The following is a 56,357-nucleotide window of genomic DNA, read 5'->3' on the forward strand; positions in this document are numbered from 1 at the left end:
GGGGTGGGGGTCTGTGCGGTGGGGGTGGCGGTCGGGGCCTGGGTGGGGTCCTGTGGTCCGGCGGTCCCGCTCGGTCCGGGTCCGGTCCGGGTCTCGGTCCGGATCTCGGGCCGGCTGTTCCGGACGGGCCTGGCGACGCGCTGCTGGATCTGCCTCATCAGGACTCCGAAGGCCAGCATCGCCCCGGTCGGTGGGACCGCCGCGACCAGGTAGTCCAGGAGCGGAACCGGACCAGTCGTGGTGCCGTTCACGCCGGCCACGTTCAGGGCGATCGATCCGAGTGACCCGACAGCCGTCAGCCCGACCGCCCACCAGTCCGTCACCCTGCGAAGTCCGGCCCGCAGCATCAGTAGTTCGCCGGCGACGATGAACATGTCCAGCGTGGCGGGCCAGGCCCACTGCCGGATCGGCGAGCGGTCCAGGCCGTGTCGCCCTGCGACTTCGGCGAGGTGTGCGTAGGAGAGCCAGAATCCGGCGCCGGTCAGGACGATGATCACTGTCCCGGCAGCGATCAGGGCGTATCGGTCGGCGGTCTCCTCGGTCAAGGGCTCCCTTTCTCCGGGCTCGCTGGGGGATGTGGTGCGCGTCCGCCGGTGGTGGGGCGGGCGGGAGGTAGCGCGGGGCAGTTCAGGCCGCCTTCTTCAGGGCGTTGATCAGTTCGTGCGTCTGGGCCTGGCGAGGCACCTGACAGAACGTTTCCTCGGGGGCGGTCTCGCTGCCGGCTTCCTCGCCCTGGTCCGGGGTGTCGGCTTCCTTGCTGTCCGCGGCCGGGACCTTCCAGTACCGGTCGCGGTCGGCCACCGCGTGGCGAGCCTCGCGCAGGAGGTCGCGGGCGTGGTCGAGGTCGATGCGCAGGGCATAAGCCAGGCGTGGGGCGCTCCAGCCACGGAGGTACGCGGCGCGGCTGACGGCGTCTCGCTCGGACGCGGTGAGGTGGACGTCCCGGCCCATGAGGGCGGCGCGGACCCGGGCGTAGTCAAGGCGCTTGGCGACCTTGGCGTGCCACGGCTTGCGTTCCGCCTCGGTCAGGCCGCCCCACATGCCCCAGCGGATGTCGTTGTCCAGGGCGTGCGTGAAACATGTCTGGCGTACGGGGCAGGCGCCGCAGAGCGACTTGGCCTCGGCGATGGCGGCGTGGGCGCGCGGTGCGGAGAAGAACAGGCGGTCGGCCTCGTCGGGGGCAAGGTCGTGGCACCTTCCGCGGGCGTGCCACGAGATGTCAGCGATGCCGCGCAGTTCGGGGGCGGGCTGGGTGTTGGTGGTGATGTGGCGCATGGGGTGGGTCTCCAGGGCATGCCGGGCGGCGGCGAGCGGGTGCGGCACGCGGCGGCGGGTGCCGGCGGACCGGCTCGCGGGCCGGGCGGTGGAAGGTGGTGGGCGCGGCGGGTCAGGCGGCGCGGAAGCGGCGGTCGGGGCCGTCGAGGTGGACCGGGGTGCACATGCCGGACAGGCGGCTCAGCACGCGGTCGCCGACCTTGTCCCGCAGCACCGGCTGGCCGGAGGCCATCCCCGGCATGCGGACCGGCGGCAGGTTCGAGGTGACGATCGTCGGTAGCTGGTTCTGCGCCCGCCAGTTGAGCAGGCGGAAGGTAATCTCCTCGGTCCACTCGCTGGTCTTGGCGGCGCCGAGGTCGTCGAGGAGCAGCAGCGGGATCCGCACGATCCGCCGCAGGAGGTACTCGGGATCCCCGCTGCCCCGGGCCCGCATCTCGCCGAACAGGTCGGCGGCGGTCGTGGCGTGCCAGCGCACCCCGCACCCTGCGGCGGTCAGGGCGCGGATGGCGCCGTACGCCTGGTGCGTCTTGCCGGCGCCGGTCGAGCCCCACAGCAGCAGGCTGTGACCGTGGGTGATCTCCCGCTGCCCAGGCGTCCCGAAGTGCGGGATCAGCGGGCTCGCCGCGTGGCCGACGGCGCTACTGGCGATGGTGTGGACCCACTCGGCTACGGCGGGATGCTCGACCTGGGCCTCGCGGTAGTCGCGCGGGATTCGCAGCTGAGCGGCCTCCAGAGCGGGGATCGCTTCCGGGGTGTCCGCGACCGGGGCGGTGGGGTCGATGCCGCGCTCGGCGAGCTTGCGTCGCATCCAGACCATCGCAGCGTTGTCCGCGGTGGTTTGGGGGTCGGCGAGGCTGGTGCGGTTCACAGGGCGACTCCGAAGGTTCCGGTCGGCTCGGTGGGGTTGAGGTACGGCGTGTATGCGGGGGAGGCGCTGGCCCAGGGCCCCGCGCCGGAGGCGGAGGACGGGCTCGAGCTCGACGACGGCGCTGGCCCGGCGTTGAGGAGTTCGTTTACCAGGCTCGGCAGGACGCTGGGGTTCAGCCCCTTGGCGCGCAGCCGATCCAGCGCCGGCCTCAGGACGTCGGGGCCGTAGCCCTCGTCCAGCAGCGAGCGGATCTCCTTGCCCAGGTGCCCGAGGACCTTCTTCGGCGGACGCCCTCCGGGGCAGCCGCGCAGGTACTCGGCCATCAAGACTTTTGCCGACCACTCGCTCGCGTCGGCCGCCTCCAGCACTGTCTCCGGGGAGGAGCCGAGCGCGGGCGCCTCGCGCCCCCTACGGGAAGATCCAGGATCCAAGATCCTAGATCCAGACCGTGAACCCTCAGTGAATGTGGCGCCCGTCATGTCATCCACCTGGGCTCCACTGTCCTGACCTGCGGATTCCCTTGTGGGGCTGGCGAGCGTCGGGCGCGGGGGCGATGTGGCCTCGGCGTCACCCTCCGGGGTGAGAGTGGCGCGCGTCACAGTGGGCCTGGATGCGGGCGAATCGGACGGAACGGTTCGCGTGAGCGCTCCGTGAGCGGTCGCGGAGGCGTCTGCGCCGACGTGTGCCTCGTGGGCTTCGGGGGGCGGCTGCCGGAGGCTGGCCGCCGTATGGGCCTGGGCGTGGCACTGGGGGCGGTCGCACTCGCCGCACGCCTTCGCCGCCTCGTGGGCCGGGCAGCGGGGCAGTCGCGACTCTGAAGCGCGGTTGATCTTCTGGTGCCGGTCCCAAGTCACGATGTGAAGCCAGGACTTGCCGTCGCAGCCGGTGTACCGGCACACCAGGCCGGCCTCGGCCAGCTGCTCCAGGTCGTGGGCAACGTGGGCGGGGGTGTGCTCCGGGCGCAGCGCCCACAGCCGCCCGGCGATGATGGCGGGGTGGTCGCGGAATCGGCCGGAGTCGTCCGCCTGGGTCAGCAGCCCGAAGAACGTGAGCACCGCGGTGACATCGACGGCGGCAAGGTCCTCGGATTCGAAAGCCTCGGGCTTGATGGTGCGAATGCGTGCCATCAGACCTCACCCCCGCGCCAGAGGCCCGAAAAGGGCGGGTGAGCAGTGTCCGCTGCACAGTCCGCGGCGGCGACCCGAGGGTCCGGCCTTTCGCGCAGGGGCGTGCCCATGCAAAACTCTCCCTGAGTGATGCCGCAGCCGGTGTGTCCCGTAGGAAGGGCCGGCGCGGTGATGACGGGTCTCTCCGGCCGTTGCCTCGGCTGGAGATGAGACTCTTCGCGTCCGGCGCCCGGGAGTTGCCTTCTCCCGGGCGCTGACTGCATTTACGGACTAGCCGCTTGGTGCGTCCTGCATGCGTTCCTTTCGCCGATCACCGGGTTGCCTCCCGGTGGGGGACGACGAACATACGCAGACGCCCGCACAAGATCCAGACCTGGCTCTACAAGCCGTGAAAGGTTGTACGTGCCAAGTATTTCGTCGATGCGTCAGGGCGTGCAGGTGTGAGCCGTTGTGCGGCAGTGACGCCCAGGCGCACTCCGGGCACGCCAAAAAGGATCTTCAAAAGGGCCCCCACGTTCATGAACCGGCAGGCTGTCGCTCTGTACCGGCTGGTCAGGTTTGGATTTAAGCCCGCAGGCAAAGCCTTCGTCAACGGCATCTCAAGGGCGAATCCACGCGCGTAGATTGATGTGTGGGGCGCGTGAAGGTTGGATGGGGGATCCGAGTAACACCCTTTCCCTTCAAGGGTGGTTGGGGGGTTTGCTTCGAATCCTCTGGGGTGGCCGTCGGTGGCGTGAATGGCCATTCGTCGGCTTGCAAGAAAAACCGGCAAGGATTTGCCGCTTTCCTGATCATGGAAAACTGCAGGTGGGGGAATGTCCAGATTCGTCATGGAAGGCGGCTGGGTGCCGGCGGTTATGGTTGCACGTTTAACCAACCGCCCTGTGGTCGAGACCACAAATTGTGGAAAGCGTTCAACGTCGTCGTATCGTCTTTGTGGGAGACATCCGGCCGGGGGGCCTGCATTCGTGCTGCCCCTCTTTTTTCATGCCCTCGACCGGATGTCGCCCTGGAGACTGCGGAGACAAAGGAAGAGCCTCATGGTTGCTCAGGGGATAGTCCCCTTCGGTGCTGACCACGCCGAGAACAAGGGCGCACACGGCGGAGAAATCGCCGGTCAGTTCATGGGGTTCGGCGGCTGGCTGAAGAGATGGCGCCAGGCGGCGGGGATCACCCAGACCCCGGTGGCCAAGGCCCTCGGCATGGGGGTCCGGACCTACCGCAACGTGGAGAAGGGGGCCGTCCCGCCCCGATTCACCAAGCCTCAGTGCGAAGCACTCGCGGACCTGCTCGGGCTCGACAAGAGCGAGCGCCACGCCCTGCTGCTGTACAACATCGGCACCACGCTCGACGGTGACCCTCAGATCGATGCCAGTCCGGAGCTGCGCCGGGCGCTTCGCCTTCTGATCGACAGGCAGATGCCCTCGCCCACATACCTCACCGACCGCAACTGGAACATCCTCGCGTACAACGCGGCGATGGCCGAGTGGTGGCCCTGGGTCATGGAGCCGCGTGCCAACCTCATGCGCTGGGCCTTGACGAACCCCGAGGCGCGCACCCAGTACCACGACTGGGACATGCATGCTGCGGCCTACGTCCGCCTGCTGAAGTTCGCCCAGGCCACCCACAAGGACAACACCGAGCTCGTCGACCTAATCGCCGAGGTTCGCCAGAACCCTGACGTCGAGCGGATCTGGCGCACCGAGGCCGATCTGGAAGCCGACCGGGACGGCCACGTTTTCCGGATGATCATCCCCGCCCTGGGCTGGGAGACCGTCGAAGTTGTCTCCCACGTCCTGTACCCGGCGTCGATGCCCCACTGCCGATTCGTAGTGATCACCTGGGTCGAGACCGAGTCCTCGGATGACGAGACCGACGCCCTGGGAGGCAAGCGCAACGCCTGGGCCCATGCTGAGCCCAGCACGCCCGCTCCTCAGCCATCGGCCCAGGCCGAAGCTGATGCCGCCCGCCGCCGTGCGGCCCGCGCGCTCACCGCCCGCCTGGTCGTCGACAGCGCCGACGAAGCCGCAGCGCTCGCCGGCCCCGACGGCGTGCCGCTCCCCGCGCTGAGCGCCCTGGCCGGTCCGGAGTGCCAGCTCACCCTGTCGCCCGCGAACCACTTCGTGGTATGGGCCATCCGGGAAGCACCTGGAGAGTGGGGCATCACGCAGCTGGGGGCCGGAGCCGTCATCGACCGCATCCACCAGCCGATCGTCGACCCCCAGGCCCGAGCGGAGCTGAAGCTGCTCCTGCGTGCCTCGCTGCCGAACTCCGTCCAAGCGGCGTTCAGCCGACTCAGTGAGCAGCTGCCCCAGGCGGACCTCCGGGCCACCCTCCTTCGCGAGATCTTCAACGACCTCCAAGCGGGCGAGGAGCTGCCCCGCTAGCTGGTGTGGCTAGCTCGTTGACCAAAGCAAGTCACTTACTGTCACGACTGGTGCTGCCTCCGTCTGGGCGCTGGGAGGGCGGGGCGTGGCCGTCCGGACGCAACGGAACGTCCGGACGGTCGATCCCCGCAGCCCGTGGGCCTTCGGCACGGAGGGTACGCCAGCCCCTCCTCGGATCGGCCGGGTGCCTCGATGGTGCGGCAGATCCCACAACCCTCAGGAGCCGCTGTGTCTCGACACATCTACGACTGCCCCGTTCGCTGGTCGGACCTCGACGCGAACGGACATCTCAACAGCTCTCGCTACGGCGTCCTCTTGGAAGAGACCCGCATGCGCATGTTCAGCATGTTGGTCCCCCAGGATCCCGCCGAGCGCCTCTCCCGCAACTTCCTCCTGCGCGAGCAGACCATCCGGTACCAGCACCCGCTGGACACCTGGGAGACCCCGGTGCGGATCGAAGCCTGGGTGACCGACGTCCGGCGCGTCTCCCTCACCTTCCACTTCGAGGTCAAGGACGACAAGCACGTCTACGCCACCGCGACCTCCGTCGTGGCCGGCTACGACTCCATCCGGGGTGGCATCCGCCGCTTCGAGCAGAACGAGCTCGACGTGTTCAACAGCTACGCCGACACGACCCAGACCGGCGACAACTGATCGGCACGGCCAGACCGTGAATTGATCTTCTTGGCGTCAGCGGGCGGGAACCAGAACCTAACCAAACACTACTGGGGCCGGCCCTGCGTCCTGCTACGAAGCAGCGCATGTGCCATGGAGAGGTCCTCCGGAGTGTCGACCGCTAGACCATCGTCCGTTACAGCGACCATCCGTACGCCGTGGCCGTGTTCGACGAGGCGCAGCATCTCCACGCTTTCGGCTCGCTCCAACGGGCCCTGGGGGAGCTGCTGGAACAAGCTGAGGGCCGTTCTTGTGAAGCCGTAGAGCCCGAGCTGCCGCAGGTACCTCGGACGGTCACCGCGCGGGTAGGGGATCGGTTGGCGGGAGAACATGAGGGCGTTGCCGTCGGCGCCGACGGCGACCTTGACGACATTGTGGTTCAGTACCGCGCCGGCGTCGTCCAGCTCCGTGTACGCGTTCACTGCGAGCGTCCCAGGCGGCAGGTGCGTGAGGGCCTCGGAGACAGCGTCGATTGCTGTGGGGGAGACGAACGGCTCGTCGCCCTGGACGTTGATGTAGGCGTCGGCGGGCAGGCGTTCCGCGCACTCCGCGACGCGGTCGGTACCAGTGAGGTGGTTCGCGGTGCGCACGCAGTCGATCCCCAGCTCGTGGCACACCTCCTCGATGCGCTTGTCATCAGTTGCGACCACCGCGCTGTGAAGGCGTCTCGCCTCTACGCAGCGCTGGTGGACGTGCCACAGCAGCGGCTTGTTCCCGAGCTGCGCCAGGGGCTTTCCCGGGAACCGGGTGGATCCCCAGCGGCACGGGATGACGGCTATGTGGCGGCGGGGTGCGGCGCTCGGTGTCGGCGCGGATGTGCTGGGGGATGGAGGCACGTGGTCACCTATCGAAGTGGTTGAACCAGACCCTGGCGATGGCCTGGCGGTCAGGCGTCGGCATCTCGTGTATGCCGGCGTGGAAGTGGCCGCGGCTGAGGGCCGCGGTGGCGGCGAGAATCTCGGCCTGAACGAGGTGGATGTAGGTGCCTACTGCCGCGCCGTGCACGAAGTTGACGGCGCCACCGTCGGCCAGGACGTAGAAGTAGTGGCCCGTGATTTCGTACCGCGTCAGATGCTCGCCGACCGGGGTGCGCTGGTAGTGCCCACGGAGGCTGCCGAGTTCGAGTTCGTCCTCCGAGGACGTCACCGAGGCGAGGTACGCCCCGTTGCGCAGCGCCGAGAAGTCACCTTGGCGGAGGGCCAGGTTGCCGGTGGCGCAGAGGACGAGTTCCGCGTCCTGGAGTGCGGCGGCAGTCGACGTGCTCGTGCGGAAGCCCTGGGAATGCGCCTGCACTCTCCTGATCGGATCGGTGTCGTACACCGTGACGCGGGCGTCCTGCGCACGAAGTGTCTGAGCGATGGCCCGGCCGACCTTGCCGAACCCGATCACACAGGCGTTCCGGCTGGTCAAAACATCGCCGCGGGCGCGTACCAGGGCGTCGGTCGAGAAGACGATGGATCGGCCCACGAGGTGGTCCTCGCAGTCCTTGAGCGGGGAGCGGGCGACCGAGACGACAGGGCAAGCGAGGTGGTCGAGTGCGGCGTACCTCTGGTGTCCGTTCTCTGTGTCCTCGACGACACCGAGTATGCGGCCGGAGAACTTCTCCACCAGGGTGTCAAGGCATGGTGCGAAGTAGCCCCCGATGTCCACCAGGACTACGTTCCTGCCGCCGACAGTGTCCTCCAGGTATTCCAACGCCCTGGTCGGGTCGGTGAACAGCTCGCGGCTCAGGTCATGGACCGTGAAGGCACATCGGACGTCCTTCAGTGTCGGCTGGTCGATGGACCTTGGCTTGGGCAGGACTGCGCCGACCGTGGAGATCGACGCCATCGCGCGGAGGAACGCCGGCCGCTCAGAGAGCAGGTGCGTGATGATCAGAGTGGTGACGTTCTCTGCGGCGGGGAAGCGTGCCGTGACCTGCCGGAAGAAGGCGTCCAGGCGCGCCTTCTCAGGACTCTCCACTGCGACGCCTCCTGGTCCTGGCCGTCATGCCGCACGGCCGTATGCGGGGGACTCAGCAACCAGGGCCTGCATGTGGGCCCGCATGCCGTTGTGAATGTCGACCTGGGGCTGCCAGCCCAGGACCTCATGGGCGCGGCCGGGGTTGGCGAGGGTGGTGAGGACGTCGCCGCTGCGCGGGTTCTCCTGGTGAACTTGGACCTCGCGCCCGGCAAGGCTGTTCGCGATGTTGATCACGTCGAGCAGGGAGGCGCTCGAACCGCCTCCCACGTTGATCACTCCACTGGCCGTCGGGAGGGTGCCCGCGGCGATGGTGGCGGCCACCGCGTCGTCGATGTACGTGAAGTCTCGCCGCTGGTGACCGTCCCCGTACAAGCGCAGCGGTTGGCCGGTCAGGGCGGCCGTGAGAGCGCGGTGCGTGAACATGTCGGGGCGCTGCCGGGGGCCGTACACGGTGAAGTACCGCAGGGCGACGACGCTGGTGGGGCAGTGAGCCTGGGCGGAGTGCGCGAGGCAGAGCTGCTCCTCGGCGAGCTTCGTGACCGCGTACGGGGATGTCGGCTGGGGCCGATCGGTCTCCACGCTCGCACCCCCGTCGGTGGGGCCGTAGACGCTGGAGGAGGAGGCCGCCACGAGCCGGGGAACTCCCATACGGGTGACGGCGTCCATAACGCGGTGGGTCGCGAGGACGTTGGAGGCGACGTACTCGCCGAACCTCGGTCCCCATGAGGGACGCACCCCGGGGATCCCCGCCAGGTGGAATACCGCGTTCGCGTCGACGAGAAGCGGATCGATCGGGCAACTGAGGAGGTCGGCGGTGACGTGCATGTACCCCGGAAGCCCCTGCAGGACGGAGAGGTTGGCTGCTGCCGTGCGGTCGGTGGCCGGGTCGCGCCGATCGACGCCGATGACGACGGCGCCGGCCTGGACGAGGGCGTGCGCGAGGTGGGAGCCGATGAAGCCGGCGGCGCCGGTCACCACCGCCCGACGGGGGACAGTGGCGGTCGGGTGGGACAGGTGCTGTGACACGGGGTTCTCCAGGAATCGAGGGACGGGGTGGCTTAGGTAAGACGGGCCAGAACCGTCCGGCCGTGGGTGCTGAGGGAGAGGTCGTTCTGCTCATGTCCGCGGACCAGGGAGGTGACGGCCTCGATCGCTCCGAAGGACTCGAGTAGCTGCTGTTCGGTGTCGTTCAGCGGCTTTCCGTATCCGGTGAAGAACGCCGTCCGCAGGTGGGGTGCCGCCTGCCAGCGGCGGAACTCGAGCCGGGCGAAGTCGCGGATGCGGGCGTCGCGGCGCATGTGCTCGAAGTCGCACAGTCCGAAGGCGTCGCCGAGGAGCCAGTTCCGCGGCTGATAGTCGAGGTGGCACACCGCGCTGTCCATGAGCGTGTTCGCCAGGACGTTCGCATTGTGGCTCAGTCGCTCGCGTTCGAGCGTGGAGACGAGGCCTGCCCGGTCCGCGCGAGCGGTCCAGTCACCCAGCCGCTGGGCGAGGTCCGTGCCGACAGCGCCCGAGCGCGGCACAGAAGTGGCGTGGTGCAGCTTGCCCAGCACGCGCCCGGCCTCGTAGTGGGCCTGCTCCTCCTCAGGCGATCCTGGTGCGACGGCATCCGCCCGTACGCCGGGGACAGCGGTGAGGAGCAGGGTGCACGTCCTGTCCTGGCGGCCCACCACGTGGGGCACGTGGCCGGTCAGCTGGGATCCCCAGGTGAGATAGGCGTGCAGTTCCCGCACGTACCGGTCGCGTTCGCTGTGCTGCTTGGCGAAGAACTCGTTGCCGTTGGCGTCGACCAGATGCAGGACGCGGTGCGGGAGCGTCGGCTCGTGCACGATCCGGACCGCCCCGAGCGCGCCCCGGGCCAAGTTCAGGCGCGGGTCGTCGAACTGTGTGATCACGCGGCCGCCTCCCGCGCTAAGGCGGCGAGGTGCTCGGTGTCGTTGTGGCGGTCGAGCATCCACCGCCTCTGCCCGAGCCGGTTGAGGTGGTGCTGCCAGCGGGTGATGGACCCGTGGGAGACCGTGAATCCGGCTGGGGAACCGAGGGGGATTCCCAGGAGCAGGGTGTGCGCGACGATCACTGTCTCGCCGTGCGCGGCAACCAGGACGCGCTCGCCCTCATGCTGCTCGATGAATCCCTGCAGGAAGCGGCTGGCCCGCTCCAGGTAGCCGTTCCACGTGTCGGATCCAGCAGCCCAGGGCCTGTCCGGGTGGGCATGCGGCCCACCGTCGGCAGCGTCCTTCACCTCGGTCCAGGGCATGCCGTCAGCGGCCCCGTGGGCTGGGCCGTCGAGACGATCGTCGGCGGACACGGGGATGCGAAGGGCCTGGCTGATGATCTCCCCGGTCTGGCGCAGGCGAATGCGAGGGCCGGCGTAGAGCGCGTCGAACGGCTTGGCGCGGTGCTCGGCGGCAAGGCGGAGCGCGACTCGCTCGACCTGCGCGTATCCGCGGTTGGTCAGCCCGGTGCAGGTGCGCGGGCCTCCCACCAGGCCGTCGAGGTTGCACTGGGCCTCGCCGTGGCGGATGAAGACGAGTTCGGTGGTGATCATGCGGAACCTCGGAGGAAGAGTCGGGGCCAGGTGTAGCGGTAGCCGTTGCGCCCGATGTAAGGAGCGGTCAGTACGGAGTGCAGGGCGAGGAAGTCGTCCAGTCGCTCGCGGTCCGTGGTGCCGAGCCGGGTGGCGTGGCGTTCGGCGGCCTCGTTGTAGGTGAGCAGGGCGGCGTCGATGGCTGGGGCCGGGAGGGGCCCGTACGTCAGGCTCAGCGTCACGATCAGCTTCGCCAGGTCGTAACCCATCGGGGCGAGCGTGAGGTCGTCGGTGTCGACGGTGTAGATGTCGCCGGCCTCGGTGACGATGAAGTTCCGGGGATTGCTGTCTTTGTAGAAGGCAGTTGGGCCCTCGGCGGTCTTCTCCAGCAGCCCGAGCATCACCTGGAGGGCGGCCGGGTCCGGCAGGTGGCCCTGCTCGAGTCTTTTCCGCAGGGCGGTCTGGCGGGGACCGATGTAGTCGTCGAACGCGGTGCCGTCGCGGAATCGGTGTGGGGTGTTCAGCGCGGCCGGTCGGAGGTCGCTGGTCCAGGCGGCTCCATGGGCGTCGCCGAGCAGCGCGGCGAGGGACGGCAGGTCCTCGGGCCGGGCCGGGCGCCCGTCGATCCGCTCGTACGTCAGGCTGGTCGGCCCGACCACCGACAAAGCCGGCAGGCGCAACGGCTGTACGTGCTCGGAGAGCCAAGCGTGGTGGCGGGCTGCCGAGGCTACAGAGCCAGGCGTCTCGTAGTGCTTGGTGAAATGGCGGATCCTCACTGCTGTCCTCCCCGCGCCTGGGCCACGACGAAGGTCACGAGGGACTTGGTGGTGAGAGGCCGGTCCGGCAGAACCTCGTGCAGGGTCGCCGCGAGGGCGCCCGCATTGCCGTACAGGCCGGGGGCCAGGTTGTACTTCGGGTTGGTGGCCAGGTACTCGGCCAGGTGGTCATGGCCGTCGAAGGTGAAGCTGTGCTCCTCGTGCTCCACGACGAGCACATCGAGCGACACAGCGGCTACGTCGGCGAGGTTGCCGCTGTGCACCGAGATGTACAGGCTTTCGTGCTGCTCGGCTCGCCGGTCGAGGCCGACGGCAGCGACCAGCTGGTCCATCTCTCGGTAGCTGTCGAGCCCCTTCGTGACGAGCACGGCCAGACCGCCGGGAGCGAGCGCCCGGTCGATCTCCGCGACCACCGCCTGCGGGCGCGGTGAGTGGTACAGGCAGAACGCGGCGACGACGATGTCGCACGACCCGGCCGGCACGGGGAGACGGTGGAAGTCCCCCTGCATAAAGCTCACCGGGAGGCCGGGTAGCCGCTGGGCGCGCTGGCGGGCGTGCTCGATCAGGGCCGGCGCGGCATCGAGGCCGACGACGCGCCGGGGCTCGAGTTCCTGTGCGAAGGCCAGGCTGCTCGTGCCGCGACCGCAGCCCAGGTCCAGTACCAGGCCCAGACCGTCCGGTCGCTCGTGGTGGTTGCGCACCAACCCGACGATCGTGTCCGGTACGGGCCCCCCGGAGGTCTTCGCCCGCATCAGGGCATTGGACCGGCCGGCCAGTCGAGAGGCGTGCCCGTACAACTCCGTCTGCCGCCCGGGGTCCAGGAAGGGGTTGGTGCCGCTCATGCCGCGCCCTCCACTCGGGGGCGCGGAGTGCTCAGCGGTGCTCGGCGGCGACCTTCCGCAGCCAGCGGTGCGTCCGCCGCCGGTTGGACAGCAGCACCACGTCGGCCCGGCCCGAGGCGAACTCCTCGATCTTGGCCATCACGCGCGGGCGCATCTTGCGGCGGTACGTCGCCACGTACTTGATCACACCCCAGTGGATGCGATTGTGCACGCCGTTGCCCTTGTGCCCGGCCCCGTGCCGGATCTGCCGGGAGAGGATCCCGTACAGCGCGGCCATGGTCGAGACGTCCATCAGGACCACCGTGTCGCAGGCTTCGAGCCGAATCTGCAGCGTCGAGTTGTAGTTCCCGTCGATCACCCACTTCGGCTGCGCGACCAGCTCCCGCTGCAGGGCGGTGAACTTCTCCGTCGGCAGCTCGTTCCACTCGTCGTCGTAGTACGCGGCGTCCAGGTGGGTGACCGGGGCGTCGAGAATCCTGGCCAGCTCGCGTGCCAGGTACGACTTGCCGCTGCCCCCGCAGCCGACGATGGCGACCTTCTTCATGGTGCTCCAGCGTAGAGGTGCGCGGGTGCTCGGTCGCACCCGACGTTCGAACTGGTTCGGCGATTCCAGACGCCATGGCCCGGGAGGTCAGCTGCGTCATGCCGCTCCCCGTTGCACCGAGACGGGGCCGGCGGTCGTGGCCAGGACGGCTTCCAGCACGTCGGCCTGCCGACTCAGGCGGAACAGGTTCAGGCGGTCCAGGCAAGCCGCGACCAGGTCCGCGTGCTGCTGGGTGCCGGCGATTCGCTGGAAGTGGTTCAGCCGCTCGATCACCTCGCTACCGGAGCTGACGATCAGCTCCTTGGGCACGAAGCGGTCGGCGTGAAGGATGTCGGCAGGGGCGAGCGGGAGGCAGCCGGCGAGCACGGCCTCGAAGATCCGCTGCGTCATCTGCCCGACGGCGGCGTACCGCTCCGGCAGCATGAGCACCGTCGCCAGGGACCTGCCGTACACCGCGTGGACCGCCTCGAACGGGACTCTGCCGAGGAATCGGACGTGGGGCCAGCGGCTGTTCTTGGTCCACTTGCCCCCGACCAGGTGCTCGAACCGGGCGGCGGCCGGCGCGAAGAAGCGGTCGAAGTGCTCGTCGCGGTCGTACTGGTTGCCCACGTAGCCGAGGACGAGATCCCGGGGCTTCTGGGTGAGGGCGACCGGATCCGCCGACGCGAGGAGCTGGTCGTCGACCGGGAAGAGCAGGCGGTGGGCGCCCGGTGTCGGTTCGAGAGCGGCCTCGCACACGCTGGTCTGACGGGCGCTCCGCAAGACGCTGTCCAGCGGGAGCTGGCGGTCCTTGTCCCAGAGCACGGTCGGCGTCTTCTTGCGCACGGTGTACCGGTTGACCAGTTCGGCCTGGCGGTGCAGGTCGCAGGTGTGCCCCTCAGTGCCGCACGGGGTGGTGTTGCGCCCGTTGATCGCCCAGCGCCACTCCAGGAACAGGACATCGATGTCCGGGCTGCCGCCGTGGAATGTGTAGGCGTTCCCCAGGTCATCGCCGGCCTCGATCAGGTCGCGGTTGGCCTGCAGGAAGACGATCTCGTGGCCGCGGGCAAGGAGAGCGTCGATCAGTGGGCGGCGGTGGCTGCGTCCCCCATCCGGCGTGTCGGTGATCCCGTTGCCGAGGAAACCCCAGAAGCTGTATCCGATCTTCACTTGGTGATCCACCGGCCTTCCAGCAGCAGGGCGTCCAGCCCCGAGTTGACCAGGCAGTCCAGCGCCATCTCCGGTGTCCCGCAGATCGGCTTGCCCTTGACGTTGAGCGAGGTGTTGATCAGCAGGGGTACCCCGGTGCGGCGGGCGAAGGCGCTCAGGACGTCGTGCATGAACGCGTTCTGCGACCGGGCGACGGTCTGCAGCCGGGATGTTCCGTTGGCGTGCACGATGGCCGGCACGCGTTCGCGAGCGTTGTCGGTCACGCCGGACGCCATCGACATGTACGGGGCCTCCTGACCGAGGGTGAAGAACTCCCCGGCACGTTCGGCCAGGACCATGGGGGCGAAGGGGCGGAACGGCTCCCGGAACTTCACGGTGGCGTTCAACCGCTCGACGACCCCGGGCTCCAGGGGGGAGGCGAGGATCGAACGGTTCCCCAGGGCGCGGGGGCCCGCCTCGACCTGGCCCTGGAAGAGGCCGACGATCATTCCGTGGGCGAGCTGGTCGGCGAGGAACTCTGCAGTCTCGACGCCCAGCGGTTTCTGCTGGAGATCGGGCCACGGCGTGAGGTCGAGGGCCTGGTTCTGGAACGACGGCCCGAGGTAGCAGGCCCGGGCGACGCCGGACACGGGCCGTCGGCTGCGGCCGCCCGTGTGCACAGCGATGGCGGCTCCGATCGCGGTGCCGGCGTCGCCCGGGGCAGGCGGGACGAACACCTCGTCGAAGATGCCCTCCTCGATGATCCGGCCGATGCCCACGCAGTTCGTGGCGACTCCACCGCCGACACACAGACGGCGCGATCCGCTGATCATTCCGGCCCGGCGGGCCAGGTGCACCATTACCTGCTCGGTGCGCGCCTGAAGGGCTGCGGCCAGATCCCGGTGGACGTTTTGAAGTGGCTCGCTCGGGTGACGCTCGGGGCACGTCTCGGTGATGAAACGCCCGGAGGTCCGCGGGTAGCCAGAGGTCAGTACGCGTGGCGGGAAGTATCCAGGGTCCACCACGAACCCCGTCGGCGTGGTGCGCACAGCCCGGGCGAACAGGTGCTGGAACCGCTCCGGGTCGCCAAGGGCGGCGAGTGCCATCACGGTGCCCTCCTCGTCACCGCGACGCCACCCGAGGTGCTCCGTGACGGCGCCGTACACGTAGCCCAGCGAAGCGGGGTCGTTGATCGCCTGCAGGGTGCGGACGGAGGGGCGGAGCGCGTCGTGCCCGCGGGCGATTGTCGTGGTCTGACGCTCGCCAAGGCTGTCGACGACGAGCACGGCAGACTCGTTCCACCCAGAAGCGGCGAACGCCGCAAGCTGGTGGGCCCGGTGATGCAGGACAGGGAGGACGCGGGCGGAGGGGAACCGCCGGCCGAGCGCGCGCGTGCGCAGTTGGGTTCGCAGTGCCACCTTGGCGAAGCCGCGAGCCCTCGGCAGCGCCCGGTCGCGCGTCGCCGGCGACAACGCCAGGCGAAAGGCCGCCGACGACTCGGCGAGGTAGTGAGCGGGCCGGAAGTTGTAGGCCACCGCGTCGATGTCCGCGGCGGTGAGCCCGGCCTCTCCCAGCAGCCAGTCGACAGCGTGGTGGGGATAGTCCTTGGTGTGCTTCTGCTGAGAGAGCCGCTCCTCCTCGACGAAGCCGATCAGCTCCCCGTCCACGAGTAGGGCGGCGGAGGAGTCGTGCGTGAAGGAGCACAGGCCGAGGATGACCGAGGGCGCGCGGTTCGTCGCCGCCATCACCGCGTCCCCGCTGACTCGAGCGTGGTGGAGGTACGGGCACGGTGGTTCAGCTCGCCGTACCAGGCGGTCAGCGCCTCGCCCAGCGGGCCGTCGGTCTTGTCGGCGACCCGCCACGCCTGGTCACGGGAGCCCTCCTTCCACAGGCGGTAGCTGTGGAGGGTGGCTGCCATCGTGTCCCAGCCCGGGTGGCCGGTCACGTCCCGTGCCACGACCTGGTCGAGGAGGCCGTCGAAGCCCCGCCATGGAGTGGTGAGGTCCGGCATGATCGAGCTCGCGGTGACCGAGCTCAGCTGCTCGGCTTGGTCCAGGTGGTCGTCGTAGATGTGCAGCGATCCCACGTGGTGATGGAACTCGCCCAGCTCAGCGTCGAGCCAGCCCGCGACCAGCTCGTGGAGCACGGTGTAGAAGAACAGGTCGTACGGCATGCCGATCCACACGTCCTGACCACGCATCGTGGTCGACATGTGCAGGCGGCCGGCACGCAGGTAGAAGCGAAAGCCCAGCGTGCAGGGCACGTCCTTGTGTCCGGCGGCGTCCTGGGCCGGGTCGTAGAGCTGGATCAGCGCCCGGCGGGAGTCGGGGTCCTCCTTCAGGATCTCGACGACGCGGCTCAGCTGATCCACGCTGCCCGACCAGTTCCGCATCCGCGGTCCGTACGCACCCCGCAGGACACCGTCGTCGGCGTACTGCCGCAGACGCGCGTTGTAGTCGAAGATCCACGGGGCGTCCGAGCCGGAGAGGTGCCACACCGTCTCCGCCACGGCGAACGCGGGGTTGATGACGCGCACCGGCGGTGCGGACAGCAGGCGGGCCCGCGGCTGGGTCAGTCGCATATGGACGTCGAGGACCTCACGGGTCGCCATGCCGCGCGGGCTGACCCTCTCGCCGTTCTTGGCCAGGGCGACAGCGCCGACGAAGAGTTCGGCGACGCTGTCGGCGGTCAGGTGTGTCATCGGGCGGTTGCTCCTTCGCCTTGCGGCAGTTCGGACTCGGTGCCGCGGGCATCGTGGTGGGAGTGAGTGGAATGGCCGTCGTTGCGGCGGGTGATGAGGCGCGCGACCAGGGCGGCGCTGTCGCCGTGCCACCGGCACACCGTGTCCGTCGCGGCCGAGACTTCAGGCGGGCGCGTTCCGGACAAGGCGGCGAGGGCATCGGCGACGTCATCGGAGGTGCTGCACCGCCGTGCGAGGCCGTGCTCGGAGAGCCCGAGTGTGCGCTCGCCGGGTGATCCGATTTCGAGCACTGGAACGCCCACCAGGGCGGCTTCGATACCGCACGTCGAATAGGCGCTCGCCACGGCATCGGCACCGGCGAGGCAGCCGCGAGCTCCGACCCGGGGATCGGCGACGGCAATGAGCGGCCGGCCGTCCCGTTCGAGTAGAGGGGCGAAGACGTCCAGGCTCTGCGCAGGGTGCGGCGCGATGACGAGGCCCCAGCTGTCGCTGGCCTTCCACAGGCCGTCCAGGAGGAGATCCGCCTGCGCTTTGAGCCGGTCAGGTCCGAAGGGCTGGCAGGCCCACACGGCGATACGGCTAGGTCCTGGGCCAAGGGCGGGTGCCAGGAGTGTCTCCAGGTAGCGCCGCTGGGCCTGGCTGTCGAGCTCGGCGAGCGCGTCGAAGTGGGGCTGGCCCAGGACATGGACTTCGGCATCAGGGCGGCGGGCCCACGCCCTGGCGAGAGGGAGATCCCGTTCACCCATGACGATGATGTCCCGGCTGTGCAGCGCGGGCCATGCGACCGACTCGGCCGTCCAGGCCCCGTGCTGAACGTGCATGGTGTTCGCGCCATGGCGCTCTGCCGCATGGACGGCCAACGCACCAAGTGGGCTGGTGTCGTTGCTGACGAGGACGGTGTGCGGCCGGGTTGCGGCGAGAACGCCGTCCAGCCAAGTCTCCGCCTGGATCACGGAGCGCCACGAGGGCTGGGTGCACCCGCCGCTCGTCTCCAGTAGTACGGACACGAGACGGACCAGACGAGCCAGCTGCACCTCGTGCTCGTCGACCCGGACGATGCGCCTGTCGTCCCGCGCCCGCAGACCGGCCACAGCGCCGGAGAGGTCGAAGAGACCGGTCGGGGGCGAGCACAGGTTCACCCCCGCGACTCCCGAAGCCGGGCACTGCTCCGCCGGGTCGGTCGCCAGGTCCACCACGAGGCTCGGGGACCCCTCTCGGGCCAGTTCCCCCAGCACCGGCAGGAGAGTGTCGGCGTGGCGGGAGGACCAGGACAGTGCCACCACCTCGCACCGCGGCAGCTCCGAGGGGGCCGGGCTCGGTGCCGCTACGGCTACTGGGCGGGGAGGGAGAGGGAGGTTGCGTAACTGAGGGGAACGGCGGGGGTTGTGGGGGGCCGCGGCTCCGAGCAGGTAGGCGATGCCCGACCAGGTGACGGTGTACGCGCGGTACTCGCGGGAGCTGCTCGACCGCAGCCCGACGAGTCCTTCGTGCGGCGCGGGCCTCAGCGGACCGGGGGCCTTCACGAACGGCTCCCAGGCGCTGAGCGCGGCCAGCTTGCGGACGACCTGCGTGACCAGGCGCCGCGTCGGCACGTGCTGGACGTACGACCACCCCGCACCCCCCGGCGTCCTGGCCAGATCAGCGCCGTACGCTTCGAGGGTCTCCATCACCTGGTCCACCCGCGCTCCGGCTGATGCCGGTTCGACGGGCAAGGCCTCCAGCTCGGACGTGGTGATCCGGTCGGACTTCATGGTCGCGAGAGCGCCCTCGCCGACCAGTGCCCACAGGGGCTTGCCAGCTGACTCTGCCCGGGCGATGCCGAGGGCCGTGCGCTTCGGCGGTGTCATACCGGGCTCCCTTCGAGGAGCGGCCCGGCGTCCATGAGACGCAGCAGGTCCTTCGGGGATTCGGCGACGACGGGGGCCGGGCGGCCCGGGGCGCCGTAGCCCCAGGCCGCGTGTACGTACGGGACGCCGGCGCGGCGCGCGGCCTCCTGGTCGACCGCCATGTCGCCGATGTACAGCGCATCGGCCGGGTCGGCGCCGAGGTCGACGAGGGCGAGCAGGATAGGGTCCGGCGCGGGTTTGCCCCGGCCCACCCCGTTCGGAGTGCGCACCGTGGCGAACGGAACGCCGAGCTGGGCCAAGAGCGGGGCAGCGCGGTTCAAAGGCTTCGAGGTGACGATCCCCAGCCGCCACTCGGCAGAGGCGAAGGCGTGCAGGACTTCCGCGACGCCGTCGAACTGCCGGGCGAGATGGGACGCGGCTGTCGACGCCTGGGAGTACGTCTGGTGAATCGCCTCGGCGTCTGCGAGCCCGAGCTGGTCCATGATGTCGGCGAAGGGCCGACCCAGGTGACGCTCGTACATCTCGAAGGGCACGTTGAGGCCGTGGTCCTTCTGGACCTGCTGCCAGGCGTTCTCCATGACGGGGCGGGTGTCGACGAGCACGCCGTCCAAATCGAGCAGGAGCACGCGCAGGGGCGTGAGCCGAGATGGCATGAGTGATCTCCAAGGGCAGGGGCTCAGGGGGTTACGGGGGACTCCGTGCGCTTGATGAAGGCGATCACCCGCTTTCCGCTGCCGTCCTTCAGAGGGCAGGCCGTCCACACGTCGGCCATCGCCGACACGAGGCACAGGCCGCGCCCGCTGCTGGCGTAGAGCGAGGGAATACGCGGCACCGGCGGCTGCGGGGACTTGTCCTCCACCTCGATCCCCACGACGCCCGCCTGCAGGGCGAGCGTCAGCGTGATCTCATCGACGGGGTCGCAGTCCGAAACAGGGGGCAGGACGCAGCTGGTGTCGGGAGTCCGGCCGTGCCGCTCGGCGTTGGTGGTGAGCTCGCTGACGATCAGTACGGCCTGGTCGAGGAGGTCCCCGGCACCCCACGCCGTCAGAGCGTTGCGGGTGAAGGACCGGGCCCTGCCCGGCGCCCTGTCGTTGGCGGCCAGCCGCAGGCTCGTCTGTTGCTCGGGGGCGTCAATTACGCTTCCCAGGCTCGTGATTCGGTCCATGCTCGCCTTCTCGCAGCTCGTGCCAGAGCCCGTGGCGGGCTCGATCGGCCGTTTTGTCGGAGCACTCGAAGCGGCGGAGGTTCTGCAGCAGCAGTGCCACCACCGGCGGGTGGATATATCGCGCTGTGCGTCGGGCTGGAGAGAGGTGGGCCGCCGTGGCCCGGAGCGTCCCGGAGGCCGTCATCAGGCGTCTGGCTGGTCTTCACCGGTCTCCTCCCGAGCGAGGGCAGTTGGTGGTTTCGTTGACCAAGAGCGAACCGTGAATCACACCGCGGCGGTATCTCCGGACGGCAACCGAGGCCGTCAAACCCGTCAAAGATCGTTTTCGTGAACCGAGGTAGACGATGGCGCGCGAGCGAAACGTGAAGCTGGCCGACGCGATCGCGGAAACCGGCTGGTCGCAGCCGAAGGTGGCGGCTGCCTTCGTGAGGGTCGCGGCTGAGGTCGGCGCGCAGGAATTGCTGGGAACGAGCCGCTCGCACATCGCCATGTGGGTGGCAGGAACCCAGCCCTCCGGTAGAGCGCCCACTATCTTGTGCGAGACGTTGTCGCGTCGGCTTCAACGCCCCGTCACCGCAGCCGAAATCGGGCTCTCCTTAACGGACATGGGTGTGGCCGCAGCATCCGAGTGGCACGTCGATACGCTGACTGCGCTGGTAGACCTTGGGAGAAGCGACGTGGACCTCGAACGCCGCCGGCTGCTGGTCGGTACCGCCTACTCGGTCGGCGGCCTGACCCTGCCTGGACAGCAGTGGTGGGACGAGGCTCCTCAGCGGGCGGAGTCCCGGCAGGCCGCGACGAGCCGCAGGGTTGGGGCCGCAGAGGTCAGCGCCGTACGGGAGATGACGGAGTTCTTCTCTCGGCGAGACCAGCGACACGGCGGCATGGACGGCCGCACGGCTCTCTACCAATACCTTGTCGATGATGTCGCCAGATACATCGGCGGGGTGTTCACCAGCGACGACACTCGCCGCGCACTCCTCGCCGCTGCCTCAGAGGCGGTGTACGTCGCCGGCTGGATGAGCTTCGATGCCTCCCACCACGAAGCCGGCCGGCGCTACTTCACCCTGGCTCTCAAGCTCGCGGCCGAAGCCGACGACGCTCCGCTCGCCGGCCATATCCTGCGGGCGATGGCTCACCAGGCAACGGACCTCGGCCACCCGCAGACTGCTGTCGACCTCGCCACAGCCTCCGTCGAACGCAAGCGGTATACGTTGGCGACACCCCGCGAGAGGGCACTGCTCGGTGTTGTGCAAGCGCGCAGCCTTGCCGCCGATGGGCAGAAACGGGCGGCAATCGCAGCACTCCTGCGGGCCGAGGATGACCTTGCTGCGGCGGGCGGCGGTGACGAGGATCCGAGTCGGGTGTGGTTCTTCCAGCGGGCGTCTCTGGCCCACGAGACCGCGCGCACCCTGTGGACGCTCGGTGATCTCGACGGAGCGCTCCGGGAGTTCAACAACAGCGTGCTGACGCGGAAGGCCGACACCTTCAGCCGTACCCATGCGGTGACGTTGGGCTACATGGGCACGCTGCAGGCCCGCAAGGGCAACGTCGAGGCCGCGTGCATGACGTGGGCACAGGCGCTGGACGCGATGGAAGGCGTGCAGTCGGGCCGAGTGCGTGAGGCCGCCGTGAACATGCGACGGGTGCTGTCCCCCTTCCGTAACCGGGGGATCAGCGCGGCGGCGGAGATCGACGAGCGCGCCAAGGCCGTACTCGAACGAGTAGCCTGACGGCGCCATGGTGGTGAAGGCGGACGGCCAGTGGTCGACCGCCTTGCTGTGCCGCGAGCGGAGAAGGGGGAAGGCGTGTCCGCAAAGTCCATCGAGGTGCCGGTGATCGCCGACGTGGTCGGAGGCCACAAGGGGCGGCTTGACGACTTCAAGGGCGGTGTGGAGTCGATCATTCGCCTGCGCCCGGAGTACCCGGTGGAGACGCTGCAGGGGATCGAAGAGTTCTCCCACCTCCAGGTCACCTGGTTCTTCAACTTCGGCTCTCCCGACGACGTTGCTCTCCACGCCCGCAGTCCGCGCGACAATCCGGCGTGGCCGGCGACGGGCACCTTCGTGCACCACAACCACCGGCGCCCGGCCCGGCTTGCGACGTCGTTCCCGCGGCTGCTCCGCATCGACGGGCGAGACCTGCACGTCACCGACCTCGACGCCGACGAGGGCACCCTGGTAGTGGACCTGGTGGCCGTGTTCGATGAATTCCTGCCGAGGGGCGCCGTCACGCAGCCCGCGTGGCCCGGGGAGATGCTCGAGGACTACTGGAAGGACGCCGCAGAACGCTGATCCGGTGCGCTGATGCCCCGGTTCGCTCGGCGGGAGTTGATAGGGCCCTGCCAGCCGGAGGGCTTGTGCCGCAGAGCACCGTCCAGCCGCCCTTCCAGGGTCTTGCCGTGTAGAAGGTGCGGCTCGACTTCGGTCTCTCGCCGACTCCGCCAGCGTGACTTCATCGTCAGCGCCGCCTGCGTAGCGGTCGTTCTGCTCTTCCTCGGACCGCTGCGCAGGCGGCACCCCCGCTGGCTTCCTCGGCGCGAGCGTCGCCTACACCGTCGTCCGCCTGATCGAGCTGGGCCAGCCCCGCCGACCTGTGGCATTCCGCTCTGCGGACTCCTTCGGGCCCTTGGCTGCGCCCCGGCGCCCTCATGTTCGGCGTCCTGGTCGCCGTGGCCCTCTCCGTCATCGACCTCCTTGCCAGGGTCGCCCGCACGCACGACGTCTCCTGGGCGTGGATTCCGCCTGGCCGAGATACACGACGTCGACGCCTCGTTATCTACCACTACGACTTACCGCTGTTCTTCGCCGGCACCGAGGGCTTCCACTGCCGCGCCCTGGCCGCCGTCGACGCCCAGACCGAGCCCATTTACTCGTTCGTCCTGAGATGGAATCCAACGTCGAATTTGGGCCGCTGCCAATCTGATTTCCAGGAGTCATGGATTGGTCGACGACGGGACCGCGTAGCAGGCAGTCGTGCGTCCGAGACCAGATCGCTCACGGCAGACGGTGACGGGCCCAACAGGACTGGAACATCTCGCAGGTGCATGTCAATCTACAACCTCCCCGATCGCCCGGCGTTCCAGGGCGCTCTGCATTACGTCACCGCGTCGTAGTCCAAGGAGGGCAGCTGCTTGAGAATCCTGTTCGTGCGCTCAAAGGTCCGGGTGGCTGGCCTTGTAGTGAGCAGCGGGGGTACCCGATGGCTCGCTTGTGCAGCCCGTCCGGGTGGCGCCGGCGGCGGCGCGAAATATAGCGGATGATCCCCGGTTTCCGAAACCGGGGATTGTGCGGACCATTGCCTCTGTTCGCAGTTGCTGCACTTGGCGGTGGGGCGAAGCGAACGCAGCTGTCCACCCGCCGTGGGGGTCGGAACGCAATGCGCTTCCCTGCCTTGCGATCGCGGCCACCTGATATGCAGAGATGAGAGGAAGTATGGCTCGCCCGCCTGCCTTGAAACTTGCGGAGGTCCTGGCGGAAATCCGCATGAGTCCGTCGGCGTTCTATCGGATGCGTGCTCGGGGGAACGCGCCCAGCATGATCAAACTTCCAAATGGTGAACTCAGGTGTCGTCGTTCCGATCTGGATGCCTGGTGGGAGGCTTGCGAGAAGGATTCTGACACTTGGCGCTGAGTTACAACGTTCGCTTCTGGGACATACGTGAGCGCCCGGATCGGCGCAAGCCATTCATGGTGCGCTGGACCGTCAGCGGGCTCGAAAAGTCAGAGTCGTTCATGACCTTCGGCCTTGCCGAGAGTCGGCGTTCGAAGCTGATGACGGCAGCCCGCGAAGGCGAGGCATTTGACGAAGAGTCGGGGCTGCCGGCGTCGGAGCTGCGAGCGCTACGGCAGAAGACGACATGGTACGACCTCGCACATGAATACCTCGAGCAGCGGTGGGCTCGGACGCCGGGGAACACGCGTCGAACCCTTGCAGACGCGTTCGCCACCGTCACTCCCGCCTTGGTTCGTCCGGGATCCGTCTATCCGGAGCCGCGGGTGCTGCGGAGGGCGCTGTACTCCTACGCGTTCAACAAGAAGGCGTGGGAGCAGGAGCCGCCCGAGGAATGGAGGAAGGCGCTCGATTGGGTCAAGAGGAATTCTCTGCCCCTTGGCTCCCTGAATGAGGCCGCCGTCATGCGTCGAGCGCTGGACGCGCTGTGCCTCAAGCTGGACGGAAAGCCTGCTGCGGCCAAGACCACGCGCCGCAAGAGATCGGCGTTCAGTGAAGTGCTCAACATGGCTGTGGAGAACGGCTACTTCGTCGACAACCCCCTAGCGGGGATCAGGTGGAACGCTCCGTCGGTCGAGGACGAGGTCGACCCGGCTTCGGTGCCCAACCCGCTCCAGGTCGCTCGCTTGCTGTCGGCAGTGGGGCAACAGCGGGGCCGTGGCCCCCACCTCGAAGCGTTCTTCGGCTGCATGTACTTCGCGGCCATGCGGCCGGCCGAGGTGATCCACCTCCGTCTCGAACAGTGCCACCTGCCCGAGACGGGCTGGGGCATGCTCAATCTGACGGGCGGCGTCGTCACCGCGGGCAAGGACTGGACGGACGACGGTGAGGTCTACGAAGTCCACTCGCTCAAGCGCCGTGCCGCGACGGCAACCCGACCCGTTCCCATTCCGCCGCAGTTCGTCCGCGTCCTGCGTGACCACGTCGAGCGCTTCGGTGTCGCCCCGGACGGGCGGCTGTTCCAGAACCAGGCAGGCAACTACGTGGAGGCGGCGGCGTACGGGATCACCTGGTCGAGAGCGCGGGAGTATGTCCTGACCCGCACGGAGCTCGCGGCCGGTCTGGCGAAGCGGCCCTACGACCTGCGGCATGCCGGGATCTCGTTCTGGCTCCACTCGGGTGTCGACCCTGCTGAGTGTGCTCGGCGGGCCGGTCACAGCATCCACGTCCTGTTCAAGTACTACGCCAAGTTCCTCGATGGCGTTCAGGAGCAGGCCAACCGTCTCATCGAGCAGTCCATGGAGGAGTGGGACCGCGTCAGCAAGGGCGTGCCACCCACCCGATGAGCCCGGTTTGGTCCGTGACTGGTCCGGAACAGCCGGTCTGGAGTGGGAGAGGGGCGGGATGAACTGGGAGGAACAGGAAAATCCGATGTCCGCGTCGAGAGGGTCGCGCCAACGGCGCCTGACGGGCAAAAGCCCAGGTCAGGCGCCGTTTCTTGTGGTCCTAGAAGAAGCCGAGCTTCTTCGGCGAGTACGAGACGAGGAGATTCTTCGTCTGCTGATAGTGCTCCAGCATCATCTTGTGCGTCTCGCGGCCGATGCCCGACTGCTTGTAGCCGCCGAAGGCCGCGTGGGCCGGATAGGCGTGGTAGCAGTTCGTCCACACGCGGCCCGCCTGGATCGCGCGGCCCGCGCGGTAGGCGGTGTTGATGTCGCGGGTCCAGACGCCCGCGCCCAGGCCGTAGGACGTGTCGTTCGCGATCCGCACCGCGTCGTCGAAGTCGTGGAACGAGGTCACCGACACCACCGGGCCGAAGATCTCCTCCTGGAAGATCCGCATCCGGTTGTCGCCCTCGAAGATGGTCGGCTGGACGTAGAAGCCGCCCGCCAGGTCACCGCCGTGGTCCACGCGCTCGCCGCCCGTGAGGATCTTCGCCCCCTCCTGCCGGCCGATCTCCACGTACGACAGGACCTTCTTCAGCTGCTCCTCGGAGGCCTGCGCGCCGATCATCGTGTCCGTGTCCAGCGGATGCCCCGGCACGATCAGTTCCGTGCGCGCCACCGCCGCGTCCAGGAAGTCCCCGTACCGGCCCCGCTCGATCAGGGCGCGCGACGGACTGGTGCACACCTCGCCCTGGTTGAGGGCGAACATGGTGAACCCCTCCAGGGCCTTGTCGCGCAGGTCGTCGTCGGTCGTCCAGATGTCGTCGAAGAACAGGTTCGGGCTCTTGCCGCCGAGCTCCAGGGTGACCGGCTTCAGGTGCTCGGCCGCGTACTGCATGATCAGCCGGCCGGTCGAGGTCTCCCCGGTGAAGGCGACCTTCGCGACGCGCGGGCTGGAGGCCAGCGGCTTCCCGGCCTCCTCGCCGAAGCCGTTGACGATGTTCACCACGCCCGGCGGCAGCAGGTCCGCGACCAGGCTCAGCCAGTAGTGCACCGACGCCGGGGTCTGCTCGGCGGGCTTGAGCACCACCGTGTTCCCCGCGGCCAGCGCCGGGGCCAGCTTCCACACGGCCATCAGGATCGGGAAGTTCCACGGGATGATCTGGGCGACCACGCCCAGCGGTTCGTGGAAGTGGTAGGCCACCGTGTCGTCGTCGAGCTGGCTCAGGGCCCCCTCCTGCGCCCGCAGCGCCCCCGCGAAGTAGCGGAACTGGTCGATCGCCAGGGGTATGTCGGCGGCCAGGGTCTCGCGGACGGGCTTGCCGTTCTCCCAGCTCTCCGCGACCGCGAGGGCCTCCAGGTTCTGCTCCATCCGGTCCGCGATGCGCAGCAGGATCGAGGACCGCTCCGTGACGGAGGTCCGCCCCCAGGCGGGCGCCGCCGCGTGCGCCGCGTCCAGGGCCCGCTCCACGTCCTCCGCCGTACCGCGCGCCACCTCCGTGAAGGCCTCCCCGGTGACGGGGGACGGGTTCGCGAAGTAGCCGCCCCGGGCGGGCTCGGCGTACTCGCCGCCGATGAAGTGGCCGTAGCGGGGTGCGTACGACATGAGCGCCCCTTCGGTACCGGGCGCAGCGTAACGGGCCATGGTCTACCTCCCCTTGCCGGGCGCCGGCCACCGCCGGACGGCGCTCGAGGGGAGGCTAGGAGCGGGCAGGTTGCGGATACGTTGCACGCCCGCGGCCGCCCGGCCGCCCGGGCTGCCGTACGGGAACCCCGTACGCGCCGAGCTCCCCGTCCAGGGCGCGTACGCGGGCCAGCGCGGCCGACCGGTCCGCGGGCGGCAGCGCCGACGCCAGCGCCCGCCACGCCTCCGGGTCGTCCGCGCCCCACGGACTGCACACCCAGTCGGTCAGCAGCCCGGCGTCCGCGCGGGCGATCACCGCGGCCCGCGCCTGGTCCTCGATCCGCCGCCGGAGCCGGACGATGCCCGGCGCGGTGGAGGCGGGCAGCAGCGGCCCGGGATACCGGTGGAGCGCGGCCGAGACCGCGCCGGCGGCCAGGTTCCGGGTCAGCGCCGTGAAGTCGGCCGCCAGCGGACCGGCCGTCCGATAGGGCCGGGAGAGAGGCGCCGACGGCCCCAGTAGCGTGCGCAGCCGGGACATTTCGGCGCGCAACGTCACCGGTGACACCGACTCGTCCTCGTACAGGGCGATCGCCAGCTCCTCGCCCGACAACCCCGCCGGATGCTGCGCCAGCAGGACCATGATCTCGCTGTGCCGCCGCCCCAGCCGCACCCGGCGGCCTCCCGCCACCAGCAGCGCCTCGTCCTGACCGAGCGCGGTGAGCGTGTCGCCCGCCGCCGGCGGTCCGGGGTCGAGCAGGGCCAGCTGCGCCTCCGCCGCCCGCGCGACCGCCTGCACGAAGGCGAGCGAATGGGGGTGGGCGAGCCCGTCGCCGCCGGTGATGTCCACCGCACCCAGCAGCCCGCCCGTCCGCGGATCGCGCACCGGGGCCGCCGCGCAGGTCCACGGATGGACCCGCCGGCTGAAGTGCTCGGCCCCGAAGACCTGGACGGGCTCGCCCACCGCCACCGCCGTACCGGGCGCGTTGGTGCCCATCGCCGTCTCCGCCCAGCGCGCGCCGGGCACGAACCCGAGCCCCTCCGCCCGCCGCAGCGTGCCCGGCTCGCCCTCCACCCACAGCAGCCTGCCCTGCGCGTCGCACACCGCCAGCAGGTGCGCCCCGTTCGCCGCGAACGCGCCGACGAGATCCCGGAACAGCGGCATCACCCGGGCCATCGGGTGCTCCTCGCGGTACGGGCGCAGCTGCGCCTCGGCCAGCTCCACCCGGGGGACGCACTCCGGGCTGACCCGGGCCCGGGCGCAGCGCCGCCAGGACCGCGCGATCACCGCGCGGACCGGGGCCTCGACCCGCCCGTCCCGGGTGAACGCGGCATGCGCCCGCCGCAGTTCGCGGGTGCGCTCGGCGGGGTCGGTCCCGCCCGGCAGGGCCACCGAAGGATCGTCCATGTCCACCCTCCCGTGCCGCCGCGGTACCCGGAGCGCCCCCATCGTCGTCCCGCGACCGGCCCGCGACAAGCGGTACACCGGCCAGTCCGAACCGAAACCCACGAGCACGGCCCCAACCTGCCGGGTCCTGGGCCGGCCCGGCCCTACGCCGGATCGGTCGTCAGGGCCGAGGCCGGGTCCGGGGCGGACGGGCCGGCCGGGACCCAGCGGTCCGCCTCGCGGCGGTACGGCCACCAGCGGCCCTCCCGGCCCAGCCGGAGCTGGCGCCCGGTGTCCGCCTCCGTCCAGCGCGCGCGGACCCGCCGAAGCACCGGAGCCTCCTCGTCCGCCCAGGCCGCCGCCAGCTCCGCCCGGGCCCGGGCCAGCGTGGTCCGGTCCGGCGTCCAGTCGTCCTCCAGCGCGGCGAGCGCCGGGGCCCCGCCGAAGCCCCAGGCCAGTACGGCCCGCTCCGTCTCCACCCGGTCACGTCCGGCAGCCGCGGACAGGCGGGCGCGGAGCCGGATGTCACCGGCCTCGGCCGTGAGCCGTACGGCGTCCTCGGCAGCCGTGAGAGGAGCCGGAGGAACCCGGTCGGCATGGCCCGGAGCCAGCGCTTCCGCGAGCAGCCGGTACGCCTCCGACGCGGCCGCCTGCGCCAGGAACTCCACCGCGTCCACGTCCAGCCCGTCCGCTTCGGCCTCGGTGTCCAGCGTCGGCGGCTGGCCCGCCGCCTGCGGCAGCTCCGGCAGCGCGGGCAGCGCCGGCAGGACGGCCCGCGCCGCGAAGGCCTCCGCCGCCGCAACCCCCTCGTCCCCCGCCGCCCGCGGAGCCTCCGCCTCCGCGCTGCTGCGCTCCTCCAGCTCCCCGAGCAGCGCCCGTTCGCCGCGCCCGCGCAGGAGCAGCAGCACGAACGGATCCTGGTCCAGCAGCCGGGCCACCTGGTAGCAGAGCGCCGCCGTGTGCGGGCAGTGGTCCCACTCGCCGCAGTCGCAGCGCGGGTCGAGGTCCCCGATCCCGGGCAGCGGGTCCGCCCCGGCCGCCGCCGCGTCCTCGGCCAGCTCCGGGGGCACCTCACGGTCCAGCAGCGCCGCGATGTACCCCGACTCCCCGGCCGCCACGCCCAGCAGCCGGTCCCATTGTGCTCCGGTGAACTCCTGGACGAGCACGTCCGTCCGGTGCGCCGTCCCGTCCCGGTCGCGCACCACCGCCGTCAGCCCGCCCGGGCGCACGGTCACGGCCCCGACCGACCCCGCCCGCGCGTACCGGCGCCCCTGCCTGACCTGCTCCCCGTCGAGCGCGCTGTCCTCCAGGGCGCGCAGCCACGCGTGACCCCACCAGGTACGGGCGAAGCCGCGGCCGGAGGCGGCCGGGAGGGCCGGGAAGGTCTTCTCGTACGAGGACGAGGACGAGGACGAGGACGAGGCCGCGTACGGGTTCCGGTTCGGGTCGCGGGGGCTCATCCGTCACTCCCGGGGGTCGGGCGCAGCGCCACGAGGTCGGCCAGTTCGGCATCGGTCAGTTCGGTCAGCGCGCCCTCGCCGCCCGCGAGCACGGCGTCCGCGAGGGCCCGCTTGCGCTCCAGGAGCCGGGCGATCCGCTCCTCGACCGTGCCCTCGGCGATGATCCGGTGGACCTGGACGGGCTGGGTCTGGCCGATCCGGTAGGCGCGGTCGGTGGCCTGCTCTTCGACGGCCGGGTTCCACCAGCGGTCGAAGTGGACGACGTGGCCGGCGCGGGTGAGGTTGAGGCCGGTGCCCGCGGCCTTCAAGGAGAGCAGGAACACGGGGACTTCGCCCGCCTGGAAGCGGTCGACGAGCTCCTCGCGGCGCGGCACCGGCGTCCCGCCGTGCAGCAGCTGCGAGGCGATCCCGCGTCCGGCGAGGTGCTTCTCCAGGATCCGGGCCATCGCCACGTACTGGGTGAAGACGAGCACCGAGCCGCCCTCCGCGAGGATCGTGCCGAGGAGTTCGTCGAGCAGGTCCAGCTTGCCGGAACGGGCGCCGGCCTGCTCCTTCGCGTACTGCGCCGGGTGGTTGCAGATCTGCTTGAGGGAGGTCAGCAGCTTGACGACGAGGCCGCGCCGCTCCATCCCGTCCGATTCGGCGATCGCGGCGAGCGTCTCGCGTACGACCGCCTCGTACAGCACGGTCTGTTCGCGGCTGAGGGCGACGGGGTGGTCGGTCTCGGTCTTCGGCGGCAGCTCGGGCGCGATGCCGGGGTCCGACTTCTTGCGGCGCAGCAGGAACGGGCGGACCAGGGCGCTCAGCCGGGCCGCCGCCTGCGGGTCGCGGCCGCTCTCGACGGGCTCGGCGTAGCGGGTGCGGAAGGCGCCGAGGCGGCCGAGGAGCCCGGGCGTGGTCCAGTCGAGGACGGCCCACAGCTCGGAGAGGTTGTTCTCGACGGGAGTGCCGGTGAGCGCGACGCGCGCCGGGGCCGGGATGGTGCGCAGGGCCTTCGCGGTGGAGGAGTGCGGGTTCTTGACGTGCTGGGCCTCGTCGGCGACGACCATGCCCCAGCCGGTGGCGGCGAGGACGGGCGCGTCCGCGCGCATCGTGCCGTAGGTGGTCAGGACGAAGCCGCCGCCGAGGCCCGCGAGGGTGCGGGCGGGGCCGTGGTAGCGGCGCACGGGCGTACCGGGGGCGAACTTCTCGATCTCGCGCTGCCAGTTGCCGAGCAGGGACGCGGGACAGACCACGAGCGTGGGCGCGGGGTGGGGGCGGGGGCGGACAGGGTCGCGGCCGTCGCCGTCGCCGTCGCCGTCGCGGTTGCGGTGCAGGTGCAGGGCGATCACGGTGACGGTCTTGCCGAGGCCCATGTCGTCGGCGAGGCAGGCGCCGAGGCCGAGCGAGGTCATCCGGTCCAGCCAGCGCAGTCCGCGCAGCTGGTAGTCGCGCAGGGTGGCCCGCAGCTCGGGGGGCTGGGGGACGGCGGGGCCGCCCGGCTCCTGCGGATCGGCGGTCAGCCGCGCCCGCAGCCGTTCGAGCGCGCCGGCTGCCGCCACCTCGACCCGCTCGCCGTCGATCTCCGCCGAACCAGTGAGTACGGCGGCCAGCGCGTCGGCGGCCGTGAGCTTGCTGTCCCGCCGGGCGCGGGCCCGGCGGGCCTCGGCCGGGTCGATCAGGACCCACTGGTCGCGCAGCCGGACCAGCGGGCGCTTCGCCTCGGCGAGGCGGTCGAGTTCGGCGCGGGTGAGGTCGTCCTGGCCGCCGAGGGCGTAGCGCCAGCTGAAGGAGAGCAGGGCGCCGGGGGAGAGCAGGCCGGAGGGGAGGGCGGACGGCGTGGAATCGGCGTACGAATCGGGGCCCGGCGAGGTGCGGGAACCCCGCGATTCCGAGGAACCCCGCGATTCCGAGGAACCCGGTGAACCCGGTGAACCCGGTGAACCCGGTGAACCCGGTGAACCCGACGAACCCGGCGAGCCCACCACGGCGCGGGCGGTGAGGGTACGGGCGAGGCCGCGCGGCCAGTGCACCTGCACCCCGTCGGCGGCCAGGGCAGCACAGGCCCCGCCGAGCAGTTCGGTGACCTCCTCGTCGGCGAGCACCACGGAATCCGGTACGGCGGCGGTGAGCAGCGGGCCGAGCGGGGGCCACAGCCGGGCGGCCCGGCGCAGGGCGCGCAGGGCGTCCATCCGGGCTCCGGGCGGGAAGGCGGCCGCGGCCGCTCCCGTTCCGGCCCAGACATCGGCGGCGTCGGCGACCAGCGCGGCGTCGGCCGGTCCGTGCATCTGGAGGACGGCCCGGAAGCCGGGGGCCGCCTCGGGGGAGCCGTCGGCGGCGCCGGCAGGCGCGCGGCCGAGCCCGCCTAGGAGGTCGTCGAGCTCGATCCGCAGGGAGATGCGCACGCCGGCGTCGTGGCCGGAGGCCACCTCGGCGGCCCAGTCGCGCAGTTCGGGGTGCGGGCGGGGCGGGCGGGCGGCGTAGGCGGGCCCGGCGGCCGCCGCGGGGGCGGCGGGGGAGCGGGGCAGGGTGTCGGCGACGGCGTCGAGGAAGGCGCGCAGCAGCGGCTCGGGGGCGGGCAGCCGCGGCGGGCCCTCCGGGTCCAGGGGCAGGCAGTGGGCCTCGGGCGGCATGGCGGCGGCCAGTTCCCGCACCTCTTCGAGGTCGGCGGTGTCCAGGGGGCCGGTCCGCCAGGCGTCGTGGCCGGCGGGACTCAGCCCGGGCAGGAGCTGCCCGCGGGCGAGGAAGCGCAGGGCCAGCAGGGCGGCGGCGCCCCAGAACGCCGTACTCGCGGAGGGGACGACGGCCCCGGTGCCGGCGGCCGCGGTACCGGCGGCCGCGGTGCCGGCGGCCGCGGTACGGGCGCGCGTGAGCAGCGGCAGGGCCTCGCCGACGGGCAGCACGAGGGCGGTCACTGCGGTCCGCCGCAGGTCGGCGGTGACGACGCGGAGCTCCTCGTGGGAGCCCGCGCCCGGAGCCCGGCCGTCCGGCTGCCAGAGGGCGATCCGCCCGTCGCGGGCGGGGTCGGCGGGAAGGAAGACGGCCGAGCAGTGGATCAGGCCGGAGATCTCGGGGAGCACGCATTCCTCACGCTTGACTACCGGGGGTTACCGGGGGTTCGGGGCGGCCGAGGTTACCCCACCGAGCGGGCCCGGAGGTTCAGGCCCGGCCGTGACCCGGGTCACTTCGCAGGCGGTCGGGGCGTCCGGGAACGCGGGATCGCGGCGGTGCGTTGAGGGGGGTAGTGGTCGACGACGGGTGGAGGTGTCCGCAGATGTCCACGAGCGGAAAGGTGGCGGTTGCCGGAGTCGCGGCAGCCATCGTGTTGTTCTGGGCGGTCGGGTTCTGGGCGGGGCTGCTGGTCCTGATCGGTGTGCCCGCGGCCGCCTATCTCCTGCTGGACCCCTCTCAGCGGCGTCGTCTGCGGGGCGCTTCCAGGAAACAGATAGGCCGCTGACGGCCCCGGGGGCCGCTCCGGCGGCCCCGAGGCCGACGCCGGGCGCGCGGGCCGGCGCCGGTCCCGCCGCTGTCCTCGGGCGGGACGGTGCCCGGCGGCCCGCTCAGTAGTAGCCGTGCATCAGCGCCGTCGCCCACTGCGGCTGCCGCAGTTCGCCGCGGGGGCCGAACTCTTCCATGTACGGCTTCAGATCGAGTACGGGCGTACCGTCCACCGCGTCGAGGCCCTCCACGTGGACATCGAGGCCGTCCACCTTCACCACCCGGCACCGCGAGACGCCGAGCCGGTTCGGCCGGTTCTTGCCGCGCTGGGCGAATATGCCGACCAGCGGCCAGTCCGGGTTGCCCTGGGGGCGGCGCGCGCCCGTCTCGACCTTCTCCGCCGGCACCCGGTCGAAGTGGTAGACGACCTCGACGTGCGAGAAGTCCTCCAGCCCGTACAGCGCCTCCGGGCCGAACCGGCCGGCGTCCAGGCGGATCACCGCGCTCTCGCGCCCCCAGTCGTCGTCGGCCACCTCCGCGCGGCCGCCCACGACCACGCCCACCGGCTCGCACTCCACCGTCATGGCTTCCCCGTTCCTCCCGCTTCCCCCGGGCTGTCCGTGCGTGTTCACACCGGGCGCACCGCGACGCGGTCCAGCGCCGCCAGCAGCTCCGGCAGGTCCGTCTCCCCGTCGCGCGGCACCCCGATCACCCCGCTCGGCTCCTCGTCGAGCAGGACGAAGGCGGCGTCACCCGTACGGGCCACCAGCGACCAGCCGGGACCGTCCGCCCGCAGGGTCCGGGCCTCCGCGGCCGCGAAGGAGGAGCGCACCCTGCCGGGCGGCGGTGGGGCCAGCGTGTACGCCTGGGCCTCCGCCAGCGCCCGCGCCAGCCCCGGATGCGCGGCAGCGGCCGCCCCGCCGTCCAGCGCCTCGCGCTCGCGCCAGTCGTCCCACTGCCGGGCGATCTGGTCCGCGGCCATCCGCCGCTGCACCGGCCCCCAGCTCTGCGCCGAGGGCGGAGCCAGCGGCACCCGCCCGGTGCCGTCCGCGCCCTGCTCCGGATCGTGCGGTTCGGGAATCCCGGAGGCCGCCACCGACAGCTCCAGCGGCCAGCCCGCCAGCGAGACCACGATCGACCGCTCGTCCGGGGACAGGTCGTAGTCCATCCCGCAGTCCCAGGAGGCGATGGCCGCGGCCACGAGCGACACGTCGTCCACGACGACCGTCCAGCGCGCGCCCTCCTCGTCCTGGCCGAGCACCAGCCCGTAGCCCTCCCCGTTCGGCGCCACGCCCAGCAGGGAGCAGGCCTCGGGGAAGTCGTCGCCCAGGACGCTGGGGAACTGCGCGGGGGTCAGCAGCACGGCGGTCAGCACGTACAGCGAGCCGCCACCCTCGTCGTCGGACACCTGGCCTCCCGGTAGCTCTCTCGTCGGCGCACCCTAACCAGCGGGTAACCCACCCGTCGAGGGTCTGCGGCCGACGATTTCCAAGGCCGCTACCTGCACGTAGAGTTGGCAGCCCGCCACAGAAAGGGACACCCGGTGCAGCGTTACGACCGGCTGAGGGAGATCCTCCGTCTCGATCCCGACCAGGACTTCGCGGCCATCTACCGGCTCACCGCGGCCTACGAGTTCCCGTGGGACTTCGCCCGGGCCCTGGAGCTCGCCCTGTTCCGCACCTACGCCGTCCCCTCCATCGGCGGTCTCCTGGCCGAGACCGGCGAGTTCACGGACCGCACCCAGAAGCGCTACGACGACACCGCGCTGCTCCTCGACGCCATCGTGGAGCACGGTTTCGAGCACGACACCGCGCGCACCGCGATCCGCCGCGTCAACCAGATGCACCGCAGCTACGACATCTCCAACGAGGACATGCGCTACGTCCTGTGCACGTTCGTGGTGATTCCGTCGCGCTGGCTGGACGCGTATGGCTGGCGCCCGCTGACCCACCACGAGCGCCGGGCCTCCGCGAACTACTACGCCACCCTGGGCGGCCAACTGGGCATCACGGACCTTCCCGGCTCCTTCGAGGAGTTCGAGTCCACCCTCGACGCCTACGAGGAGGAGTGGTTCGGCTGGGACGAGGGCGCCCGCGGGGTCGCGGACTCCACGCTCGACCTGATGGCCTCCTGGTACCCGGCGCCGCTCGCCCCCGCGGTCCGCGGCGCGGGCCTCGCCCTCCTGGACGAGCCGCTGCTGGACGCCTTCCGGTTCGCCCGCCCGCACCCCCGGGTGCGCCGGCTGGTCCAGGGCGCCCTGCGGCTGCGCGGCCGCGCGGTACGGCTGCTGCCCCCGCGCAAGGCCCCGCACTACGGCCGGCAGAACCCGGAGATCAAGAGCTACCCGGGCGGGTACGACGTGGGTGAGCTCGGCACCTTCCCCGTGCCCGGCAGGGGCGGCTGCCCCGTTCCGCATCCCCGCCGGCCCGCCGGAGCCGAGGCTCAGCCTCCGGCGTGATCCCGGGCACGTCCGCGCATCCCGGGCAAGGGGCCGACGTACGGCGCAGATGTCAGCCGCGGCGTACGGCCAGGGCCAGGAAGCGGGCGTCCTCGTCGGCGTACGAGGTCATCTCCCAGCCCGAACGGGCCAGCAGCGGGCCGAGGTTGTGCTCGGCCCGCATGTCCTGCGGGGTCAGCTCGCGGCCCTGCCGGGCGGCGAGGGCCGCTCGCCCGATCGGGTGGAACACCGCGAGCCGGCCGCCGGGGCGGACCACCCGGGCCAGTTCGCGCAGGTTCGCGTCCGGGTCGGGCAGGTGCGCGACGAGTCCGGCGGCGAACACCGCGTCCAGCGCCCCGTCGCGCAGCGGCAGCCGGGCCACGTCCGCCAGCAGCAGCGCACCCTGGGCGCGCCGGCCCGCCCGCTGCGCGGCGGCCAGCATCTGCGGGGTGAGATCGACCCCGAGGACGACACCGGCGGGTCCGACGGCGGCGCGCAGCGCGGTCAGCGCCCGCCCGGTTCCGCACCCCGCGTCGAGCACGCGGTCCCCGGCCCGCAGTCCGAACTCGGCGACGGCGGTCGCGAAGGCGGGCGCGTCGTCGGGGAACTTGCGGTCCCAGTCGGCGGCGCGCGCTCCGAAGAACTCCTGCACGTGTGTGTGGTCTTCGCTCATGCGCCCATGATCCCCCACCGGCGGGGCGGGCACGGGCCTGCGGACCGTGTGCAAGGTGGCACGCGGCGTGATCGAACATGAACGTATCTCTGTCATATTCCAGCAGTTACAGCGGCTTTCGAAATGCTCCCCCTGTTCGCGCCCTCACCCGGACTAGCGTCCGGTGGCCATGGGACACCTGGGACACCTGGACCACGCCGCCTACGGCTGGCTGACACCCGTGCTGTCATACGTGATGGCCTCCATCGGCGCCGCCCTCGGGCTGCGCTGCACCGTCCGCGCGCTCGCCGCGACGGGCGCCTCCCGGCGCAACTGGCTGCTCACCGCGGCCTCCGCGATCGGCACCGGCATCTGGACGATGCACTTCGTCGCGATGCTCGGCTTCGACGTCACCGGCACCGAGATCCACTACAACGTGCCGCTCACCGTCCTCAGCCTGGTCGTCGCCATGCTGGTCGTCGGCGCGGGGGTGTTCGCCGTCGGCTACGGCAAGGAACGCGGCCGGGCCCTGGTCCTGGGCGGCCTCACCACCGGCCTCGGCGTCGCCAGCATGCACTACCTGGGCATGGCCGCCCTGCGGCTGCACGGCCGCGTCAGCTACGACCCGCTCACCGTCGGCCTCTCCGTCGCCATCGCCGTGGTCGCGGCCACCGCCGCCCTGTGGGCCGCGCTCAACATCAAGTCGCCGGTGGCCGTGGCCGTCGCCTCCCTCGTCATGGGCGCCGCCGTCAGCAGCATGCACTACACCGGGATGACCGCCGTCGCCGTCAGCGTCACTCCCTCGGACGCCGCGCTGCCCGGGGCCACCGCCATGCAGTTCATCTTCCCGCTCGCCGTCGGGCTGGGCTCGTACCTGTTCATCACCGCCGCCTTCGTCGCCCTGTCGCCGACCGCCGACGAACGGGCCGCGTCCGACTCCGTCCGGAACCTGGGGGAGCGCACGGCGGCCGCCCACTGACCCCCGCCGCACGCCCAACCTGCCGTCGCCCGCGCCGAACCACCGCAGGCCGATCCGCCCGCACGTCGAACGACCCGTACGTCGAACCACCCGCCGGCCGAACCACCCGCACCCGTCGGTACCGCCCCGGAACGAGGAGCCCATGCGCACACCCCGCAGACAACCGGAAGCAGCGGCGCCGCGGCTCCCCGCGCCGGCGGGCGGCCGCGGCCACGGCGCGGGAACGGGCCGCCGCGCCCACGCCGGACCGCCGGCCGACGAACACCCCGAGCAGGCCCTCCACCAGCCCGCCCCGCCCGCCCCGCCGTACGACCGGCGCCCCCGGCTGCGGCTGCGCCCCGCCACCGTCCGCGCGAAGATCGTCTCGCTGCTGATGGTCCCCGTCGTCTCCCTGCTCGCCCTCTGGGCCTTCGCCACCGTCAGCACCGCCCAGGACATCGCCCGGCTCACCCGCGTCCAGCAGGTCGACGCCGAGATACGCACCCCCGTCGCCGCCGCCGTCACCGAGATCCAGGCCGAGCGGCGGGCCGCCGTCCGCCTCCTCGCCGATCCCGGCGCCGACCCGGCCGCCCTGGACCAGCAGGCCCGGCGCACCGAGGCCGCCGTCCGGCGGCTGCGGCTCGGAGACCGCAACACCGCCGCGGACTCCGGCAACTACGGCTCGGACATCGTGGTCCGCCTCGGCGCGTTCGTCACCGAGGCCGAGGCGCTGGAGTCCGCCCGCAAGGACATCACCGGGCGCCGCGCCACCCCCGAAGCCGCCTACGAGATCTACACCCGCGTGGTCGACTCGGCCCTCGCCGTCGGCGGCGCCCTGACCGGCGGACAGGACGCCGAACTCGGCCCCGACTCCCGGGTCCTGCTGGAATTCGCCCGGGCCGCGGAGCTCCTCTCCCGGGAGGACGCGCTGCTCGCCGTACCAGGCCCGCGCAGCGCTGAAACGCTTCGCCAGCTGACCGGCACGATCGACACCCGCCGCGCCCTCACCGCCGCCGCTGCCCGCGACCTGCCGCCCGACCAGCAGGACGCCTGGCAGTCCGTCGCCAAGAGCGCCGCCTACGCCGACCTCACCGCCGCCGAGGACCGGGCGCTGGCGGCCGGCGCCGCCAAGGACGCGCGCGGGGTGCCCGCCGGATGGGAGGCCGCCCACACCGGCATCGCCGCCTCGATGCACGAGATCGAGGGGGCCGCGCATGCCGCGGCCGCCGACCGGGCCGATCCGTTCGCCGAGGGGGCACTCAGCCCGGCCGGAGCCGCCGTGCTGCTGGGCCTGGCCGCCGTCGCCGCCTCGCTGGTCATCTCCGTGCGCATCGGCCGCGTCCTGGTCGTGGAGCTGGTCTCGCTGCGCAACACGGCGCTGGAGATCGCCCACCGCAAACTCCCGGACGCCATGGAGCGCCTCAGGGCGGGCCGGGCCGAAGAGATCGACGTCGCCGCCGAGACGTCGGCCGGGCCGCCCGCCGACGACGAGATCACCCAGGTCGGCGAGGCGCTGGCCACCGTCCACCGGGCCGCCCTCAGCGCCGCCGTCGAACGGGCCGAGCTGGCCAGCGGCGTCTCCGGGGTGTTCGTCAACCTCGCCCGCCGCAGCCAGGTCCTCGTACACAAGCAGCTCACCCTGCTCGACTCCATGGAACGGCGAGCGGACGACCCGAACGAGCTCGGCGACCTGTTCCGCCTCGACCACCTGACCACCCGGATGCGCCGCCACGCCGAGAGCCTGATCATCCTCTCGGGCGCGGCCCCCGGCCGGGCCTGGCGGATGCCGGTGCCGCTCACGAACGTCGTACGGGCCGCCGTCTCCGAGATCGAGGAGTACCCCCGGGTCGAGGTGCGCCAGCTCGCGGAGGCCGCCGTGGTCGGCGGCGCCGTCGCCGACCTCACCCACCTGCTGGCCGAACTCATCGAGAACGCCGCCCAGTTCTCCCCGCCGCACACCAAGGTCCGGGTCAGCGGCGAACCGGTCGGCGCCGGATACGTCCTGGAGATCGAGGACCGCGGCCTCGGCATGGGCCGCGAGACCCTGAGCGACGCCAACCGGCGCATCGAGCAGTCCGAGGCGCTCGACCTCTTCGACAGCGACCGGCTCGGTCTCTTCGTCGTCAGCCGCCTCTCGTCCCGGCACGGTGTGAAGGTGCACCTGCGCCCCTCGCCGTACGGGGGCACCACCGCCGTGGTGCTGCTGCCGAACTCCATGCTCCAGGGCGCGATCACGGCCGGCGCCCCGGAGCCCGAGCCCCGGGCCGGGGCCGCCGCCGCCGAGGCACGGACCGCGCCGCCGGCCCCCGTACCGGCCACGGCACCGGCCGCGAAGCCACCGGCGGCCGGGAGGGCGGAGCAGCCGCCCGCGATGACCGTCGTACGGGAGGACGCGCGCGGGCTCGCGGACTCCGGCCCCGGGTCCGTCCGGCCGGAGCCCCGGCCCGCCCCGGTGGCCGCACTGAGGCCGCGCACCGCGGGCGGCGCGCTCACGGGTGCGCACGTCGCCGCGCCCCCCTCCGCCTCCGTGACGGAACTCCCGCGCCGGGTCCGCCAGGCCAGCCTGGTCCCGCAGCTGCGCGAGACGCCCGCCCCCAAGGCCCCGGCGGGCGCGCCCCCCGCCGGCGATCCGCCCGGGCGCAGCCCGGAGCAGGCCCGGGACCGGATGGCCGCGTACCGGGACGGCTGGGTCCGCGGCGCCCAGGAGAACTCCCCGCACGCGGGCCGCGAGGTACGCGACGGTCGCGAAGGCCGTGAAGGCCGTGAAGGCAGCGCAGGCAGCAAAGGAGAAGTGTGATGATCGAACACCAGAGGATCGGCCTCGACGGGGGCGTCCGCAGATCGGGTGAGCTGGACTGGCTGCTGGACGACATGGTGGTCCGGGTCCGGGAGGTCCGGCACACGGTGGTGCTGTCCAACGACGGCCTGCCGGTGGGCGCCTCGAGCGGGCTCAGCCGCGAGGACGCCGAGCACCTGGCCGCCGTGGCCTCAGGCTTCCACAGCCTGGCCAAGGGCGCGGGCCGGCACTTCCACGCCGGGGGCGTGCGCCAGACGATGGTCGAGATGGACGACGGCTTCCTCTTCGTCGCGGCCGCCGGGGACGGATCCTGTCTGGCCGTGCTCAGCGGCGCCGGGGCCGACATCGGGCTGATCGCCTACGAGATGGCCCGCCTGGTGAAGCAGGTCGGCGAGCACCTCTACACCCCGCCCCGGTTCGCGGCGCGGCCGCCGGCCGCCGGCTGAGGGCGGCGGTCCGGCACATGAACGGCCAGTGGTACGACGCCGACGCGGGCCCGCTCGTCCGTCCGTACGCGATGACCGGCGGGCGTACGAAGCCGGGGCCCCACGGGGTCCGCTTCGACCTGATCGCACTGGTCGTCGTGGATCCGGAGGGCACCGACGCGGCCGCCGAGTCGCTGCTCGGCCCGGAACACCGGGCCCTGCTCGGACTCTGCCGGTCCGAGACCCAGTCGGTGGCGGAGCTCGCCGCCGACGCCGACCTGCCCGTGGGGGTGGTGCGGGTGCTCCTCGGCGACCTCTTGGAGGGCGGGCACGTCAAGGTCAGCAGGCCGGTACCGCCCGCACAGCTGCCGGACGAGCGGATTCTGCGGGAAGTCATCGAGGGATTGCGAGCGCTGTGATGGGACTGCACGACGACGGACCGGCGGATCCCGGTCCCGGGGACGACCCCGAACTGGCCGCGCTCGCGCTGAAGATCCTGGTCGCCGGCGGCTTCGGGGTCGGCAAGACCACGCTGGTCGGCGCGGTGAGCGAGATCAGGCCGCTGCGCACGGAGGAGCTGCTGAGCGAGGCGGGCGAACTCGTCGACGACACGGGCGGGGTGGACCAGAAGACGACCACCACCGTGGCCATGGACTTCGGGCGGATCACGATCCGCTCCGGACTGTCCCTCTACCTGTTCGGCACACCGGGCCAGGACCGGTTCTGGTTCCTGTGGGACGAGCTGTCCCAGGGGGCGCTGGGCGCGGTGGTGCTCGCGGACACGCGGCGGCTGGAGGACTGCTTCCCGGCGGTGGACTACTTCGAGCACCGGCGCATCCCGTTCGTGGTGGCCGTCAACTGCTTCACCGACGCACGGCGTTACGGGGCCCACGACGTGTCGAGGGCACTGGACCTGGACCAGGGCACGCCGGTGGTGCTGTGCGACGCGCGGGACAAGGACTCGGGGAAGGAAGTGCTGATCAGGCTGGTCGAGTACGCCGGGCGGGTGCACACCGCCCGGCTGCTGGACTCGGTGGAGCCGCAGGCCGATTCGGTGTGAACCGGCGCGGCGGCACGGGCCGGGGAACCGGGGTCGGGGTGCCGGGGTCGGGGAACCGAGGTCTGGGAACCGGAGTCGGGGACCGGGGTCGGTCAGTCCGCGATCCCGGCCATGGCGATCACCTTGTCGATGGGGACGCGGACGAGGAGCTCGCCGGGGACTGCGTTGCGCCGGCCGAAGGCCTCCCCGCGCTCTTCGCCCATGTAGCGGGAGCCGATCCGGGTGGCCCAGTGCAGGATCCCGTCCGGGTCGTCGGCGTGCTCGCTGATCTCGGCGCGGCCCTGGAGGATCACGTAGGAGAACGGCGGCCGGTCGTCGTCCACGCACAGCGCGACCCGCCCGTCACGGGCCAGGTTCCGTCCCTTCACCGTGTCCCTGCCGGTGTTGAACACGAAGGAGTCGCCGTCGAGCACGAACCAGATCGGAGCGATGTGGGGACTGCCGTCCTCGCGGACGGTGGAGAGCTTTCCGGTGCGGGTGGAGTGGGAGACGAACGCCCGCCATTCCTCTTGCGTCATCTTCTTCGCCATGAGGACATCCTCCTTGCCGGAAAGGCACTGGTGGGGAAGGCTTGCGGGACGACTATGCGGGGCACGGCGCGGCCATGCGGGCGCGTCGACGGGGAGGGGCTCGGAATGGCACTGGACAAGCAGCTCGACTGGCTGCTGGACGATCTGACGCGCAGGGTCCAGCAGGTGCGGCATGCGGTGGTGCTGTCCAACGACGGGCTGGTGACGGGCGCGAGCGCCGGGCTGGCGCGGGAGGACGCGGAGCACCTGGCGGCCGTGGCGGCCGGACTGCAGAGCCTGGCCAAGGGGTCGGGGCGGCACTTCCGGGCCGGGGAGGTCCGGCAGACGATGGTCGAGTACGACGAAGGGGTGCTCTTCGTCATGGCCGCGGGCGCGGGCAGCTCCCTGTGCGTGCTGAGCGCCGCGGAGGCGGACATCGGGCAGGTCGCGTACGAGATGACGCTGCTGGTCAACCGGGTGGGCGAGCACCTGGGGGTCGCGGAGCGGCGGGTCACCGGCGGCTGAGGCCGGCCAGGTCGTCGGGGTCGTCGGGGTCGTCGGGGTCGTTTCGAGGTTTTCCACAGGGGCCGCGGGGAGTCGTCGCTCTGAGTTACGGTCTTCACACAGAGTGATCGATGCTCGTGGGGGAGACCGTGATGATGATGACGACGACTATGACGACGGCCATGACGACGGCCATGGCGACGATGGCGACGCAGTCGGGGGCCGGGGCCGGCGCCGCGCTCCGGGATGCCGTGCCTGCCGGCGGCCCTGGCGAGGTCCTGGTGGGCGGTGTGCAGGCCGCCGGGGAACTGGGGCTGACCCGGGGTGAGTTCGCCCGGGCCGTGCAGCTGGGGATCGTGCGGGCCGGGCCGTCGGCGCCCGGTCGGGCCGCCCGCTACGCCCGGGCCGAGCTGGACCGGGTCAGGGCCGCCGAAAGCCGACCGGGCGAGGGCGGATCCCAGGCGCTGCGCGAGCGGGTGGCGACCGTGGCCGGCGCGGAGGCGGCGGCCGGGGTGCTGGGAGTCGGACCGAGCCGGTTCACCCGGCTCGCCCGCTGCGGGCACCTCACCCCGGTCGGCTACCGGATCAACCGCTACCGGGCGGTGGTGTGGCTCTACCTGACCGCGGAGCTGCGGGAGTTCGCGGCGCGGGAGCCGGCGCGGCTGCGCGGGGTCGCACCTCCGGCGGACCGCGGACTGCTGGAGGCCAGGGCCGACCTGCGCCCGAGGAAGTGGCGGGGACGGCACGTCGGGCTGCTGCTGAGACGGACCGCCGACCCGTGGGAGCGGGCCGCTGTGCTGGCCTCCGTGCTCCCGGAGGAAGAGCTGCTGGAGGCCGTGCCCGACCCGGCGGAGCGGATCGTGCTGGCCGCCCTCGCCCCGCCCCCGCCGTACGGGCATCCGCAGGCGCCGGCGGCCGCGGCCGTGGCGCTCCCGCTGCTGAAGGCCGGACCGCCCGAGGAGGTCCACTGGTACCGCACCAGCCTGGACTTCGCCCTGACCGGGGCGCGCGGTCAGTCGAAGTCGACGGGGGACAGCGGGCCGACGTAGACCCAGGCCCCTGCCTCGCGGGCGAAATCGCTGTGCTCGTGCAGCGAGCCCGTGTGCCCGCCCTCGCGGTAGTGCGCCCGGAACTCCACCGACCCCTCCGTCTCGAACATCCCGCCGCGCTCGGTCGCGAGGATCTCCAGGCGCTCCCAGCGCTGACCGGGATCCAGGTCGAGCCGGGCCGGGCGGGTCGAGGAATGCCAGGACCGCAGCAGGTAGGCGGTGTCGCCGACGGCGAAGGCACTGAACCGGGAGCGCATCAGGCGTTCCGCGGTGGGTGCCTGCTGGGCGCCGGAGTGGAAGCGGCCGCAGCACTCCGGGTAGGCGGCGGGCAGCCCGCAGGGGCAGGGGAGGGCCGGGGTGGGCATGGGTGGGCTCGGTTCCTCGTGGAGGGCGGGGACGGCGGGGAGGGCGGGGACTAAGAGGGTTTCGCGGACTACCGGGGAGGACGGGCGGGGTACGGACGGAAGAGGCCTTCCTGGACCACGGAGACCAGCAGCCGGCCTTCCAGGTCGTAGATCCGGCCCCGGGCAAGGCCCCGGCCGCCGTGCGCGATGGGCGACTCCTGGTCGTACAGGAACCACTCGTCCGCCCGGAACGGCCGGTGGAACCACATGGCGTGGTCGAGGCTCGCCATGTCGAAACCGCGCATCCCCCACAGGGGTTCCACCGGGATGCGCACGGCATCGAGGAGGGTCATGTCACTGGCGTAGGTCAGGGCGCAGGTGTGCACGAGCGGGTCGTCGCCCAGCGGGCCGACCGCCCGCATCCACACCGCGCTGCGGGGATCGGCGTCCTTGAGCTCCTCGGGAGTCCAGCGGAGCCGGTCCACGTACCGGATGTCGAAGGGCTGGCGGCGGGCCATCCGCTCCAGCGCCTCGGGCAGGGAGCCCAGGTGCTCGCGGATCTCGTCCGCGACCTTCGGCAGCGAGTCCGGGTGGGGGAAGTCGAGGCGGGGAGGCAGCTGGTGCTCGATGCTGCCCTCCTCCGGATGGTGGAAGGAGGCGGTGAGATTGAAGATCGTCTTGCCCTGTTGGACCGCGGTGACCCGGCGCGTGGTGAAGGACCGCCCGTCGCGCACCCGCTCCACCTGGTACACGATCGGCACCCCGGGGATGCCGGGGCGCAGGAAGTACGCGTGCAGCGAGTGGACCGGGCGGTCGCTCTCCAGGGTGCGGCCCGCGGCGACCAGGGCCTGGCCGGCGACCTGGCCGCCGAAGACGCGCTGGAGGGACTCCTGCGGGCTGGCGCCGCGGAAGATGTTGACCTCGATCTGCTCCAGATCGAGCAGGTCGACGAGTCTCTCGGCGGGGTTCGTCATCAGAGGTTCTCCACTGTCGGGTCCGGGCGGGGCCGGCGGGAAGCGGGAGCCGGCGGGTGCGGTGGGCCGCCGGGGGTGGGCGGTGCGCTCAGAGCGCCCCGAGCTCGCCGACCGAGGTGACCCGGAGCACGGCCCGGCCCTCCTCGTCGGAGGCCGCGAGGTCGACCTCGGCGCTGATGCCCCAGCCATGGTCCCCGTTGGGGTCGGCGAAGGTCTGGCGGACGCGCCACAGACCGTGCGCCGGGTCCTCCTCGATCTGGAGGAGCTTCGGGCCGCGGGCGTCGGGGCCGGTGCCGAGGTCGTCGTACTCGTCCCAGTAGCCGTCCATGGCCTCGCCCCAGGCGTCCGCGTCCCAGCCGGACTCGGCGTCCAGCTCGCCCAGCACGTTCACGTGGTCGAGGGCGGCCAGCTCCACCCGGCGGAACATGGCGTTGCGGACCAGGACGCGGAAGGCGCGGGCGTTCGCCGTGACCGGCTTGACCTGGTCGGCCTTCTCCTGGGCCTGCTCCGCCGTCTCCACCTCCGGGTTCGCCAGCTGCTCCCACTCGTCGAGCAGGCTGGAGTCGACCTGGCGGACCAGCTCGCCGAGCCAGGCGATCAGGTCCTCGAGGTCCTCGGACTTCAGGTCGTCCGGGATGGTGTGGTCCAGCGCCTTGAACGCGCTCGCCAGGTAGCGCAGCACGATGCCCTCGGTGCGGGCCAGCTCGTAGAAGGAGGTGAACTCGGTGAAGGTCATCGCGCGCTCGTACATGTCGCGGATGATCGACTTCGGGGAGACCGGGTGGTCGCGCACCCACGGGTGGCTCTTGGCGTACACGTCGTAGGCGTGGGAGAGGAGCTCTTCGAGCGGCTTGGGATAGGTGACGTCCTGGAGCCGCTCCATCCGCTCCTCGTACTCGATCCCGTCGGCCTTCATCTGGCCGACCTGGATGCCGCGTTCCTTGTTCTGCTGGGCGGCCAGGATCTGCCGCGGGTCGTCCAGCGTGGACTCCACGACGGACACCATGTCCAGCGCGTAGGAGGGGGACTCCGGGTCCAGCAGGTCGAAGGAGGCGAGCGCGAAGGTGGACAGCGGCTGGTTGAGCGCGAAGTCCTGCTGGAGGTCGACGGTCAGCCGGATGGTGCGGCCCTCGGCGTCCGGGGTGTCGAGCTTCTCGACCACACCGCCGTCGAGCAGCGAGCGGTAGATCGCGATGGCCCGGCGGATGTGCCGCAGCTGGGCCTTGCGCGGCTCGTGGTTGTCCTCGAGGAGGTGGCGCATCGCCTGGAAGGCATCGCCCGGACGGGCGATGACCGACAGCAGCATGATGTTGGTGACCTTGAAGCGCGAGGTCAGCGCCTCCGGGTCGGCGCCGATGAGCTTCTCGAAGGTGGTGTCCGACCAGGCGACGAAGCCCTCGGGAGCCTTCTTGCGCACCACCTTGCGGCGCTTCTTCGGGTCGTCGCCCGCCTTGGCGAGCGCCTTCTCGTTCTCGATGACGTGCTCGGGCGCCTGGGCGACGACATAGCCCGCCGTGTCGAAGCCGGCCCGGCCGGCCCGGCCGGCGATCTGGTGGAACTCGCGGGCGCGCAGCGTGCGGACCCGGTTGCCGTCGTATTTGGTGAGCGCGGTGAACAGCACGGTGCGGATCGGGACGTTCACCCCGACACCCAGGGTGTCGGTTCCGCAGATCACCTTCAGCAGACCGGCCTGGGCGAGCTTCTCGACCAGGCGGCGGTACTTGGGCAGCATGCCCGCGTGGTGCACGCCGATGCCGTGCCGGACGTAGCGGGAGAGGTTCTGGCCGAACTTGGTGGTGAAGCGGAAGTTGCCGATGAGATCGGCGATCTTGTCCTTCTCCTCGCGCGTGCACATGTTGATGCTCATGAGCGACTGCGCCCGCTCGACCGCCTGGGCCTGGGTGAAGTGCACGATGTACACCGGGGCCTGCCGGGTCTCCAGCAGCTCGGTGATGGTGTCGGTGATCGGCGTGGTCACGTACTCGTACGACAGCGGGACGGGCCGGGTCGCGGAGCGGACCACGGAGGTGGGCCGGCCGGTGCGCCGGGTCAGGTCCTCCTCGAACCGCTTCATGTCGCCGAGCGTCGCCGACATCAGGATGAACTGGGCCTGCGGCAGCTCCAGCAGCGGGATCTGCCAGGCCCAGCCGCGGTCCGGCTCCGCATAGAAGTGGAACTCGTCCATCACGACCTGGCCGATGTCGGCGTGCTTGCCGTCGCGCAGGGCGATGGAGGCCAGCACCTCGGCGGTGCAGCAGATCACCGGGGCGTCGGCGTTGACCGAGGCGTCGCCGGTCAGCATGCCGACGTTCTCGGTGCCGAAGAGCTTGCACAGGTCGAAGAACTTCTCCGACACCAGCGCCTTGATCGGGGCGGTGTAGAAGGTGACCTTGTCCTGCGCCAGGGCGGTGAAGTGCGCGCCCGCCGCGACCAGGCTCTTGCCCGAGCCGGTCGGGGTCGACAGGATCACGTTCGCCCCGGAGACGACCTCGATCAGCGCCTCCTCCTGAGCCGGGTACAGGGTGATGCCCTGGTCCTCCGCCCACGAGGAGAAAGCCTCGAAGAGGGCATCGGGGTCGGCGTTCGGCGGGAGCTGATCAATGAGGGTCACACCCCCCATCTTGCCTGGCTTCCCCCCGGATGAGGGAACCGGCGGACGCAAGGAAGATCATCGACGGTACGCTGTGCCGTCGAGACGGCCCGAGCGAAACCGTCGACAGGGCCCGAGAACGGCATCACACACCACACCACCGGGGCGGGGAACGACCATGATGGGTCCGGCGCATTCACTCTCGGGGGCAGCGGCCTGGCTGGGGGTGGGCGCGGCGACCGCGGCGGCCGGGCACCCCATGCCGTGGCCGGTGCTCGTCGTCGGCGCGCTGATCTGCGCCGGGGCGGCCCTCGCCCCCGACCTCGACCACAAGTCGGCGACGATCTCGCGCGCCTTCGGCCCCCTGTCCCGGGGCCTGTGCGAGGTGGTCGACAAGATCTCCTACGCCGTCTACAAGGCCACCCGCTCGTCCAAGGACGCCCGCCGCACCGGGGGCCACCGCACCCTCACCCACACCTGGCTCTGGGCCGTCCTGATCGGCGGCGGCGCCTCCGCGCTCGCCGTGACCGCGGACCGCTGGGGCGTGCTCGCGCTGCTCTTCGTCCACCTGGTGCTGGCGGTCGAAGGGCTGCTCTGGCGGGCCGCGCGGATGTCCAGCGACGTCCTGGTCTGGCTGCTCGGCGCCACCAGCGCGTGGATCCTGGCCGGAGTGCTCGACCAGCCCGGCAACGGCGCGGGCTGGCTGTTCACCGGGCCGGGCCAGGAGTACCTCTGGCTCGGCCTGCCGATCCTGCTCGGGGCCCTCGTCCACGACATCGGCGACGCCCTGACCGTCTCTGGCTGCCCGGTCCTGTGGCCGATTCCGATCGCCGGCAAGCGCTGGTACCCGATCGGCCCGCCGAAGATGCTGCGCTTCCGGGCCGGCAGCTGGGTGGAGCTCAAGGTCCTGATGCCGGTGTTCGTCCTGCTGGGCGGCTTCGGCGGAGCCTCCGCCCTCGGCTTCCTCTAGGTCGCCCGGGCCGTCTGATCGGGGCCGTCCGAACAGCGCCTCGGCGGCCGGACCCGCCGGTCCGGCCGCCGCAGCGGAGCACGGTCAACCGTGCCAGGAGCGCCACAGCGCCGCGTACGCCCCGTCGGCCGCGACCAGTTCGTCGTGCGAGCCGAGTTCGCTGATCCGGCCGCCCTCGACCACCGCGATGACGTCCGCGTCGTGCGCGGTGTGCAGCCGGTGGGCGATCGCGATGACCGTACGCCCGTCCAGCACCCGGGCCAAGGACCGCTCCAGGTGCCGCGCCGCCCGCGGGTCCAGCAGCGAGGTCGCCTCGTCCAGCACCAGCGTGTGCGGGTCCGCCAGCACCAGCCGGGCCAGCGCGATCTGCTGCGCCTGCGCCGGGGTCAGCGCCGTCCCGCCGGAACCGACCTCGGTGTCCAGACCGGCCTCCAGGGCGCGCGCCCAGCCGTCCGCGTCCACCGCGCCCAGCGCCGCCCACAACTCGGCGTCCCCGGCGCCCGACCTGGCCAGCCGCAGGTTGTCCCGCAGCGAGCCCACGAACACGTGGTGCTCCTGGTTGACCAGCGCCACGTGCTCGCGCACCCGCTCCGCGGGCATCTGCGACAGCCGGGCCCCGCCCAGGGTGATCTCACCAGTGCGCGGCGCGTAGATGCCCGCGAGCAGCCGGCCCAGCGTGGACTTGCCGGCGCCCGACGGCCCGACCAGCGCCATCCGGGTGCCCGGCGGCACGGACATGGACACCCGGTGCAGCACGTCCACGCCCTCCCGGTAGCCGAAGTGCACCTCGTCCGCCCGTACGTCCCGGCCGTCGGGCCCCACCTTCGCGTCGCCGGCCGCCGGCTCGATCTCCCGCACGCCCACCAGCCGGGCCAGCGACACCTGGGCGATCTGCAGCTCGTCGTACCAGCGCAGGATCAGGCCGATCGGATCGACCATCATCTGCGCCAGCAGCGCACCCGTGGTCAGCTGCCCCACCGACATCCAGCCCCGCAGCACGCAGTAGCCGCCGATCATCAGCACGGCACCGAGGATCGTCACGTAGGTGACGTTGACGACCGGGAACAGGACCGTCCGCAGGAACAGCGTGTACCGCTCCCACGCCGTCCACTCCTTGATCCGGCGCTCCGACAGCGCGATCCGGCCCGGCCCGAGGCGGTGCGCCTCGACCGTGCGGCCCGCGTCCACCGTCTCGGTGAGGGCGGCCGCCACCGCCGCGTATCCGGCGGCCTCCGAGCGGTACGCCGACGGGGCCCGCCGGAAGTACCAGCGGCAGCCGATCACCAGCACCGGCAGCGCGACCAGCGCGGCCAGCGCCAGCTGCGGCGCGGTCACGGCCAGCGCCCCGTAGAGCAGCCCCGCCCACACCACGCCAATGGCCAGCTGCGGCACGGCCTCGCGCATCGCGTTGGCCAGCCGGTCGATGTCGGTGGTGATTCGCGACAGCAGATCGCCCGTACCGGCCCGCTCCAGCACGCCCGGCGGCAGACCCACCGACCGCACCAGGAAGTCCTCGCGCAGATCGGCGAGCATCTCCTCGCCGAGCATGGCCCCGCGCAGCCGGACCAGCCGGACGAAGAAGGTCTGCACGGCGAGCGCCAGCGCGAACAGCAGCGCCACGCGCCCCAGATGGAGCTCGCGGACCCCCGCGGCGAGATCGTCCACGATCGTGCCCAGCAGGTACGGGCCGACCATGGAGGCGATCACCGCGACCGCGTTGACCGTCACGAGCACCACGAAGGCCCGCCGGTGGCGCCGGAACAGGTCGCGCACATAGCCCCGTACGGTCACCGACGTGCCCACGGGCAGGGTCGCGGCCGATTCGGGGGCCGCCGGATCGTAATCCGGCGGGGCCAGGCCGATCATGCGGATTCCTCGATTTCCGTGAGTGCTTCCAGCTGGGGCAGTTGAACGCGGGCGAGCCCCTGCTCGTCCTCCGTCTCGCGGGTGACCACCGCCCGGTAGAGCGGTTCGCGGTGCAGCAGTTCGCGGTGCGTGCCCGCTGCCGCCACCGCACCCTCGTGGACGAGGACGACCCGGTCGGCGCGGTCCAGCAGCAGCGGCGAGGACGCCAGCACCACCGTGGTGCGCCCGGCGCGCAGCGCCGCGATCCCGTCCGCGATCCGTGCCTCGGTGTGGGAGTCGACCGCCGAGGTCGGCTCGTCCAGCACCAGCACCTCCGGGTCCGTGACCAGGGACCGCGCCAGCGCGAGCCGCTGGCGCTGCCCGCCGGACAGCGACCGGCCGCGCTCGGTGATCCGCGCGTCCATCGGGTCGTCCACCCCGTCCGGCGCCGACTGGAGCAGCGCGTCCAGCACGTCCGCGCACTGGGCCGCCGCCAGCGCGGCAGCGGACTCGACCGCCCCGGAGGACGGTACGGCGAACAGGTCGTGCAGGGTTCCGGACAGCAGCACCGGATCCTTGTCCTGTACGAGGACCAGCGTGCGCGCGGTGTCCAGTGCGAGCTCGTCCAGCGCGACCCCGCCGAGGAGCACCGAGGGCCCGTCGGCGGCCGTGTCCGTGGGGTGGCCGCCGAGCCGCTCCGCGAGCCGCCCCGCCAGGTCCGGGTCCCCGCACACGACGGCGGTGAACCGCCCCGCCGCGGCCAGCAGCCCGGTCTCCGGGTCGTACAGGTCCCCGCCCGGGGCCGGGGCCGGGGGCGCGGCCGCCACGGCGGCCGTCGGAGGCTCGCCCTCCTCCGTACGCGTCAGCGACAGCACCCGGGCGGCCCGGGTGGCGGAGGGCCGCGAGAAGGAGTACGCCATGGCGATCTCCTCGAAGTGCCGCAGCGGGTAGAGCATCGTCGCCACCGCGCTGAACGCCGCGACGAGTTCGCCCACCGCGATGCGCCCGTCGGCCACGAGCGCGGCGCCGTACCAGACCACCGTGATCATCAGCGCACCCGGCAGCAGCACCTGGATCGCGGAGATCAGCGCCCACATCCTGGCACTGCGCACGGACGCCTTGCGGACCTCCTGCGAGGCCTCCCGGTAGCGCCCGAGGAAGAGTTCCTCGCCGCCGATGCCCCGCAGCACCCGCAGGCCCGCGACGGTGTCGGAGGCCAGCTCGGTCGCCTTGCCCGCCTTCTCCCGCTGGACGTCGGCGCGCTGGGTGGCGCGCGGCAGCAGCGGCAGTGCCGCCAGCGCGACCAGCGGCACGCCGACCGCCACGACCAGGCCCAGGTCGGGCGCGTAGAACAGCAGGCCGACACAGATCAGGACGACGGAGAAGAGCGCGGCCAGGAAGCGCGAGACGGCCTCGACGAACCAGCCGATCTTCTCCACGTCCGCCGTGGAGACCGCGACCACCTCGCCCGCGGCGACCCGGCGGGTCAGCGCGGAGCCCAGTTCGGCGGTCTTGCGCGCGAGCAGCTGCTGCACGCGCGCCGCGGCGGTGATCCAGTTGGTGACGGCGGTGCGGTGCAGCATGGCGTCGCCGACCGAGATGGCGACGCCGAGCAGCGCGAGCAGCCCGCCGACGAGCAGCAGCCGGGTGGAGTCGCGGTCGACGACCGCGCCGACGCCCATGCCCACCGCGTACGGAAGTCCGGCGACTCCCGAGAAGTGCAGCAGTCCCCAGCACAGGCTCTTGAGCTGTCCGCCCAGCTGCCCCCGGCCCAGCCACACCAGGAAACGGGGACCGGAACGGGCGTCGGGTACTCCGGGATCCCGATACGGAAGATCGCTGATCTGCATGACGCCCCATGACGGTCGAGTGGTCCAAACCGTGCAAGGTTCGCCTTCCGGGCTCGGGCCGGGCAATCGATTTTCCGGCCGCGCAGACCCTCCGCACACACCCTTGCGGCCGCGCCGGATGCCGTAACACCTGCTCAGGAGGGTCGCGCACACCGGCGCTCAGGGGCGCGTGGCGTGCTCCAGTTCGAGCAGCACCGAGGCGTAGGACTGCCCGGTCGCACGGTCCATGCCCACCTCGCACATCCGGTTCGCCGACAGGTGCGCGTCGAAGTGCCGGGCCGTCACCTCGGCCGCCTCGCGCGCCGTCGCCGAGGCCGTCAGCTCCGGGTGCAGCATGCCCCGGTCGCCCGCGAAGGCACAGCACCCCAGGTCGTCGGGGACCACCACCTCGTCGGCGCAGGCCTCCGCGACGGCCCGCAGCTGCGCCTCGTCGCCCAAGTGCCGCATCGAGCAGGTGGGATGCAGGACGGCGGAGCCCACCGTGCGGCGGACCTCCAGGTGCGGCAGCAGTTCCTCGGCCGCCCAGACGACCGAGTCGACGATCCGCAGCTCCGCGTGCAGGGCCCGGTTCTGCTCCGTGAGGTAGGGGACCACCTCCTGGGCGATGCCCAGCGTGCAGGAGGAGGCGTCGACGACCAGCGGCAGCCGCCCGCCCGCCGTCCAGCCCCAGGCCGACTCGACGATGCGGTTGGCCATCACCCGGTTGCCCGCCTCGTAGCCCTTGGAGTGCCAGATCGTCGCGCAGCAGGTCCCGGTCACGTCGCGGGGGATCCACACCGGCTTGCCGGCCCGCTCCGACACGGCCACCACGGCCTCCGGCAGGGACGGGCCGGACCGGGCACCGGGGCTGGCGAAGATGCGGTTGACGCAGGCCGGGTAGTACACGGCCGCGGCGCCCGTGCGCCGGGTGACGGGCGGCCTGCGCGCGGCGGCGCCGGGGATCTGCGGCAGCCAGCGCGGCACCAGGTCCGGGTTCACGGCCTTGCGGGCGGCCCCCGTGACCGCCGCGAGCAGCCCGTCCCCGATCCGGTCGGGCAGCCGGTCGGCGGCGGCCACGGCCAGCCGGGCGGCCGACTCCACCGCCCCGAACCGCTCCGCGGCCAGCGCCGCGGCCCGCTCCTCGCGGACGCTGTGCCGGCGGTGGCGGAAGTCCTTCATCAGCGCGCCGGTGTCGATGCCGACCGGGCAGGCGAGCTTGCAGGTGGAGTCGCCCGCGCAGGTGTCGACGGCGTCGTAGCCGTAGGAGCCGAGCAGCCCGTCCAGCACCCGTGAGCCGGGCTGCTGGCGCATCATCTCGCGGCGCAGCACGATCCGCTGGCGCGGAGTGCTCGTCAGGTCCTCGCTGGGGCAGGTCGGTTCGCAGAACCCGCACTCGATGCACGGATCCGCCACCGCCTCCACCCGCGGAATCGTCTTCAGGCCGCGCAGGTGGGCCCGCGGGTCGCGGTCGAGGAGGATGCGCGGGGCGAGCACCCCGTCCGGGTCGACGACGCGCTTCGTGCGCCACATCAGCTCGGTGGCCTTGGGGCCCCACTCCAGTTCCAGGAAGGGCGCCATGTTGCGCCCGGTGGAGTGCTCGGCCTTCAGGGAGCCGTCGAAGCGCTCGACGGTGAGCCGGCAGAAGCCGTCCATGAAGGCCGCGTACCGCGCGACGTCGGCGGGGTCCGCGGCGTCGAAGGCGAGCAGGAAGTGCAGGTTGCCGTGGGCGGCGTGCCCGGCGACGGCCGCGTCGAAGCCGTGCCGGGCCTGGAGCGCGAGGAGCGCCTCGCAGGCTTCGGCCAGCCGCGAGGGCGGTACGGCGAAGTCCTCGGTGATCAGGGTGGTGCCGGGGACGCGGGCGCCGCCCACGGCGGTGACGAAGGCCTTGCGGGCCTTCCAGTAGCCGTTGATGGTGTGCGCGTCCCGGGTGAAGGTGTTGGTGACCGAGGCCACCGGCGCCACCAGGTCGAGCCCGGCGAGCAGCTGCGCGGCGCGGCTCTCGTACGCGTCGCGGCCGGCCTCGTCCGGAGCGCGGAACTCCACCAGCAGGGCGGTGGTGTCCTTGGGCAGGTCCGCCCAGTCGGCGGGCACGCCCGCGACGCTGACGGAGGCGCGCAGGGTGTTGCCGTCCATCAGCTCCACGGCGAGGGCGCCGGCCTCGTTGAAGAGGGGCACGGCCGCGGCCGCCGCGGGCAGCGAGGGGAAGAACAGCAGGGCGGAGCAGAGTTCGCGGTCCAGCGGCAGGGTGTCGAAGACCACCTCGGAGATGAAGCCCAGAGTGCCCTCCGAGCCGACCATCAGCCCGCGCAGGATCTCCACGGGGGTGGTCCCGTCCAGGTAGGCGTCCAGCCGGTAGCCGGTGGTGTTCTTGATCTCGTACTTGGCGCGGATCCGGGACACCAGCTCCGGGTCGGCCTCGATCTCCCGCTTGATCTCCATCAGCCCGTGGCACAGGGCGGGCTCGGCGCGCGCCAGTTCCTCGTCCGCCAGCGGGTCCGCCGTGTCGACGACGGTGCCGCCCGGCAGGACGAGGGTGAGCGAGGAGAGCGTGCGGTACGAGTTCCTCGTGGTGCCCGCCGTCATGCCCGAGGCGTTGTTGGCGACCACGCCGCCGAGGGTGCAGGCCAGGGCGCTGGCCGGGTCGGGGCCGAGGACGCGGCCGTGCCGGGCGAGGGCGGCGTTGGCCCGCAGGACGGTGGTGCCGGGCCGGATCCGGGCGCGCCGGCCCTCTTCCAGCACCTCGATGCCGGCCCAGTGGCGGCGTACGTCGACCAGGATGTCCTCGCCCTGGGCCTGGCCGTTGAGCGAGGTGCCGGCGGCGCGGAAGACGACCTCGCGCTGCCGGCCGTGGGCGTACGAGAGGACGGCGGAGACGTCGTCGATGTCCTCGGCGACCACCACCACCTGCGGGACGAAGCGGTAGGGGGAGGCGTCGGAGGCGTAGCGGACCAGGTCGGAGACCTTCCACAGCACCTTCTCGGCGCCGAGAAGCTCGGTCAGCTCGGTGCGCAGCGGCTCGGGGGTGCCGGCGGCCCGGTGGTCCGGGAGCCGGTCGTGGGCGGGGCCGCCGACACTGCGGGGGCGCAGGGCCCCGGGCTTCGGTTCCAGCAGCGGCATGTGCGACCCCTCGCCTCGTGGCGGCCCACGCGTGGCCTCGTCAGCAGCGGCGCTCCGCCGGGGCGTCCGACAGGGCGTTCAGCAGGCCGCCGAGCACCTCGCGCTGGTCGGCGGTCAATGGAGCCAGGATCTCCTCTGCCGCGTCGGTTCGCGCGTTGCGCAGGCGGCGCAGCGTGGCGCGGCCGGTGTCGGTGAGCTCGATCCGGATCACCCGGCGGTTGGCGGGGTCGGGCGCGCGGCGCACGCACCCGGCCGCCTCCAGGCCGTCCACCAGGCTGGTCACGGCGCGGGGGACCACCTCCAGGCGGGCGGCGAGATCCGCCATCCGGGGTGCCCGGTCGTCCTCGTAGTGCGAGACCAGGCGCAGCAGCCGACTCTGGGCGGGAGTGATCCCGAGCGGTTCCAAGTGGCGCTTCTGGATCCGGTGGAGCCTGCGCGTCAGGCGGAGCAGCTGTTCGGCGAGGAGGCGATCGGTGTCGGAGGCGGAGCTCATACCGGGAACAATAACAGGATGCCATTCATTGTGAGTATAGGTAACAATGACCTGAGCTCCGATGACCCTGACTTCCGACCCTGAGAGGGTGCCCATGCGTGACGACGAACCGAAGTGGACCCCATCGAAAGAATCCCTCGACCCGAGCCGCCCGGCCCCCGCGGACCAGCCGCGCGAGCTCGGCCGGATCGTGGGCCTGTTCCGGCCCTACCGCGGCCGCCTGGCCGTCGTCGGCCTGCTGGTCGGCGCCTCCTCGCTGGTCGGCGTCGCCTCGCCGTTCCTGCTCAAGGAGATCCTCGACGTCGCGATCCCGCAGGGCCGCACCGGGCTGCTGAGCCTGCTCGCGCTCGGCATGATCCTCACGGCCGTGGTCACCAGCGTCTTCGGCGTGCTCCAGACCCTGATCTCCACCACGGTCGGCCAGCGCGTCATGCACGACCTGCGCACCGCCGTCTACGCACAGCTCCAGCGGATGCCGCTGGCCTTCTTCACCCGGACCCGCACCGGCGAGGTGCAGTCCCGCATAGCCAACGACATCGGCGGCATGCAGGCCACCGTCACCTCCACCGCGACCTCCCTGGTCTCCAACCTGACGGCGGTCATCGCCTCGGTCGTCGCCATGCTGGCGCTCGACTGGCGCCTCACCCTGGTCTCGCTGCTCCTGCTCCCGCTCTTTGTGTGGATCAGCCGGCGGGTCGGCCGCGAGCGCAAGAGGATCACCACCCAGCGGCAGAAGCAGATGGCCGCCATGGCCGCGACCGTCACCGAGTCGCTGTCGGTGAGCGGGATCCTGCTGGGCCGCACCATGGGCCGCTCCGAATCCCTCACCGCCGCGTTCTCCGCGGAGTCGGAGAAGCTCGTCGGCCTCGAAGTGCGCTCCAGCATGGCCGGGCGCTGGCGGATGTCCACGATCGGCATCGTCATGGCCGCCATGCCCGCGCTCATCTACTGGGCCGCCGGCTTCGCCCTCCAGACCGGGGCCCCCTCGCTCTCCGTCGGCACCCTCGTCGCCTTCGTGACCCTCCAGCAGGGCCTGTTC

Annotated in this window: 50 protein-coding genes (1 of these 50 running past the window's edge); 17 read left to right on the forward strand and 33 right to left on the reverse strand. The window is 71.7% G+C overall.

Annotated features, from left to right (window positions below):
• From ACFWP3_RS07100 to ACFWP3_RS07115, 4 genes are all read right to left on the reverse strand, one after another.
• Window positions 1–545 (reverse strand): DUF2637 domain-containing protein (locus ACFWP3_RS07100; protein WP_384217018.1); only part of this gene is annotated, 545 nt, incomplete at its 3' end.
• A gap of 82 nt (window positions 546–627) precedes the next feature.
• Window positions 628–1,323: a WhiB family transcriptional regulator gene (locus ACFWP3_RS07105; protein WP_384217020.1), complete on the reverse strand. Its 696-nt coding sequence runs from the start codon at window positions 1,321–1,323 to the stop codon at window positions 628–630.
• A gap of 64 nt (window positions 1,324–1,387) precedes the next feature.
• Window positions 1,388–2,143 (reverse strand): ATP-binding protein, encoded by a 756-nt coding sequence (locus tag ACFWP3_RS07110; RefSeq protein WP_384217023.1) that lies wholly within the window; start codon window positions 2,141–2,143, stop codon window positions 1,388–1,390.
• Window positions 2,140–3,270: a hypothetical protein gene (locus ACFWP3_RS07115; RefSeq protein WP_384217024.1), complete on the reverse strand. Its 1,131-nt coding sequence runs from the start codon at window positions 3,268–3,270 to the stop codon at window positions 2,140–2,142. The genes ACFWP3_RS07110 and ACFWP3_RS07115 overlap by 4 nt, the downstream gene beginning before the upstream one ends.
• Window positions 3,271–4,310: 1,040 nt before the next feature.
• On the opposite strand from ACFWP3_RS07115, the gene ACFWP3_RS07120 reads away from it, so the two are divergent.
• Both ACFWP3_RS07120 and ACFWP3_RS07125 read left to right on the forward strand, forming a co-directional pair.
• Complete coding sequence (locus ACFWP3_RS07120) at window positions 4,311–5,657, forward strand: helix-turn-helix transcriptional regulator (protein WP_384217027.1); 1,347 nt, start codon at window positions 4,311–4,313, stop codon at window positions 5,655–5,657.
• 228 nt (window positions 5,658–5,885) lie between these two features.
• A complete protein-coding gene (locus ACFWP3_RS07125) occupies window positions 5,886–6,311 on the forward strand; it encodes an acyl-CoA thioesterase (RefSeq protein ID WP_384217029.1) in 426 nt (141 codons plus the stop codon).
• Between the two features lie 68 nt (window positions 6,312–6,379).
• Here ACFWP3_RS07125 and ACFWP3_RS07130 read toward each other — a convergent pair whose 3' ends face one another.
• The 14 genes from ACFWP3_RS07130 to ACFWP3_RS07195 all read right to left on the reverse strand — a co-directional run bounded on the left by ACFWP3_RS07130 (window position 6,380) and on the right by ACFWP3_RS07195 (window position 19,824).
• Window positions 6,380–7,168 carry a 3-deoxy-manno-octulosonate cytidylyltransferase gene (locus ACFWP3_RS07130; protein ID WP_384217031.1) on the reverse strand — a complete coding sequence of 263 codons (789 nt, stop codon included), beginning with the start codon at window positions 7,166–7,168 and terminating at the stop codon, window positions 6,380–6,382.
• A gap of 4 nt (window positions 7,169–7,172) precedes the next feature.
• Complete coding sequence (locus ACFWP3_RS07135; protein ID WP_384217033.1) at window positions 7,173–8,294, reverse strand: adenosylhomocysteinase; 1,122 nt, start codon at window positions 8,292–8,294, stop codon at window positions 7,173–7,175.
• 24 nt (window positions 8,295–8,318) lie between these two features.
• Window positions 8,319–9,320, reverse strand: coding sequence for an NAD-dependent epimerase/dehydratase family protein (locus ACFWP3_RS07140; protein ID WP_384217036.1), 1,002 nt, complete (start codon window positions 9,318–9,320; stop codon window positions 8,319–8,321).
• A 32-nt stretch (window positions 9,321–9,352) separates the two neighbouring features.
• On the reverse strand, window positions 9,353–10,189 hold the full coding sequence (locus ACFWP3_RS07145; protein WP_384217038.1) for a phosphotransferase: 837 nt from the start codon (window positions 10,187–10,189) through the stop codon (window positions 9,353–9,355).
• Window positions 10,186–10,842, reverse strand: coding sequence for a histidine phosphatase family protein (locus ACFWP3_RS07150; protein ID WP_384217041.1), 657 nt, complete (start codon window positions 10,840–10,842; stop codon window positions 10,186–10,188). Before ACFWP3_RS07150 ends, ACFWP3_RS07145 begins: the two co-directional genes overlap by 4 nt.
• Window positions 10,839–11,597: a phosphotransferase gene (locus ACFWP3_RS07155; protein WP_384217043.1), complete on the reverse strand. Its 759-nt coding sequence runs from the start codon at window positions 11,595–11,597 to the stop codon at window positions 10,839–10,841. Before ACFWP3_RS07155 ends, ACFWP3_RS07150 begins: the two co-directional genes overlap by 4 nt.
• On the reverse strand, window positions 11,594–12,439 hold the full coding sequence (locus tag ACFWP3_RS07160) for a class I SAM-dependent methyltransferase (protein WP_384217046.1): 846 nt from the start codon (window positions 12,437–12,439) through the stop codon (window positions 11,594–11,596). Before ACFWP3_RS07160 ends, ACFWP3_RS07155 begins: the two co-directional genes overlap by 4 nt.
• A 31-nt stretch (window positions 12,440–12,470) precedes the next feature.
• Window positions 12,471–12,983: a topology modulation protein gene (locus ACFWP3_RS07165; protein WP_384217049.1), complete on the reverse strand. Its 513-nt coding sequence runs from the start codon at window positions 12,981–12,983 to the stop codon at window positions 12,471–12,473.
• Between the two features lie 96 nt (window positions 12,984–13,079).
• A complete protein-coding gene (locus tag ACFWP3_RS07170) occupies window positions 13,080–14,132 on the reverse strand; it encodes a hypothetical protein (RefSeq protein WP_384217051.1) in 1,053 nt (350 codons plus the stop codon).
• Window positions 14,129–15,856, reverse strand: a complete 1,728-nt coding sequence (locus tag ACFWP3_RS07175) for a carbamoyltransferase (RefSeq protein ID WP_384217053.1) — start codon at window positions 15,854–15,856, stop codon at window positions 14,129–14,131. The genes ACFWP3_RS07170 and ACFWP3_RS07175 overlap by 4 nt, the downstream gene beginning before the upstream one ends.
• Window positions 15,856–16,812: a thymidylate synthase gene (locus tag ACFWP3_RS07180; RefSeq protein WP_384217056.1), complete on the reverse strand. Its 957-nt coding sequence runs from the start codon at window positions 16,810–16,812 to the stop codon at window positions 15,856–15,858. The genes ACFWP3_RS07175 and ACFWP3_RS07180 overlap by 1 nt, the downstream gene beginning before the upstream one ends.
• Window positions 16,809–18,659 carry a hypothetical protein gene (locus tag ACFWP3_RS07185; RefSeq protein WP_384217058.1) on the reverse strand — a complete coding sequence of 617 codons (1,851 nt, stop codon included), beginning with the start codon at window positions 18,657–18,659 and terminating at the stop codon, window positions 16,809–16,811. The genes ACFWP3_RS07180 and ACFWP3_RS07185 overlap by 4 nt, the downstream gene beginning before the upstream one ends.
• Window positions 18,656–19,312 carry an HAD family hydrolase gene (locus ACFWP3_RS07190; RefSeq protein ID WP_384217059.1) on the reverse strand — a complete coding sequence of 219 codons (657 nt, stop codon included), beginning with the start codon at window positions 19,310–19,312 and terminating at the stop codon, window positions 18,656–18,658. Before ACFWP3_RS07190 ends, ACFWP3_RS07185 begins: the two co-directional genes overlap by 4 nt.
• Before the next feature lie 23 nt (window positions 19,313–19,335).
• Complete coding sequence (locus tag ACFWP3_RS07195; protein WP_384217061.1) at window positions 19,336–19,824, reverse strand: ATP-binding protein; 489 nt, start codon at window positions 19,822–19,824, stop codon at window positions 19,336–19,338.
• Window positions 19,825–20,168: 344 nt separating this feature from the next.
• On the opposite strand from ACFWP3_RS07195, the gene ACFWP3_RS07200 reads away from it, so the two are divergent.
• The 4 genes from ACFWP3_RS07200 (at window position 20,169) to ACFWP3_RS07215 (ending at window position 24,841) form a co-directional block, all read left to right on the forward strand.
• Window positions 20,169–21,557 (forward strand): Tat pathway signal protein, encoded by a 1,389-nt coding sequence (locus ACFWP3_RS07200; RefSeq protein ID WP_384217064.1) that lies wholly within the window; start codon window positions 20,169–20,171, stop codon window positions 21,555–21,557.
• 75 nt (window positions 21,558–21,632) lie between these two features.
• Window positions 21,633–22,118 carry a TrmO family methyltransferase gene (locus ACFWP3_RS07205; RefSeq protein WP_384217066.1) on the forward strand — a complete coding sequence of 162 codons (486 nt, stop codon included), beginning with the start codon at window positions 21,633–21,635 and terminating at the stop codon, window positions 22,116–22,118.
• Window positions 22,119–23,258: 1,140 nt separating this feature from the next.
• Entirely contained in the window at window positions 23,259–23,456 is a 198-nt protein-coding gene (locus ACFWP3_RS07210; protein ID WP_078632552.1) for an AlpA family transcriptional regulator, read from the forward strand.
• Window positions 23,447–24,841, forward strand: coding sequence for a tyrosine-type recombinase/integrase (locus ACFWP3_RS07215; RefSeq protein ID WP_384217068.1), 1,395 nt, complete (start codon window positions 23,447–23,449; stop codon window positions 24,839–24,841). The genes ACFWP3_RS07210 and ACFWP3_RS07215 overlap by 10 nt, the downstream gene beginning before the upstream one ends.
• 160 nt (window positions 24,842–25,001) lie before the next feature.
• Here the strand turns inward: ACFWP3_RS07215 and ACFWP3_RS07220 are convergent, their stop codons facing one another.
• The 4 genes from ACFWP3_RS07220 to ACFWP3_RS07235 all read right to left on the reverse strand — a co-directional run bounded on the left by ACFWP3_RS07220 (window position 25,002) and on the right by ACFWP3_RS07235 (window position 32,407).
• Window positions 25,002–26,525, reverse strand: coding sequence for an aldehyde dehydrogenase family protein (locus ACFWP3_RS07220; protein WP_384217070.1), 1,524 nt, complete (start codon window positions 26,523–26,525; stop codon window positions 25,002–25,004).
• Window positions 26,526–26,580: 55 nt separating this feature from the next.
• Window positions 26,581–27,909, reverse strand: a complete 1,329-nt coding sequence (locus ACFWP3_RS07225) for a GAF domain-containing protein (RefSeq protein ID WP_384217073.1) — start codon at window positions 27,907–27,909, stop codon at window positions 26,581–26,583.
• A gap of 143 nt (window positions 27,910–28,052) precedes the next feature.
• Entirely contained in the window at window positions 28,053–29,348 is a 1,296-nt protein-coding gene (locus tag ACFWP3_RS07230) for an SWF or SNF family helicase (protein WP_384217075.1), read from the reverse strand.
• Entirely contained in the window at window positions 29,345–32,407 is a 3,063-nt protein-coding gene (locus tag ACFWP3_RS07235; protein ID WP_384217078.1) for a DEAD/DEAH box helicase, read from the reverse strand. The genes ACFWP3_RS07230 and ACFWP3_RS07235 overlap by 4 nt, the downstream gene beginning before the upstream one ends.
• Before the next feature lie 194 nt (window positions 32,408–32,601).
• Here ACFWP3_RS07235 and ACFWP3_RS07240 point away from each other — a divergent pair, with 194 nt between their 5' ends.
• On the forward strand, window positions 32,602–32,784 hold the full coding sequence (locus ACFWP3_RS07240) for a hypothetical protein (RefSeq protein WP_384217080.1): 183 nt from the start codon (window positions 32,602–32,604) through the stop codon (window positions 32,782–32,784).
• 103 nt (window positions 32,785–32,887) lie between these two features.
• Here the strand turns inward: ACFWP3_RS07240 and ACFWP3_RS07245 are convergent, their stop codons facing one another.
• Both ACFWP3_RS07245 and ACFWP3_RS07250 read right to left on the reverse strand, forming a co-directional pair.
• The gene (locus ACFWP3_RS07245) at window positions 32,888–33,349 is read right to left on the reverse strand and encodes an SAM-dependent methyltransferase (RefSeq protein ID WP_384217082.1); all 462 of its coding nucleotides are present in this window, start codon (window positions 33,347–33,349) and stop codon (window positions 32,888–32,890) included.
• A 44-nt stretch (window positions 33,350–33,393) separates the two neighbouring features.
• A complete protein-coding gene (locus ACFWP3_RS07250; RefSeq protein ID WP_384217084.1) occupies window positions 33,394–34,173 on the reverse strand; it encodes a hypothetical protein in 780 nt (259 codons plus the stop codon).
• Between the two features lie 135 nt (window positions 34,174–34,308).
• Here ACFWP3_RS07250 and ACFWP3_RS07255 point away from each other — a divergent pair, with 135 nt between their 5' ends.
• A complete protein-coding gene (locus tag ACFWP3_RS07255) occupies window positions 34,309–35,223 on the forward strand; it encodes an oxygenase MpaB family protein (RefSeq protein WP_384217086.1) in 915 nt (304 codons plus the stop codon).
• A gap of 52 nt (window positions 35,224–35,275) precedes the next feature.
• Here ACFWP3_RS07255 and ACFWP3_RS07260 read toward each other — a convergent pair whose 3' ends face one another.
• Window positions 35,276–35,875 carry a class I SAM-dependent methyltransferase gene (locus ACFWP3_RS07260; RefSeq protein WP_384217088.1) on the reverse strand — a complete coding sequence of 200 codons (600 nt, stop codon included), beginning with the start codon at window positions 35,873–35,875 and terminating at the stop codon, window positions 35,276–35,278.
• Between the two features lie 178 nt (window positions 35,876–36,053).
• Here ACFWP3_RS07260 and ACFWP3_RS07265 point away from each other — a divergent pair, with 178 nt between their 5' ends.
• The 5 genes from ACFWP3_RS07265 (at window position 36,054) to ACFWP3_RS07285 (ending at window position 41,094) form a co-directional block, all read left to right on the forward strand.
• Window positions 36,054–36,833: an MHYT domain-containing protein gene (locus ACFWP3_RS07265; RefSeq protein ID WP_384217339.1), complete on the forward strand. Its 780-nt coding sequence runs from the start codon at window positions 36,054–36,056 to the stop codon at window positions 36,831–36,833.
• Window positions 36,834–36,975: 142 nt separating this feature from the next.
• Entirely contained in the window at window positions 36,976–39,609 is a 2,634-nt protein-coding gene (locus ACFWP3_RS07270; protein ID WP_384217090.1) for a nitrate- and nitrite sensing domain-containing protein, read from the forward strand.
• Window positions 39,609–40,055, forward strand: a complete 447-nt coding sequence (locus tag ACFWP3_RS07275) for a roadblock/LC7 domain-containing protein (protein ID WP_384217092.1) — start codon at window positions 39,609–39,611, stop codon at window positions 40,053–40,055. The genes ACFWP3_RS07270 and ACFWP3_RS07275 overlap by 1 nt, the downstream gene beginning before the upstream one ends.
• A gap of 17 nt (window positions 40,056–40,072) precedes the next feature.
• Window positions 40,073–40,453, forward strand: a complete 381-nt coding sequence (locus tag ACFWP3_RS07280; RefSeq protein ID WP_069919003.1) for a DUF742 domain-containing protein — start codon at window positions 40,073–40,075, stop codon at window positions 40,451–40,453.
• Entirely contained in the window at window positions 40,453–41,094 is a 642-nt protein-coding gene (locus tag ACFWP3_RS07285) for an ATP/GTP-binding protein (protein ID WP_384217095.1), read from the forward strand. The genes ACFWP3_RS07280 and ACFWP3_RS07285 overlap by 1 nt, the downstream gene beginning before the upstream one ends.
• A gap of 92 nt (window positions 41,095–41,186) precedes the next feature.
• Here ACFWP3_RS07285 and ACFWP3_RS07290 read toward each other — a convergent pair whose 3' ends face one another.
• Window positions 41,187–41,624, reverse strand: a complete 438-nt coding sequence (locus tag ACFWP3_RS07290; RefSeq protein WP_384217097.1) for a PPOX class F420-dependent oxidoreductase — start codon at window positions 41,622–41,624, stop codon at window positions 41,187–41,189.
• A gap of 105 nt (window positions 41,625–41,729) precedes the next feature.
• On the opposite strand from ACFWP3_RS07290, the gene ACFWP3_RS07295 reads away from it, so the two are divergent.
• On the forward strand, window positions 41,730–42,128 hold the full coding sequence (locus tag ACFWP3_RS07295; protein ID WP_361763358.1) for a roadblock/LC7 domain-containing protein: 399 nt from the start codon (window positions 41,730–41,732) through the stop codon (window positions 42,126–42,128).
• Window positions 42,129–42,289: 161 nt separating this feature from the next.
• Window positions 42,290–43,156 carry a DUF6397 family protein gene (locus tag ACFWP3_RS07300; protein ID WP_384217101.1) on the forward strand — a complete coding sequence of 289 codons (867 nt, stop codon included), beginning with the start codon at window positions 42,290–42,292 and terminating at the stop codon, window positions 43,154–43,156.
• Here ACFWP3_RS07300 and ACFWP3_RS07305 read toward each other — a convergent pair.
• From ACFWP3_RS07305 to ACFWP3_RS07315, 3 genes are all read right to left on the reverse strand, one after another.
• Window positions 43,120–43,521: a YchJ family protein gene (locus ACFWP3_RS07305; protein WP_384217103.1), complete on the reverse strand. Its 402-nt coding sequence runs from the start codon at window positions 43,519–43,521 to the stop codon at window positions 43,120–43,122. The two genes, ACFWP3_RS07300 and ACFWP3_RS07305, sit on opposite strands and share 37 nt — an antisense overlap.
• A 68-nt stretch (window positions 43,522–43,589) precedes the next feature.
• Window positions 43,590–44,474: an acyl-CoA thioesterase gene (locus ACFWP3_RS07310; RefSeq protein WP_384217105.1), complete on the reverse strand. Its 885-nt coding sequence runs from the start codon at window positions 44,472–44,474 to the stop codon at window positions 43,590–43,592.
• Between the two features lie 88 nt (window positions 44,475–44,562).
• On the reverse strand, window positions 44,563–47,085 hold the full coding sequence (locus ACFWP3_RS07315) for a DEAD/DEAH box helicase (protein ID WP_384217108.1): 2,523 nt from the start codon (window positions 47,083–47,085) through the stop codon (window positions 44,563–44,565).
• Between the two features lie 157 nt (window positions 47,086–47,242).
• Between ACFWP3_RS07315 and ACFWP3_RS07320 the strand changes: the two genes are divergently transcribed.
• Window positions 47,243–48,034 (forward strand): metal-dependent hydrolase, encoded by a 792-nt coding sequence (locus ACFWP3_RS07320; RefSeq protein ID WP_384217110.1) that lies wholly within the window; start codon window positions 47,243–47,245, stop codon window positions 48,032–48,034.
• A gap of 84 nt (window positions 48,035–48,118) precedes the next feature.
• Here ACFWP3_RS07320 and ACFWP3_RS07325 read toward each other — a convergent pair whose 3' ends face one another.
• From ACFWP3_RS07325 to ACFWP3_RS07340, 4 genes are all read right to left on the reverse strand, one after another.
• Complete coding sequence (locus ACFWP3_RS07325) at window positions 48,119–49,900, reverse strand: ABC transporter ATP-binding protein (RefSeq protein WP_384217113.1); 1,782 nt, start codon at window positions 49,898–49,900, stop codon at window positions 48,119–48,121.
• Window positions 49,897–51,729, reverse strand: coding sequence for an ABC transporter transmembrane domain-containing protein (locus ACFWP3_RS07330; RefSeq protein ID WP_384217115.1), 1,833 nt, complete (start codon window positions 51,727–51,729; stop codon window positions 49,897–49,899). The genes ACFWP3_RS07325 and ACFWP3_RS07330 overlap by 4 nt, the downstream gene beginning before the upstream one ends.
• A gap of 159 nt (window positions 51,730–51,888) precedes the next feature.
• A complete protein-coding gene (locus ACFWP3_RS07335; protein ID WP_384217117.1) occupies window positions 51,889–54,825 on the reverse strand; it encodes an FAD-binding and (Fe-S)-binding domain-containing protein in 2,937 nt (978 codons plus the stop codon).
• 40 nt (window positions 54,826–54,865) lie between these two features.
• The gene (locus ACFWP3_RS07340) at window positions 54,866–55,318 is read right to left on the reverse strand and encodes a MarR family winged helix-turn-helix transcriptional regulator (RefSeq protein ID WP_384217120.1); all 453 of its coding nucleotides are present in this window, start codon (window positions 55,316–55,318) and stop codon (window positions 54,866–54,868) included.
• A 94-nt stretch (window positions 55,319–55,412) separates the two neighbouring features.
• On the opposite strand from ACFWP3_RS07340, the gene ACFWP3_RS07345 reads away from it, so the two are divergent.
• Window positions 55,413–56,357: the 5' portion of an ABC transporter ATP-binding protein gene (locus ACFWP3_RS07345; RefSeq protein WP_384217122.1), read on the forward strand. Its footprint extends 927 nt past the window's final position; only the first 945 of its 1,872 coding nucleotides appear in the window; it begins with the start codon at window positions 55,413–55,415; its stop codon lies beyond the right edge, outside the window.

The organism is Streptomyces sp. NPDC058525 (assembly GCF_042719495.1).
In the GTDB taxonomy this organism is placed as follows: Bacteria; Actinomycetota; Actinomycetes; order Streptomycetales; family Streptomycetaceae; genus Streptomyces.

What these genes read in the sequence shown, in the direction of transcription:
- ACFWP3_RS07295 (WP_361763358.1), top strand. Translation starts at nt 41,730, where the DNA reads ATGGCACTGGACAAGCAGCTCGACTGGCTGCTGGACGATCTGACGCGC.
- ACFWP3_RS07305 (WP_384217103.1), bottom strand. Translation starts at nt 43,521, where the DNA reads ATGCCCACCCCGGCCCTCCCCTGCCCCTGCGGGCTGCCCGCCGCCTAC.
- ACFWP3_RS07275 (WP_384217092.1), top strand. Translation starts at nt 39,609, where the DNA reads ATGATCGAACACCAGAGGATCGGCCTCGACGGGGGCGTCCGCAGATCG.
- ACFWP3_RS07330 (WP_384217115.1), bottom strand. Translation starts at nt 51,729, where the DNA reads ATGCAGATCAGCGATCTTCCGTATCGGGATCCCGGAGTACCCGACGCC.
- ACFWP3_RS07335 (WP_384217117.1), bottom strand. Translation starts at nt 54,825, where the DNA reads ATGCCGCTGCTGGAACCGAAGCCCGGGGCCCTGCGCCCCCGCAGTGTC.
- ACFWP3_RS07175 (WP_384217053.1), bottom strand. Translation starts at nt 15,856, where the DNA reads ATGGCGGCGACGAACCGCGCGCCCTCGGTCATCCTCGGCCTGTGCTCC.
- ACFWP3_RS07195 (WP_384217061.1), bottom strand. Translation starts at nt 19,824, where the DNA reads ATGGACCGAATCACGAGCCTGGGAAGCGTAATTGACGCCCCCGAGCAA.
- ACFWP3_RS07310 (WP_384217105.1), bottom strand. Translation starts at nt 44,474, where the DNA reads ATGACGAACCCCGCCGAGAGACTCGTCGACCTGCTCGATCTGGAGCAG.
- ACFWP3_RS07220 (WP_384217070.1), bottom strand. Translation starts at nt 26,525, where the DNA reads ATGGCCCGTTACGCTGCGCCCGGTACCGAAGGGGCGCTCATGTCGTAC.
- ACFWP3_RS07320 (WP_384217110.1), top strand. Translation starts at nt 47,243, where the DNA reads ATGATGGGTCCGGCGCATTCACTCTCGGGGGCAGCGGCCTGGCTGGGG.
- ACFWP3_RS07290 (WP_384217097.1), bottom strand. Translation starts at nt 41,624, where the DNA reads ATGGCGAAGAAGATGACGCAAGAGGAATGGCGGGCGTTCGTCTCCCAC.
- ACFWP3_RS07340 (WP_384217120.1), bottom strand. Translation starts at nt 55,318, where the DNA reads ATGAGCTCCGCCTCCGACACCGATCGCCTCCTCGCCGAACAGCTGCTC.
- ACFWP3_RS07240 (WP_384217080.1), top strand. Translation starts at nt 32,602, where the DNA reads ATGTCCACGAGCGGAAAGGTGGCGGTTGCCGGAGTCGCGGCAGCCATC.
- ACFWP3_RS07230 (WP_384217075.1), bottom strand. Translation starts at nt 29,348, where the DNA reads ATGAGCCCCCGCGACCCGAACCGGAACCCGTACGCGGCCTCGTCCTCG.
- ACFWP3_RS07260 (WP_384217088.1), bottom strand. Translation starts at nt 35,875, where the DNA reads ATGAGCGAAGACCACACACACGTGCAGGAGTTCTTCGGAGCGCGCGCC.
- ACFWP3_RS07225 (WP_384217073.1), bottom strand. Translation starts at nt 27,909, where the DNA reads ATGGACGATCCTTCGGTGGCCCTGCCGGGCGGGACCGACCCCGCCGAG.
- ACFWP3_RS07190 (WP_384217059.1), bottom strand. Translation starts at nt 19,312, where the DNA reads ATGCCATCTCGGCTCACGCCCCTGCGCGTGCTCCTGCTCGATTTGGAC.
- ACFWP3_RS07200 (WP_384217064.1), top strand. Translation starts at nt 20,169, where the DNA reads ATGGCGCGCGAGCGAAACGTGAAGCTGGCCGACGCGATCGCGGAAACC.
- ACFWP3_RS07245 (WP_384217082.1), bottom strand. Translation starts at nt 33,349, where the DNA reads ATGACGGTGGAGTGCGAGCCGGTGGGCGTGGTCGTGGGCGGCCGCGCG.
- ACFWP3_RS07180 (WP_384217056.1), bottom strand. Translation starts at nt 16,812, where the DNA reads ATGACACACCTGACCGCCGACAGCGTCGCCGAACTCTTCGTCGGCGCT.
- ACFWP3_RS07185 (WP_384217058.1), bottom strand. Translation starts at nt 18,659, where the DNA reads ATGACACCGCCGAAGCGCACGGCCCTCGGCATCGCCCGGGCAGAGTCA.
- ACFWP3_RS07300 (WP_384217101.1), top strand. Translation starts at nt 42,290, where the DNA reads ATGACGACGGCCATGGCGACGATGGCGACGCAGTCGGGGGCCGGGGCC.
- ACFWP3_RS07150 (WP_384217041.1), bottom strand. Translation starts at nt 10,842, where the DNA reads ATGATCACCACCGAACTCGTCTTCATCCGCCACGGCGAGGCCCAGTGC.
- ACFWP3_RS07270 (WP_384217090.1), top strand. Translation starts at nt 36,976, where the DNA reads ATGCGCACACCCCGCAGACAACCGGAAGCAGCGGCGCCGCGGCTCCCC.
- ACFWP3_RS07160 (WP_384217046.1), bottom strand. Translation starts at nt 12,439, where the DNA reads ATGAGCGGCACCAACCCCTTCCTGGACCCCGGGCGGCAGACGGAGTTG.
- ACFWP3_RS07115 (WP_384217024.1), bottom strand. Translation starts at nt 3,270, where the DNA reads ATGGCACGCATTCGCACCATCAAGCCCGAGGCTTTCGAATCCGAGGAC.
- ACFWP3_RS07325 (WP_384217113.1), bottom strand. Translation starts at nt 49,900, where the DNA reads ATGATCGGCCTGGCCCCGCCGGATTACGATCCGGCGGCCCCCGAATCG.
- ACFWP3_RS07210 (WP_078632552.1), top strand. Translation starts at nt 23,259, where the DNA reads ATGGCTCGCCCGCCTGCCTTGAAACTTGCGGAGGTCCTGGCGGAAATC.
- ACFWP3_RS07285 (WP_384217095.1), top strand. Translation starts at nt 40,453, where the DNA reads ATGGGACTGCACGACGACGGACCGGCGGATCCCGGTCCCGGGGACGAC.
- ACFWP3_RS07280 (WP_069919003.1), top strand. Translation starts at nt 40,073, where the DNA reads ATGAACGGCCAGTGGTACGACGCCGACGCGGGCCCGCTCGTCCGTCCG.
- ACFWP3_RS07165 (WP_384217049.1), bottom strand. Translation starts at nt 12,983, where the DNA reads ATGAAGAAGGTCGCCATCGTCGGCTGCGGGGGCAGCGGCAAGTCGTAC.
- ACFWP3_RS07120 (WP_384217027.1), top strand. Translation starts at nt 4,311, where the DNA reads ATGGTTGCTCAGGGGATAGTCCCCTTCGGTGCTGACCACGCCGAGAAC.